A 57,671-nucleotide genomic window follows, 5' to 3' on the forward strand; every position below is an offset into this window, starting at 1 on the left:
AGCTGTAGCCGATTTGAGGGACTGGCCCGGCGAACGGTTCAGTCATCGGTATTTGCTCGATCGGGTCTGGCAGCTAAGGGATTCCGTTCGAGGGTGGGACGCGTTCTATGTAGCGCTAGCGGAATTGCTTGGGGCCACGCTTCTGACGCTTGATGAGCGTCTCGCCCGCGCTCACGGCCCACGGTGCCGGATCGAGGTTGTGGGTGCGTAGTCGTCGAGTCTAGGTCTCCGGTGTGGATTGGACCGTCCGGTAGTGGGTAGTCCTTGTGTACAAGCCCCGCGACAAGCGAAAGGATTGCCATGCCTGCGCGTGATCCCGGACCCAGCGTCAAGGACAAGAAACTCTACGAAGACCTGCGTGACGACGGCGCATCGAAGGAGAAGGCGGCGCGGATCGCCAACGCCGCCGCGAAATCCGGTCGCAGCGCCGTCGGCCGGCGCGGCGGACACTCACCGTCCTACGACGAGTGGACCGTCGATGACCTGCGCAAGCGCGCCCGCGAGCTCGGCGTCGACGGACGGTCCTCGATGAACAAAAGCGAACTGATCGACGCCCTGCGCAAACACTGAGCAGCCCGCGCTGAGCTACGCGGCCTGCGAATACCGCGGCCAGAACTCGTTGAGCCTGCGCTCGATGACCGTGCCGACGGGGAACACCGAGGCGATGCAGATGTTGTCGTCGGCCACGTCGGCGGCCCACTCCGGCGGCCATCCGCCGTCGGTGAGACTTGTGCGCATCGCCAGGATCAGCTCGTCGCGCGTCATCGCCACCTCGACGATCTGCGCGGTCGTCGTTGCACGATGGGATGCCAGACCGGCGAATCCGCGACCGCAGCCGCAGCCGCCGTCGGGATTGCGCCTGTCCCGGTCACACGGGTCCTGCACCCAAACGGGTTCGCCTGGGACGCAATAGTTGTAGTCGTTTCGCCGGTCTCCCTGAGTGAGTGCCGTTGCCACCAGAACCTTCATGTCGGGGCCTCCTATTCGGTTGGTGTAGAGCCTATGACCGGCCACCGACAACTCCGGGCCGTCGCGCAGACGTCCTCAGCCCTACTTGTGCCCCCTGCGCCGAATCCAGCCGCGACTGTGCGATCCGACATCATCGGCAGATAAGGGACTAACTCGTCGGTGAATTGGGTAATCATGGGAAAGCACTGACCCCGAAACGTAAGGACATCGACGACGTGATCCGCCAAATCGCACGCCCCCTGCTCGGCTCGTTTTTCATCTACGCGGGATTCCGCGCGCTGGTGAACCCCACGCCGGTCGCCGACGCCGCCCAGCCGATGCTCGACACCGCCGCCGACTTCGGGGCCACCGGGCAGGTGGACAACCTGACGGTGGCCCGCGCCTACGGCGCCGTGCAACTTGCCGGCGGGCTGCTGCTGGCCGCGGGCAAGGCTCCGCGGATCGCTTCACTGGTGCTGGCCGGCTCGATGGCCCCGGCCACCGTCACCCACGACTTCTGGAACGAGCCCGACGACACCGCCCGCCACGCGAAGGCCACCCAATTCCTCAAGGACGCCTCCCTGATGGGTGGCCTGCTGATCGCCGGATTCGACACCGAAGGCAAGCCCGGCGTGCAGTGGCGGGCCCGACGGCTGGCCAAGAAGGCCTCGGCACGCGCGGCCGCCATCGCCCCCGGTCTGGTCGGTGACCACGACTCCAGTGACTTCGAGGAGTACGTCGACCGCGCCCGGACTGCCGCGGCGCGCCTCGGGGACCGCATCGAGGGCCGCACGTCGGTGGCCGCCGAGCGTCTCGCCGACGTGGTGGACGCTGCCAAGCCCCGCGTCGCTCACGCCGCGGCGGTCGCCTCGGAGCGGGCCACCGACGCGGGAATCGTGATCGGTGAGGCGCTGAGCGAACTGCGCCAGGAGGCCTCGCACCTGCGTGAGGACGCGCGCGGCCGGCTGCGCCGCTAGACGGCCTGTGACATAGCCGCCGCCCGCGGTGACATTCGCCCCTGCTGTCACCCGCCGATCGCGCCTACCCTTGGTAGTCACGATGGTTGTCGCCGGAGCGGATCTGCGCGCGGGGGCCACCCTGCCCGTTGCGCAGGACGGCCTGGCCCGCGTCTGGCCGCGCACCCTGTCCGTCGAGGTGCTCGCGGTGGCACTGGTGCTGGCCGTCGGGTGGCTCGCCGTTGCGGTGCACGGGCCTGAACATCGCGCGCTGCCGACGGCGCTGGCCGCCGCCACCGTCCTGGTCGTCCTCCGCGGCCTGCGGCTGGGCCGCCCGGTGACCACACCGCACGCCGGGCTCGCCGCGCTGGCCTGCCTGGTCGCCGTCTACACCCAGGCCCACGGCCACGCCACCGGCACCTACCTGGCGGTGCTGGTCGCCGCTGCGGTCCTGGTGTGGCCGACCGGCGCGCCCGCCGAGCCGCACCTGCTGCCGGTGATCTGGCCTCTGATCGACCAGACCCGCGGCGACCCGCTGGCACCATTCGCCATGGACCGGCAGAAGCGCTACGTCTTCAGCGCCGACGCCACTGCCGCGGTGGCCTACCGGGTGCGGGCGGGGTTCGCCGTGGTATCCGGAGACCCGGTCGGCGACCGGCGGGCCTATCCCGACGCGATCGACGCCTTTGCCCAACTGTGCCGCGACCGCGGCTGGCGGCCCCTGGTACTGGCCGCCTCACCACGATGCGCTGTGTTGTGGCGACGACGGCAGGTGCGCGGCCGCCCGTGGTGGGTGGTGCCCATCGGCCACGACGCCGTCGTCGAGGTCGCCACCTTCACCCTGCACGGGCGCGGCAAACGCAACCTGCGCCAGGCGGTGCAACGCACCCACAACGCGCGCATGACCACCACCGTGCTGCCCGAAGCCGACATCACCGCGGCCCTACACGACGAACTCCTCGCGGTCGCCCGCGGATCGACGAAATCGATTGACGCCGAGCGTGGTTTCTCGATGATGCTGGACGGCACGCTGACCAGCCGGTATCCGGGCACCTGGTTGATCGTCGCCCGCGACCACACCGGAGGGGTGCAGGGATTCCAGCGCTACGCCACCGCAGGCGCCGGTTCCGAGGTGAGCCTGGATCTGCCCTGGCGGCGTTCCGACGCGCCCAACGGCACCGACGAACGGCTTACGGTCGGCATGATCGACTGGGCGAAGAACCATGGCGGACAGCGTTTGTCGCTGTCCTTCGCGCCGCTCACCGACATCTTCGCCACCGATCCCGACGGCCCCGCACATCGCCTCGCCCGGACGGTCCTGCACGCTGCCGACGGACTGATCAAACTCGAATCGCTGTACCGCTACGTCCGCAAGTACGACGCGCTGGGGCAGAAGCGCTACGTGCTGCTCACGCCCGTCGACCTGCTGCCCGCGCTGGTGGTCCTGCTCACCCTGGAGTTCGGCCCGCACCACAGCCAGCTTCGCCGGCCCCGCACCCGACGGACGACCGGCCGTTGAGCCGTCCCCGGAAACCCTTGTCCGCCTTCATCAGAATCGAACGATCATGGCGCGAACCACCGCCCGACGCGACCACCCGCGACGGCTGTTCCGCGACCGCCGCGAGGCCGGACGCGTGCTGGCCGAACTGCTCTCGGCCTACCGCGGCCGCACCGACGTCATCGTGCTCGGTCTGGCGCGCGGCGGAATCCCGGTTGCCTTCGAAGTCGCGGCCGCACTGCAGGCGCCGCTGGACGCCTACATCGTCCGCAAGCTCGGCGCGCCCGGGCGGGAGGAGTTCGCCGTCGGCGCACTGGCCCGCGGCGGCCGGGTCGTGCTCAACGACGACGTCGTGCGCGGCCTGGGCGTCACCCCGGAACAACTGCGCGAGGTCGCCGCACGCGAAGGCCGGGAACTGGAACGCCGCGAATCCGTCTACCGATCCGGCCGACCACCCCTGCAGGTCGCCGGCAAGGTGGTGATCCTCGTCGACGACGGCCTGGCCACCGGCGCCAGCATGCGCGCCGCCGTCCTGGCGCTGCGCGAAGACGAACCCGCCCAGATCGTCGTCGCCGTGCCCGCCGCACCGGAATCGACCTGCCGCGAATTCGCCGGAATGGTCGACGATCTCGTCTGCGCGTCGATGCCGACCCCGTTCTTCGCCGTCGGCGAATCCTTCTGGGACTTCACCCAGGTCACCGACGACGAGGTGCGCACCCTGCTGGCCACTCCGACCACCGCCGCGGCCGAATCGACACCCGAATCGCCCGCGATGGCGGTCAGCGCGGCCGCGGTCGACGCCCCCGACGGGATACCGCCGGCAGAGGTCCTCGACGCACTGATCGGGGACGCCCGCATCGTGCTGATCGGCGAAAGCTCGCACGGCACCCACGAGTTCTACGCCGCCCGTGCCGAAATCACGAAGTGGCTGATCGAGCACAAGGGATTCACCGCGGTGGCCGCCGAAGCCGACTGGCCCGACGCCTACCGGGTCAACCGCTACGTACGTGGCCAGGGCAACGACGTTTCCGCCGAGGGCGCGCTGTCGGGATTCGAGCGGTTCCCGGGCTGGATGTGGCGCAACGACGTGGTCCGCGACTTCGTCACCTGGCTGCGCGAACACAACGGCCGGGCCACGGAGCATCGCGTCGGGTTCTACGGGCTCGACCTCTACAGCCTGCACCGCTCCATGGACGAGGTGATCACCTACCTCGACGGCGTCGACCCCGCGGCCGCGGCCCGGGCTCGGGCGCGCTACGCCTGCTTCGACCACGCCACCGCCGACGACGGCCAGGCCTACGGCTACGCCGAGGCATTCGGCGCCGGCCCGTCGTGCGAGCGGGAGGCGGTGGCGCAGTTGGTCGAGGTACATCGCGAGGCGATCAGCTATCTGCGCCACGACGGGCTGGTCGCCGAGGACGAACTGTTCTGCGCGCAGCAGAACGCCCAGACCGTGCGCAATGCCGAGGAGTACTACCGCGCCATGTTCAGCGGCCGGGTCACCTCCTGGAACCTGCGCGACCGGCATATGGCCCAGACCCTCGACGCGCTGCTGTCCCACCTCGACCGGCACCGCGGAATCGGTGGCCAACCCGCCCGGATCGTGGTGTGGGCGCACAACTCCCACGTCGGCGACGCCCGGGCGACCGAGGTCGGCGCCGACGGGCAACTGACCCTCGGGCAGCTGGTCCGGCAACGCCACGGCGCGGACAGCCGGTTGATCGGCTTTTCCACCTACCGCGGCACGGTCACCGCCGCCGACGAATGGGGCGGTGTCGCGCACCGCAAAACCGTGCGCCCGGCGCTGCCCGGCAGCATCGAGGAACTGTTCCACGAAACCGGCAAGGAGGCGTTCTTCGTCGCCATGCACGACGGCGGCCCGGCCGCCGAGGCGCTGGAGACCATTCGGCTGGCCCGCGCCATCGGGGTCATCTACCTGCCGGCCACCGAGCGGCAGAGCCACTACTACCACGTGCGGCCCGCCGACCAGTACGACGCGATGATCCACATCGAGCACACCCGGGCCCTGCAGCCGCTGGACCCGACGTCGGTGTGGATCGCCGGGCAGACACCCGAGACCTATCCCAGCGGACTCTAAAGCACGGCAAGGGGTTTCCCGATGACAAACGACATCCTCACCGATGCGCAGATCGACGCGCTGACCGGAGCGCAGCGCCGCGAACTGATCCGGCGTCTGGAACGCCCTGTTGCGCAACTGAAACCGCGCACCTACGTCGAACGGCTGCGCCAGGCGCACCTGGGCCTGATGACCGGCGGTGCGCTGTTCATGATCCCGTGGATCGTCTACCTGGCACTGACCCTGCCGCCGAACTACACCGTGCACGACTGGCCGGTGACCTGGGTGGGCTTCGACATCCTGCTGGTCACCTTCATGGCGGCGACGGCCATCCTGACCTGGCAGCACCGCCAAGTCGTCGTGCTGCCGGCGTTCACCACCGGGATCCTGCTGGTGTGCGACGCCTGGTTCGACGTGACCACCTCCGGTGACGCCGATTTCGCCGTCACCTTGCTGACCGCGTTCCTGGGCTGCCTGCTGGCCGCGATCCTCATCGTCGGGTCGGTGAGCCTGGTGCGCTACACCGCCGCGCGGCTGTGGCTGATCGACCCGGATCAGTCCGTCTGGCGGCTGCCGCTGGAGACGTGACCCGCCGAAACTCGCTGGTGTCTAGTCACAGCTGGCGCAGAACCCTGTCAGCGACAATTCCATTCCGCAACCGCAGAATGTTGCGGTTCGTGTCTTGTCAGATCGACGTTGGGAGGGGGCGCGAATCTTGTTGAGGGGATGAGCGACATACCAAGTTCCAGTGCGAGAACTCGGACCGCGCTCCACTGAGTCGCCGAGCAACCGCACGATCTCATCTTCAGAACGGAATCCGTCGGTGGAGCCGTAGTAGATATACAGGTCGGGGCCGTGTTCGCGTCGCTTGCCCACTACGTATGGCTTTTCGGGACGCTCGACCGCTCGGTATTCGGCGATACCGACTGCCATGGCCATCCGAGCGATGAATTGATGGTTCTCCGCTGGAATCCTCGCTCTCGCCAAGGCGGAGACGAGGGAGTCGTGGAGTGGCGCGGTGGGATTCACGGACTCAGGATATCGACGGGGTCCGACATCGGAGACTGGCTACGCCGCCCACCAGGGAGGAGGGAATGCGATATCTAGGCTCTTTATGCGCCGGTATCCGGCTCACGTCGGAATGCCGGCGGGTTGGCTGCGGAAAATGCCGCGGGCAGCGGCGACCACTCGGTCGTATTGGGTTGGCCATCGCAGATCGACGGCGATCTGCTCGAGCGCTGCGCGATCACGACCGAGCACCTGGTCGACGATCGCCACAGCAGGCACCGAACCGCTCTTATCGCCGTTGCATCTGGTGCAGGACAGAACAAGATTTGCCAAGCCGTCAATTCCCACCAACGACCACGGGAGCACGTGGTCGATCGGGTTGCTGCGCGGAAGTGGGGATTCGCAGTAGAAGCAGTAGGGCCCGTAGATCTCCTTGAACGGTTCGCGCACCGTAGTCAATGCGATACGTTCTCGGCCGAACAGGTGACCCGCAACGTCTGGGATGTCTTGTTCGAGGAAGCTGTTCATCCGGCGGACGTCGTCGACCCACATGATCTCTAGAGCGGGCTTCAGCAGCGCGGCAAGTCGAGCCAACCCCTGTGCGACACCGGGTCTGAGCTCGATTGAGAAGTCGTGATCCCGGAGAACCTTGCGACTGATCTTGGAGTGCAGGAAGGAGTCGTCGTAGAGGAAGGGGTCGCTGGTACTCGAACCGGATAGTCGTTGCAACCGATAGAGAGGTTGCTGTGCCAGGCACATCGTGATGTCCTCAATTGCCTGCCGATAGTCCTCGGGGGCTCGAACCGCGGCGAAGTCGACCGACATGTATGGCTTCCCAACCGACTGCTGAAGACGGTGGACCGCAGCCAATATCCGTGCTGGTTCCGTGGTGGTCTGGCGCAGTTCATGCCCTTCAAACGGGCGGACCTGGCGCCAGTAGACGTCGAGAACTCGGCGGGCTAGATCGGGAATCGGTACGACAAGGGTGCCATCAGGCTCATCCGGAAGGTGTTCGACGCACTGGTCGATCAGGGCCCTCAAGGTCGCCAGCTTGTAGGTCGCTACTCGCCGACCCGCGTCCAGGACGGCCAGAACACGTTGCCCCAGCAGGAGTGGGTCGTCATTGGCCGTGTAGCTCATGGTGCTGCCAATGTAGCGCCCGTGCCGCACAGTTCGGGTGCGCTGGGATCTCAGTGTCCGATGGTGAATGCCTTGGTTGTGGACCTAATCCCGTCAGGACCGGGGCGCGCCCGGGGAGATCTGGCCGGCGCTGCGGTCGACCGGGTAGCGGGTGATGCCGTGATAGCTGCAGCGGCGGCTACCGGGTGTCGGTGCGGCGGTGCAGCCCGGGCTGCGGCAGGTACGCGTCACATAGATCATGGTCGGAACTCCAGGGTCGTGGCCGTCTCACGGAGATCGGGCGCCGATGAAGTTGAATCGGCTGCGCTGCGACGCTGCGGCGGCAGATGCTGAATCAGGTCAGCGGAGCCAGTGTGGCAGCCGACTGTTACCGGCGCATGTCATTTTTGTTGTGTCGGGGCGCTTGCGACAGTGCGTCACAATCACGCCGATTCTGAACGTGGGGTACTGCGGGCGCCGTGGTTACGGTGCGATGTGAATGCTCGACGACGGATGCGCCCTGGAGAGGAACTCAGTGTCGGTTACCGATGAATACCTGGCGAACAACGCCGAATACGCCTCGACCTTCCACGGGCCGCTGCCGTTGCCGCCGAGCCGGCACGTCGCCGTCGTCGCCTGTATGGACGCCCGCCTCAACGTGTACCGGATCCTCGGCCTGGCCGACGGCGAAGCCCACGTCATCCGCAATGCCGGAGGCGTGGTCACCGACGACGAGATCCGGTCCCTGGCCATCAGTCAGAGGCTGCTGGGCACGCGAGAGATCATCCTCATCCACCACACCGACTGCGGGATGCTGACCTTCACCGACGACGAGTTCAAGCGCGCCATCCAGGACGACACCGGAGTCAAGCCGAACTGGGCCGCCGAAGCGTTTCCCGACGTCGAGCAGGACGTGCGCCAGTCGCTGCGCCGCATCGAGGCCAGCCCGTTCGTCACCAAGCACGAGTCGGCCCGCGGCTTCGTCTTCGATGTCGCCACCGGCAGGCTCAACGAGGTGTTTCTCCGTCGAGATTGACGGTAGGGCTGCTGCGCACGGGGTTTCTTCGTCGAGATCGACGGCAGGGCTGTTGCGTGCCGACGGCTCCCGTCGAGATTGACGGCAGGGTTGCTGGCGCTGGAGTTTCCGCGTCGAGATTGACGGTAGGGCTGCTGCGTAGGATCGATTGCCGACGAGATTTACGTGAGGGCTATCTCGCGGCAAGGAAAGCAGCCCACACGTGAGTTTCGGTGAGCTCGTCGCCGTCGTACCTGGACCGAGCGCGGGAGCAACCGAGCACTGGAACACGGATCCGGCCCCAGGACGGCCATTAGAATGCCGTCATGGGGGAGTTGCACCTGCAAAACATCCCGAATGAGGTCGTGCATCGGCTTGAGCGGATAGCGCGTGCCGAGGGCGTGACGGTGGCCGCGATTGCGATCCGTGAGCTCGACGCGGCGAGCCGGAGGGTGGACAACGCCCGGCTGTTGGCCGAGCTGCCGGACCTCGATCTTCCCACGGGTGCCATTGTGGATGCGGTGTGGACCGAGCGCCGATGACCGGACGTATTGACAGCTTGCGTGCTCATCCAGCGCTCGCGCACCGTATGGCCCGACCGTAGGCGGTTCGACTCGCTGCCTATCGCCTAGGTGGTTGACCACCGGATTCGGTGGTCAAGGCGGTTTGTCGGTGGCCGCACGTACCCTGCTCACCGTGGATGGCGAGCAGATTGGCCGGCAGCGGGGAGCGGGTTCGGCCGGAGGGCGGTTCCGCGGTTGCCTGCTGGGCGGGGCGGTGGGGGACGCGCTGGGCGCGCCGGTGGAATTCGACCCGCGCGAACAGATCCTGAGGCGGTTCGGTCCCGACGGGATCACCGGCTACGCGCCCGCCTATGGCGGGATCGGGATGATCACCGACGACACCCAGATGACACTGTTCACCGCCGAAGGGCTACTGCGGTACTGGGTTCGCGGGCGGATGAAAGGGATAGCCACCTATACCGGCGTGACGGCGAACGCGTATCTGCGGTGGCTGCGCACCCAGGGCGGCAGTCCCCGAAACCCCCTCGGAGTCGGCGAGCCGTTCGGCGAGGGGGAGCCGGGCCGGCTGTATCAGGAGCGACGACTGCACAGCAACCGGGCACCGGGCAACACGTGCATGTCGGCGCTGCGCGCCATGCCCGGGCTCGGTGAACCGGCCGACAACGACAGCAAGGGCTGCGGCGGCGTCATGCGTGTTGCGCCGGTCGGGTTGTTCGTCGATCGGATGTCGGACGGAACCTGCGAGCAGGCCTTCCAGATCGCCACCGACCTCGCTGCCCTGACACACGGCCACCCGACCGGATCGCTGTCCGCCGGCGTGCTGGCTGCGTTGGTCTACCAACTGGTCCAGGGTGTTTCGCTAGCCGACGCCCTACCCGAGGCGAAGCGGATCCTGCGCGGGTTCGACGGCCAGGAGGAGACGCTGGGCGCTGTCGAGGCCGCCGAGGCAGCGGTGCACCGCCGGGGAGCGCGTCACGACGCTGTCGCGACGCTGGGGGAGGGCTGGGTGGCCGACGAGGCGCTGGCCATCGGGCTCTACTGCGCGCTGGTGGCCGAATCCTTCACCGACGCCGTGGTGCTCGCGGTCAATCACAGCGGTGACTCCGACTCCACCGGATCGATCGCCGGCAATCTGCTCGGTGCCGCGCTCGGCGAGCGGGCAATCGATGCGCACTGGCTGGAGCCACTGGAACTCCGTGATGTGATCACCGAGATCGCCGACGACCTCTACGCCTACCCGGATTGGCAGATCGACCACACCGACACGCAGAACATCTGGCGGAAGTATCCCGGGTACTGACGGTAGCGGCGGGCGCCTGCGACGCCCGCCGCTACCAGCCACGTGTGGGCCTATTCGGCCGCACCTTCACCGGTCGCGGCCTGCGCCGATGCCTCGTCGGCACCCGAATCCTCGGCCGATTCGGCATCCCCGTCAGACTCCGAGCCCGACTCCGAGTCCGCGGCTTTGTCACCGGAATCCGCATCGGGCAGCTGGGCCACCAGATACTCGGCCAGACCACCGATGGTCGGGTAGTCGAACACCGCGGTGGCGTTGATGGTGAACGCGCCACCGAACTGGCTCTCCAATCGGTTGCGCAGCTCGATCGCCATCAGCGAGTCGGTACCCAGATCCAGGAACCGGCTGCTGGCCGCCGGGGGCTGGGCCAGCCGCAGGAAGTTCTGCACCTCGGCCTGCAGGAACTCGGTCACGAAACCGGCGCGCTGCGCCACCGGGATCTCCTGCAGCTTCTTGAGCAACTCGCTGTCGCCGGTCATCTCCCCGGCCGCCCGCGGCAACACCAGATCCAGAATCGGCGGGCGGGAACTGCCCAGCACCTTGGCCGCCCGCTGCCAGTTGGCCTTGATCACCGCCGCCTCGGCGGTGCCGTTGGCGACCACCTCGGCCATCGCGCTCAACGCCGCCGACGGGTCCAGCGGAATCAGGCCTTGGGCACTGATATTGGCGACCGCGGCATCCGAGGACGCCATGCCGCCGTCGGCCCAGGGACCGAAGTTGATACCGGTGCCCGGCAGGCCCCGGGACCGCCGCTGGGCCACCAGGCCGTCGAGCAGCGCGTTGGCCGTCGCGTAGTTGGACTGGCCGGGCGAACCGAACATGCTCGATACCGACGACGACACGATGAAGAAGTCCAGATCGTCGTCGGCGGTCAACCGGTCCAGATGCATTGCCCCGTACGCCTTGGGCACCAGCGTGGTGTGGAACCGGTCCAGCGTCTGCGAGGACAGCAGCGCGTCGTCGAGGACACCGGCCAGGTGCACCACACCGGCCAGCGGCGGCAACTCCGCCCGGATCCGGTCCAGCAGCGTGGCCACCTGCGCCTCGTCTCCGACATCGGCGGCGAAGACATGGACGCGGCACTTGTGCCGCTCGGTGATCTCGTCGATCAACCGCTGCGCGTCCGCATCCGGGCTGCGCCGGCTGGTCAGCACGATATCGCCGGCGCCGCGCTGCGCCAGGTACGACGCCGTGTGCAGACCGATCGCACCCAGACCACCGGTGATCAGATAGCTGCGATCCGCCCGCGGGGCGAGCGGACTCGGGACCTGCACCACGATCTTGCCGATGTGCCGGGCCTGCTGCATCCGGCGGAACGCCGCCCGCGCCTCGGTGATCGGGTAGATCTCCGCGGGCAGCGGCGTCCACTCGCCGTTGGCCAAGCCGTCGGACACCTCGGTGAGCAGGTCGCGGATCCGGTTGGGCTCGGTGAACATCACCGTGTCCAGGGCGACGATCTCGTAGTCGATGTCCGGACGTGCCTCCGCCATCTGCTCGGCCGACCAGATGTCGCGCTTGGCGATCTCGGCGAACCGGCCGCCCTGGGCGGTGGCCTTCAGCGTCGCCTCGATGAAGCCCTCGTTGGTCAGGCTGTTGAGCACCACGTCGACACCCGCGCCGTCGGTGTCCGCCAGGATCTGATCGGCGAAATCCGTTGTCCGCGAGTCGTAGACGTGCTTAACGCCGAGCTTGCGCAGAGTGGCCCGCTTGAAGGTGCTGGCGGTGGCGAACACCGTGGCGCCCTTGGCCTGCGCCATCTGCACGGCCGCCAGTCCGACGCCGCCGCTGGCCGCGTGGATCAGCACCTTGTCGCCGGGACGCAGTTGCGCCCAGTCGAACGCCAACCGCACCGTCAGCGCCGCGGCCGGGATGGTGGCGGCCTCCACCGCGCTCACCCCGTCCGGGATCGGCGCCAGGAACTGGCCCGGCACGTTGAACCGGCTGGCGAACGCGCCCTGCATGGAGCCGTAAACCCGTTGGCCCACCTCGACTCCGGTGACGCCGTCGCCGATCTGGGTGACGACACCGGCGAAGTCACCGCCGATCGGCCCCGGGTCACCCGGGTACAGGCCCAGGACGTTGAGCACATCGCGGAAGTTCAGGCCCGCGGCCTCCACCCGCACCTGCACGTAACCCGGGTCGGGTGCGGCCACCTCGGTCTCGGTCAGCCGCAGGTTGTCGATCGCGCCGCGCTCGGTGGGCGCCAACACGAAATCACCGGCGCGGGGCACGCTGAGGTGACCGCTGCGTGCCCACGGCAACAGCCGCGACGCCAGCAGCTTGCCCTGTCGCACCGCGATTTCCGGCTCGTTCACCGGAGTCGCCAGCAACCCGGCCAGCGCCGTCACCGCCTCGGGGGACCCGTCGCAGTCGACCAGCTTGGCGCGCAGCGCCGGCTCCTCGTTGATGGTGGTGCGGCCCAGGCCCCACAGCGCGGCCTGCACCGGGTCGACGGGCTCACCGGATTCGCAGGCCACGGCCCGCTCGGTGACGATCCACAACCCGCCGGGCAGCTTCGCCTTACCACCGGACACCGTGTGCACGGCGCTGAGCAGGTTGGCGATCTCGGCGTCCAGGCGGGCCTGCGCCTGCTGCTCGGACTCGTCGGCGGCCGCGGGGGCGGCGTGCCAGACGACCCCGGCGAACGGCACACCGCGCTCGGCCGCCGATACCAGCTGCGCGCCCAGCAGTTCGGTGTCGGCCCCGCGGGGCAACGGAATGCAGCTGGGCACCAACCGCGCCAGCGCCTCGGACCCGGCGATCAGCCAGGTGCCGTCGATCTGCCCGGGCTCCGCCGGCGGCGGGACCTCATGCCAGCCGAGGGTGTAGAGCAGCCGGGTGGCGTCGCCACCGAGGCCGCGCAACAACGCCTCGCGCGGTGCCCTTTTCACCGTGAACTCCCGGATCCCGCCCAGCAGGTTCCCGTCGCGGTCCAGGAAGTCGAGGTCGAAAACCTGCGTTTCGGCGTTGAGTTCGCTGGTGTGCCACTTCGCCCGGCAGTAGAACCGCCGCGGCATCTTCTCCCGCAGGCTCACCTGCCCGTAGCGCAACGGCAGGAACAGATCGTTGACGCCCTGCTCGGCGGCCAGCAGCGCCGGGAATGCCGGGAACGCCACACCGGTGCACAGGTCCATCAGCACCGGGTGCATCGGCTCGGCACCCAGGTTCTCGGCCAGCTCCTCGCCGACGCTGATATCGCCGAGCGCCTCACCCTCGCCCAGCCACAGCGACTTCAGCGAGCCGGACCAGTTCGGGCCCCACATCAGCTCCATGTCCGAGAACGTCTCGAACAGGTCCTGCGGACGCATCCGCTCCATCCGCTCGGAGATCTCCTCCACCGACTCGGGTTCGGTGGCGGGCTCGTCGTCGGCGGGTGCCTCGATCCCGACGACGACGGTGCCGTCGGCGTTCAGCGACCAGTCGGCGTCCTTGTCGCCGAACGGCCGGCTGTGCACCTGGAACCGCCGGCCACCGGCCTCGTCGGACGGGTGCAGCGTCAGCTGTACCTCGCGGGAACTCTTCTCCGGCAGGATGATCGGCTCGTAGAAGAACACCTCGGTGACCCGCGCCGGTGCGCCGACGGCGGCCAGCGCCATGGCGGCGTAGGTCGCGCCGGGCACGACGACGGTGCCGTAGATGACGTGATCGGACAGCCACGGCTGCGACTTGACCGACAGCCTGCTGGTGAACACCGAATCGCCGGACGCGAGATCCTTGGCGTTGCCCAGAATCCCGGACGCCTGGCCCTCGGATCCCATGCTGACCACGCCGGAGGTCCGCGGCCAGAACCGCCGGTGCTGGAACGGGTAGGTGGGCAGCTCGAGTCGCCGGCCCGTGCGGTGGTACACGGCGGCGAAATCGGGCCGGTGACCGCTGACGTACACCCCGGCCAGCGCGTCGGCGATCTGCAGCTGATCCGGCACACCCTTGCGCAGCGAGACGATCGCCCGCGGCGGCGCCAAGTGCTCGGGCCAGACCTGCACCGCCGCGCTGGTCAGCACCGGCTGCGGGCCGATCTCCATCAGCACCGAGCAGTCCAGCGCCGCGGCGGTGCGCACACTTTCGGCGAACTGCACCGGTTGGCGGGAATGCTTGCGCCAGTAGCCCGCATCCAGCGGGGTCTGGCCGGTCAGCACCGCACCGGTGCGGTTGCACACCAGCGGCAGCGTGGGCGCCGCGAACTCCAGCGTGCCCGCGTAGGCCTCGAACTCGTCGAGCACCGGCTCCAGCAGCTCCGAGTGGAATGCGTGGCTGGTGTCCAGCCAGGTGCAGCGCACGGCGTCCTCGGCGAACCGGGCGACCACCTGTTCCAGATCCTCACCCGGACCTGACAGCACCGTGTTCGGCCCGTTGTAGGCGGCGACCGAAACGTGGGGGAAGTCCCCGGCGATCGCCTCGACGTGCGACGGGTCGGTGAACACCGCCACCATCCGGCCGCCTTCGGGCAGGCTGCCGAACAGCCGGCCGCGCTCGGCCATCAACCGCGCCCCGTCCTCCAGGCTGAACACACCGGCCACACAGGCGGCGGCGTACTGGCCGACGCTGTGGCCCAGCACGACGTCGGGCGTGATACCCCAGGACTGCCACAGCCGGGCCAGGCCCATCTCCACGGCGAACAGCGCGGGCTGGGCGAATGAGGTGTGGCGCACCAGATCCGCGATCTCCCGGTCGGTGGAGAACATCACCTCCAGCAGCGGGTGCGGCAGCATCCCGTCGGTGGCCTCCGCGCAGCGACGCACGGTGTCGGCGAAAACCGGTTCGACGTCGAACAATTCACGCCCCATGCCGGGGTACTGGCTACCCTGCCCGGTGAACAACCAGGCGGTGGCCGGGGGATTGATGTGATCACCGCGCAGCACACCGCGACGCTGCCGGTCCTCGGCCAGATCTGCCAGGCCCGCGCGGGCGTCGGCGATCGATTCCACCACGAGCGCGGCCCGGTGCTCGAAGTGCGAGCGGCCGATCCCGGCGTTACGGCACACCTCGGCGAGGTCGGCGTCCGGGTGCTCGGCGAGCCAGGTGCCGTACCGCTGGGCGAGCGCGGCGAGTGCCTCCGGGGTCCGGGCGGACAGCGGCAGTACGTCGACCGGGCGCTGCTGCGGCACTGTGACGGGTTCGTCGGAGGGCTCCTCGGCGACCGCGGGTGCGGGTGCCTCCTCGATGATCACGTGCGCGTTGGTGCCGGTGAACCCGAAGGAGCTGACTCCGGCGCGGCGCGGCCGGTCGGTGTGCTCCCAGGGCATCGCCGTGTCGACGACCTTGACCGGCAGCGAATCCCACGGGATGTGCGGCGACGGGGTGGCGAAGTGCAGGCTGGCGGGCAACTCCGAATGTTGCAGGGACAGCACCACCTTGATCAGGCCGGCGGCGCCCGAGGCCGACTCGGTGTGGCCGATGTTGGTCTTGACCGACCCCATCAGCAGCGGACGGTCGGCGTCGCGGGAGGCGCCGTAGGCCGCGGCGGCCGCCTGCACCTCGATCGGGTCACCGAGCGGGGTGCCGGTGCCGTGCGCCTCCAGGTAGTCGACGTCACCGCCGGACAGTCCGGCGCGCGCCAGGGTCGCGTTGATGAGCCGTTGCTGGGCACCGCCGTTGGGCACGGTCAGGCCGCTGGAGGCTCCGTCCTGGTTCACCGCGGTCGCCGGGATCACCGCCTGCACCCGGTCCCCGTCGCGAATCGCGTCGGAGAGCCGCTTGAGCACCAGGACGCCGCAGCCCTCGCTGCGCACGTACCCGTCGGCGGAGGCGTCGAACGTCTTACACTTCCCGACCGGCGAGAGCATCCGGGCCCGAGACGCGGCGATCACCGTCACCGGGCTCAGCAGGACGTTGACCCCGCCGGCCACCGCCATGTCGCAGTCACCCGAACGCAGCGCCAGGCAGGCCTGGTGCACGGCGACCAGCGACGAACTGCACGCGGTGTCCACGGCGACGGCCGGGCCCTCGAAGCCGAGGGCGAACGCGACGCGGCCGGAGATGGCGTTGAGCGCATTGCCGGTGATGAAGTACGGCTCGATCTTCTCGATGGATTCGGCCGACAGCAGATGCGCGTACTCGTTGGCGGCCACGCCGGTGAAAACACCGGTGCGGCTGCCGCGCAGCGACGCCGGGGAGTATCCGGCCCGTTCCAGGCCCTCCCAGACGGTCTCCAGAATCAGCCGCTGCTGCGGTTCGATCCACACCGCCTCGCGCGGCGAAATGCCGAAGAACTCGGGGTCGAATCCGTCGATGCCGTCCAGGAACCCGCCGAAGCGGGTGTAGGTCTTGCCCGGGGTCTCCGGATCCGGGTCGTAGAACTCATCGATGTCGAAGCGGTCCTCGGGGACCTCGCGGATGGCGTCGACGCCACCGGAGAGCAGTTCCCAGAACGCCTCCGGGTTCGGCGCACCGGGAAACCGGCAGGACAGCCCGACGATCGCGATCGGTTCGTCGGTGCGCGTCGTCACCGCCGCCGCCACCGGGGCCGTCTTCTGATCCGACAGGCCCAGCACCTCGCCGAGCAGATAGTCGGCGGCATCGGAGAGCCGCGGGTGGTCCATCACCAGGGTGACCGGGATCTGGTGGCCGATGCCGGTTTCGATGCGCTGGCGCAGTTCGACGGCCATCAGCGAATCCATGCCCAGGTCGAAGAACCCGGCGTCCTCGCGGATCTCGGCGACGTCCACCCGGGTGATCTCGGCCACCGCGTCGCGCAGGTAGTCGGTGAGCAGGCGCTTGCGCTGCTGGATCGGGGCGGCCTGCAACCGCTCAACGAACGCGGTCTTCCCGGACGCCGTGAGCACCGCGGCGACGCTCGACTGAGCGGGCACCTCGCGCTCCAACTCGGCCAGGAACCCGCGGCGCCCGGCCTGCTCGTAGAGCGGCAGGAACCGGGCCCAGTCGACCTTCGCCAGTACCTGCTGCGCGGCACCGTCGGAGCCCACCACATCGGCCAGGCCGGCCAGCGCGTCGGCCGGGGACAGGGTCCGGATGCCGCGCTGCTCCAGCTTGGCGCGGGCGGCCGGATCGGCCATGCCGGTGGACCACGGGCCGAAGTTCACGCTCGCCCCGGCGATACCGTGTGCCCGCTGGTACCAGACCAGCCCGTCGAGGAAGGCATTGGCCGCGCCGTAGGCGGTCTGGCCGAACCCTCCCCACACTGCGGCAATCGAGGAGATGTTGAGGAAGAACTCCAGGGGTAGATCCGCGGTGGCCTCGGTGAGATTCCAGGCGCCCCAGACCTTCCCGGCGAAGACCTGGCCGAGTTCGACCTGCTGGGATTCGGGGTCGGACTCACTTAGTGCGGTGATGGCGTTCTCACCGGCGGCGTGCACGATCCCGGCCAGCGGCGGCAGTTCGGCAGCGATGGTGGCCAGCAGGTTGGCCGTCTCCCGCGCGTCGGCGACGTTGGCGCTGATGACACGGATGTCGCAGCCGTGCTGCGCGCCGAGCGCTTCGATGCGCGCCCGGGTCTCGTCGGTGGGGGTACGACGGCTGGTGAGCACCAGGTGTTTGGCGCCGTGGGCGGCCAGGTGGCCGGCGATCTCCAGTCCGACGCCACCCAGCCCGCCGGTCACCAGATACGTTGCGTCGTCGCGCAACTGCAGTACCGCGCCGTCGGGGGCGCCGTCACGGCGCACCAGCCGGGGCACCCACGCGGTCTCGCCGCGCAGCGCGAACTGGTCCTCCTTGGCGGCGGATTTGGTCGCGCCGGTGACCTGTTCGACGAAGTTCGACCACTCCTCGGCGCTGCACTCGGCGAGGTCGACCAGCCCACCCCACAGCTGCGGGAGCTCCAGTGCCGCGGCGCGCCCGAAGCCCCACAGGATGCTCTGGTCCGGCGCCACGGTGTCGGTGTCGGTGACGTGCTGCGCCGCGCGGGTGAGAGTCCAGATCTCGGTGCGCAAATCGGCGGCGACCGCGGCCCGCAGCAGCCGCCGGGTTCCGGCCAGCACCTCGTGCTGCATCCGCAGCAGCGACTGCACCGCAGTCTCATCGAATCCGCCGAGCGCCGTGGCGTTCACGATCCGCAGCGCCGGGTCCTCGGCGGCCGCCTCGCTCAGCGTGACGGCGAGTTCGTCGACGTCGGCATCGGAGGCCGGCAGGCCGACGATGCGGTGCCGGTGGCCGGCCGCGTCCAGCGCCGCGATGAGCGGGGAGACGGTGTCCGGGTCGTCGGCGACGATGATCCAGCTCGACGGCTCGGCGGTCCCGCCGGGGCCGGCGGCAACCGTCTCCCAGCGGAACTCGTAGCGGTCGTCGGCGATGGACCGGGTGGTGCGTTCCTGATTGTGTTGCGCGGCAATCCGGTTCAACAGGTCCCGGATCGCCTCATCGTCACCGTCGGTGGTCAGCAGCTTCGCGAGCTCGTCGATCCGGCCGTCCTCGAGCAGGCGGAGGGTCCGGGTGCGGGGTCCGGATGCGCCCTGTTTCGAGGTGGGATGCTGCCAATTGTCGCGGAACCAGTACTGGCGGTGCTCGAACGGGTATCCGGGCAGGTCGAGCTTGCGGGCACCGGGCCGGCGGAACGCGGCGAAGCGCGGGAGATGTCCGGCCACGTACAGGGCGGCGACGGCCTCGGTGATCTGCCGGTCGTCATCGGTATTGCGGCGCAACGACGCAACGGCCTTCGGGGTGGCGACGGAGTCCGGCCACGCCCGCAGCGCGGTGGCGGTGAGCACCGGCTGCGGACCGATCTCCAGCAGCACCTTGCAGTTCAGCTCGGCCAGGGTCTGCACGCACTTGGCGAACTCCACCGGCTGGCGGGCGTGCTTGCGCCAGTAGGCACCGTCGAGCTTGACGGTGCGGCCCAGAGTCGCACCGGTGCGGTTGCACACCAGAATCCGCTGCGGCGCAGCGATATTCACGCGATCCGCGCACGCCTCGAACTCCTCGAGCACCGGATCCAGCAGCGCGGAGTGGAACGCGTGACTGGTATCCAGCCATTCCACCCGGACGCCGTCGGCGGTCAGCGGCGCCACCGCGGACTCCAGCGCGCCCCGCGGGACCGGACAGCACGGTGTTGGCGCCGTTGAAGGCGGCCACGGAAATCTCCGGGAAGGCGTCGGTCAGCGCCTCAACCAGGGCGGCGTCGGCGAACACCGCGACCATCCGGCCGCCTTCGGGCAGGCTGCCGAACAGCCGGCCGCGCTCGGCCATCAGCCGCGCGCCGTCCTCCAGGCTGAACACGCCTGCGACGCAGGCCGCGGCGTACTGGCCCACGCTGTGGCCCAGCAGCACGTCGGGTTCGAAGCCCCAGGACTGCCAGAGTCGGGCCAGGCCCATCTCGACGGCGAACAGCGCCGGCTGCGCGTAGGTCGTCAGGCGCAGTCCCGTATCCGAATCCGGGCTGTCCAGGTCGAACATGACCTCCAGCAACGGTTTTTCCAGCACATCGGCGGTCGCCGCGGCGCACCGGTCCACGGTTTCGGCGAACACCGGCTCGGTGTTGTAGAGCTCGCGGGCCATGCCGGGGTACTGGCTGCCCTGGCCGCTGAACAGCCACGCCGTCTTCGGTGCGTCCTGGGACTGCCCGCGGAACAGGCCCGGGGCGGGCCGGTCGTCGGCGACCGCGCCGAGCAGCTCGAGCGCGGACTGGGCCGAGTTGGCCACCAGAGCGGCCCGGTGCTCCAGATGGGCCCGGCCCGCACCGGCGGTGAAACTCATGTCCGCCAGGGTGGCGTCGGGGTGCGCGGTCCACCAGTCGCGGTATTCACCGGCGATCCGGGCCAGCGCCTCCGGGGTCCGGGCGGACAGCGGCAGCAGGTTGAACTGCTGCTTGTCCGGCGCGGGCGCTTCGGCCTCGGGCTCGGCGGGCACCGGGGCCTCTTCCAGGATGACGTGCGCGTTGGTCCCGGCGAACCCGAACGAACTCACGCCGGCGATGCGCGGGCGGTCGGTGTGCTCCCACGCGGTGGCGTCGGTGACGACCTGCACCGGCAGCCGGTCCCACGGGATGTGCGGCGACGGAGTCTCGAAGTTGAGGTGACGCGGCAGCAGCTCGTGCTCCAGCGACAGGATGACCTTGATGACGCCCGCGATACCCGCGGCGGCCTCCAGGTGCCCGATGTTGGTCTTCGCCGACCCGATCAGCAACGGCCGGTTGGGATCTCGGCCGGGCGCGTAGGCGGCGCCCGCGGCCTGCACCTCGATCGGGTCGCCGAGGGAAGTGCCGGTGCCGTGTGCCTCCAGGTAGTCGACGTCACCGGGCTGCAGACCGGAACGCTTCAGTGCGTCGGCGATAACCCGTTGTTGGGCAACGCCATTGGGGACCGTGAGGCCTCCGGATGCGCCGTCCTGGTTGATGGCGCTGCCGCGGATGACCGCGCGGATCCGGTCGCCGTCGCGGACCGCGTCCTCCAGTCGCTTGATGACGATGACGCCGCAACCCTCGCCGCGGACGTAGCCGTCGGCGGCGGCGTCGAAGGTCTTGCACCGGCCGTCGGGAGCCAGCATGTGCGCGTGCGAGAAGGTGATCATGGTCGCCGAGGTGAGGATGACGTTCGCACCGCCGGCCAGGGCCAGGTCGCATTCACCCAATTGCAGGGCCTGGCAGGCCTGATGGATCGCCACCAGCGACGAGCTGCACGCGGTGTCGACGGCGACCGATGGTCCCTGCAGCCCGAGCCGGTGGCTGATCCGGCCGGCCGCCGCGGCGTTCGACGTGCCGATGGCCATGTAGGCCTCGATCTCCGGGTAGTCGAGTTCGCCGGAGGCCATGCCCAGGTAGTCGTGAGTGGCCAGGCCGACGAATACGCCGGTATTGGATTCGGCCAGATCGGTCGGCGCGATGCCGGCGTGTTCGATCGCGCGCCACGCGGTCTCCAGCAGCAGCCGGTGCTGCGGGTCCAGCATCCGGACCTCGCGGGTCGACATGCCGAAGAACGGCGCGTCGAATCCGGTGACGTCGTCGACGAAGCCCGCGCGACGGGTGACCACCTTGCCGGGTGTTCCCGCATCCGGGTCGAAGAAGTCGTCGGCATTCCAACGGTCTGTAGGAACTTCCGACACCGCGTCGCAACCTTGGCTCAGAACATCCCAAAACCGGTCTGTATCAGGGGCGCCGGGGAAGCGCGCCGCGTATCCGACGACGGCGAATCGTGCTTCCTGGCTGTTGGTAAATTCCGCTGATCCCATATGGTCGTCCTCCTTGATTCGGTTCCCGACCGGAGCTCGGCTTGACGTGGATCACACTCGACCCGTCCGCCGCACGGCGATCACTATTGCACGCGCACCTATGCGGCGGGGGGTGACGCACGTTATGGCCGACTCGACCCGGAGTATGTTAGTGCCCGATACCGAGCCGGGGATTATTTGGAGGTCCAAGCTTTTGCGCATCGGGAAGTTCACCGTGGGTCCACTCGGGGAGTGGGAAGTGGAATCGGGCCGGGTGACTTCGTGGCACCCCACGGCGGCGGCGATGGAATCGGCGGGACGCGCTCCGGTCAGCCCGGTGCCGATCAGCTTTATGCAGGGCCAACACCTGCGCAATTACTGCGACCGGCACGCGGCGGGGCTGAATTTCTCGCGGCAGATCATCGCCAGTTGCGAGGCGCCCGGGCACTGCGACATCGGGGCGATGAACGAGGCCGTGAACGCCTATCTGCGCAGGCACGATACGTTCCGCAGCTGGTTCGAGCACACCGACGACGATCAGTTCGTTCGGCACTCGCTGGTCGATCCGGAGGAGATCGAGTTCGAGCCCGTCGACCACGGCGAACTGAGCGTCGAGCAGATCCGGGCGCACGTCACCGACATCCCGACGCCGCTGGAGTGGGGCTGTTTCACGTTCGGGATCATCCAAAGCGAGGATCACTTCACGTTTTTCGCCGCGATGGACCACGTGCACGGCGATGCGACGCTGATCGGCACCACGATGATGGAAGCCAACGGCATGTACGCGGCGCTCAACGACGGCGGTGAGGCGCTGGTCCTTCCGGACGCCGGCAGCTTCGACGACTTCTGTGTCCGGGAAAGCGAATACGCCGCGGAGCTGACCCTGGACTCGCCGGGCGTGCGCGCCTGGATCGAATTCGCGGAGGACAATCACAACGGATTCCCAGAATTTCCACTGCCTTTGGGTGATCCGGAGACCTCGACGCGCAGCGACATGAGCTCGCTGGTGCTGATGGACGCGCCGCAGACACAGCGATTCGACGACGCCTGCCAGGACGCCGGCACCCGGTTCGTCGGCGGACTGTTCGCCTGTCAGGGGTTGGTCGAACACGAGTTCACCGGCGCCCTGACGTACTACGGTCTCACCCCGCGGGATTCCCGCACCGTGGACGACAATTTCATGACGCAGGGCTGGTTTACCGGCCTGATCCCGATCACCGTCCCGATCGCGGCGACCAGCTTCACCGAGGCCGCCGGGGCGGCCCAGGCCGCGTTCGACTCGGGGCTGAACATGTCCCGGGTACCGTACTACCGGGTGCTGGAACTGGCGCCATGGTTGAAGTGGCCGCGGCCGAATTTCCCGGTGACGAACTTCCTGCACGGCGGCGCGGCGCCGCTGAACGCGATCCTCGCAGCGGCCGATCTGGGACTGGCCAACAACATCGGCATCTACCCGGATGGGCGCTTCTCCTACCAGCTGACCATCTACATCTTCCGATACGCTGAGGGTACGGTCATGGCGATCATGCATCCCGACAACCCGATTGCCCGCAAGTCGGCGAACCGGTACATGGAGGCGATGCGGTCGGTGACCTCGCGGGTTGCCGACACCGGACACTGGGGGCGGGTCGCATAGAGGAGGGATTTTCGATGCGCACGCCTAGCGCACCGTGTTTCTCGGTGCCGGGAGCCATATGCGGCGGCTAGCTGACTTCGTGGTTCGTTGGCCGTGGGCCGTCATCGCGATCTGGATCGCCCTGGCTGCGGCGTTGCCGTTGACCGTCCCGTCGTTGGGCGAGATGGCCCAGAAGCATCCGTTGGCGATCCTGCCGGCCGACGCGCCGTCGAGCGTCGCCGCGCAGAAGATGACCGACGCGTTCCACGAATCGACCAACGACAACCTGATGGTCGTCGTGCTGATCAACGAGCAGGGCCTGCAACGCTCCGACGAGGCGACGTACAAGAAGCTCGTCGACGCGCTGCACGACGACATGCGCGACGTCGTGATGGTCCAGGACTTCCTCACCACCCGCGAATTGCGGACTTTTCTGACCAGTGAGGACAACAAGGCCTGGGTCGTTCCTGTGGGTATGGCCGGCGAGCTGGGAACGCCGGGCGCCTTCGACGCCTTCAACCGGGTCTCCGAGATCGTCAACCGCGCCGTCGCGGGCACCTCGATGGAGGTGCACATCACCGGCCCCGCGGCCACCGTCGCCGACCTCACCGTCGCCGGTGACCGCGACCGGATGCCGATCGAGCTGGCGATCGGCATCCTGGTGCTGGCCGTGCTGCTGCTGGTGTACCGCAACGTCGTGACGATGATGCTGCCACTGGTGACGATCGGGGCGTCGCTGGTGATCGCGCAGGCGCTGGTGTCCGGGTTCTCCGAACTGACCGGCGCGGGCGTGTCGAACCAGTCCATCGTCTTCCTCAGCGCGATCATGGCGGGCGCCGGGACCGACTACGCGGTCTTCCTGATCAGCCGCTACCACGACTACATACGGGCCGGTGATGACTCCGACCGTGCCGTCCGTCTGGCGATGACGTCGATCGGGAAGGTGATCACCGCGTCGGCGGCCACCGTCGGCGTAACGTTCCTGCTGCTGAACTTCGCCCAGATGGGTGTGTTCCGGACCGTCGGCATGTCCGCGGCGATCGGCATCGCCGTCGCCTACCTGGCCGGGCTGACCCTGCTGCCGGCGATCCTCACGCTGGCCGGGCCCCGCGGCTGGGTACAGCCCCGCCGCGAGCTGACCGCCCGCTTCTGGCGGCGCTCGGGCATCCGGATCGTGCGACGGCCGGTCCACTACCTGGTGGCCAGCCTGCTGATCCTCGCCATCCTGGGCGGCAGCGCGCTGTTTTCCCACTACAACTACGACGACCGGAAATCGGTGTCGCCGTCGGCGTCCAGTTCGATCGGCTACGCCGCGCTGGAACGCCACTTCCCGATCGGCCAGTCCATCCCCGAGTTCATCCTCATCCAGTCGCCGAACGACCTGCGCACCCCGCGTGCGCTGGCGGACCTGGAGCAGATGGCCTCGCGTGTCGCCCAGCTGCCCGACATCGCCCGGATCAGCGGCATCACTCGGCCGCTCGGCGAGGTGCCCCCGGAGTTCCGGGCCACCTTCCAGGCCGGGATCGTCGGCACCCGGCTGGCCGACGGGTCCAGCCAGATCAACCAGCGCACCGGCGACCTGAACCGGCTGAAAAACGGGGCGAACACACTGGCGGCGAACCTCGCCGACGTGCGCAAACAGATCAACAAGGTGGCACCGGGCCTGCAGAACCTGGTCGACGAGCTCACCAACATCCGGGCCCAGTACGGCGGGGACCAGCTGGTGCGCGACGTGGAGGCCGCCGCCGAACTGGTCGACGGCCTCAACGCGCTGGGCCGGTCCATGGGGCTCAACGTCTTCGCCGTGAAGAACGTGTTCGGCTGGGTCGGCCCGGTGCTGGCCGCCCTGCAGAACAACCCGGTGTGTGACGCCAACCCGTCGTGCGCGGCGACCCGCGGCCAGTTCGAGCAGATCCTCGACCAGCGCAACGCCGGCAGCGTCGACCAGATCAACAACGCCGCCCACCAGCTGCAGGGACTGGGGGACAAGCAGACCCTCGGCGCGACGGTGACCAAACTCAACGCCGCGATGGCGACGGTCGCCAACGCGGTCAACAGCCTCGGGCTCAACCGGCCCGGCGGCGCGAAGGGCAGCCTGACCCAGCTCAACCAGAACGCCAACAAGCTGGCCGAGGGCAGCCAGCAGGTGGCCGGCGGCGTGGACCAGGTGGTGACGCAGATCAAGGTGATCGCCGCGGGCCTGGACGAGGCGTCGGCGTTTCTGCTGACCATGAAGAAGGACGCGTCCGACCCGTCGCAGGCGGGCTTCAACATCCCCGAACAGGTGCTGGGCCTGCCGGAATTCGAGAAGGCCGCCAAGGCGTTCATCTCCCCGGACGGCCACTCGGTGCGCTACCTGGTGCAGACCAAGCTCAACCCGTTCAGCTCCGAGGCGATGAACCAGGTCAACCAGATCAGCGACATCGCCCGCGGCGCGCAGCCCAACACCGCGCTGGCCGATGCCACCATCTCGATGGGCGGCTACCCCGCCGCGCTGCGCGACACCCGCGACTACTACCAGCAGGACATCCGGTACATCATCATCGCGACGCTGATCGTCGTCATGCTGATCCTGATGGTGCTGCTGCGCGCGATCGTCGCACCGCTGTACCTCGTCGCGTCCGTCGTGGTGTCGTATTTCGCCGCCATCGGGATCGGGGTCTGCGTCTTCCAGTTCCTGCTCGGTCAGGAGCTGCACTGGAGCGTGCCGCCGCTGGCGTTCGTGGTGCTGATCGCCGTCGGCGCGGACTACAACATGCTGATGATCTCGCGGATGCGCGACGAGTCCGCGCACAGCGTCCGCTACGGCGTCATCCGGATGCTGGGTTCGACGGGCGGGGTGATCACCGCCGCGGGCCTGATCTTCGCGGCATCGATGGCCGGTCTGCTGTTCTCCAGCATCGGCATCGTGGTCCAGGGCGGCTTCGTGATCGGCGTGGGAATCCTGCTGGACACGTTCATCGTCCGTACCATTACCGTGCCGGCGATCGCCGCGCTGCTCGGCCAGGCGAACTGGTGGCCGTCGCGGCGGCGCACCGCGCGATCGGCGCCGGAGAGCCCGCCGGAACCGTCGCCACCAGCCGAAACCGAAGCGGTAGCGGGTTAGCGTCGATGGTGGATATGTGTGAAACTGGGCTCTGGCCACTCGTGGAGCCCAGTCCTTCGGCGGGGACGAGAACGGTCGACCGGACGGGAGTACGGATGAAGAAGCTCCTCGCAGGACTTGCGGTGTTTCTGACGGCGAGTGGATCCGGGTGCTTCGGGACCGCGCTGGCCGACGACGGCCCGCTGCCCGCACCCCCGCCGCCGTCACCCGCGGACACCGGCACGGCCTACGCCCTCGGCGGCGCGCACGTGCTCGCCATTCCCTACGACGAATACATCCGCCGGACCGGTGCGGACTGGTTCCCGGGCATGAAGCGGGAGAAGGTCGACTACCCGGCGGGCCAGGTGCAGGGCCACGTCCTGGAACGCGTGCTGCCCGGCATCGGGGCGCTCGGCGAGGAGATCTATCCCGGGATCGGACTGGACGGTCCCAGCATCGGCGAGTCGGTCGACGTCGGCGAGGAGAACCTGCTTAACGCCATCCGCACCGGCGGCCCCGGCCGGGCGATGGGCCTGTCCGAGGGCGCCCTGGTGGTCAACGCGGTGAAGGCCCGGCTGGCCAACGACCCGAGCGCCCCGCCGCCGGACCAGCTGAAGTTCGCGACCTTCGGCGACCCGATCGCCAAGCACGCCTTCGGTGAGAGTTTCCTGACCCAGATGTTCGCCGTCGGCGACGTGGTGCCCGCGATGGACTACCGCATCCCGGCGCCGGTGGAAAGCCAGTACGACACCGACCAGTTCGTGTCCGCCTACGACAGCATCGCCGATTTCCCGGACCGGCCGGACAACCTGTTCGCCCTGGCCAACTCGATCGCCGGGCTGGCCAGCGGCCACACCGCGGTGGCGTTCACCAACCCGAGCATGGTGCCGCCGCAGAACATCCGCACCACGTACAACTCCCGCGGCGCGCGGACCACCACGTATCTGATTCCCGAGCAGCACCTTCCGCTGGTGTTGCCGTTCAAGTACCTGGGCTACGACGACAACACGCTCAACCGGCTCGATGCGATCCTGCAGCCGCGGGTGGACGCCGGGTATTCGCGCAATGACGATCCGGCGACCGCCCCGATCCAGGTGGACCCGGTGCACGGCTTCGACCCGCTGGAGATCACCGCACCGGCCAACGAGGCGACGTTCGGCGGCGGTGCCGACCCGATGTCGGAGCTGGTCAACGCGGCGCTGACGGCCGTCGGCGGCAAACCCACCGCCGGAAAACACTGACAACGACACGACGACGGCGACCGAAGCCGGATTCGACCTCGACGACCCAGACGGACTTGATGTGAGCCATTCGCCCCAATCGACGATCCTCTCGATGTTGCACGGCCGCGCCGGCATGCGTCCCGACGAGGTGGGATTCACCTTCACCGACTACACCGCCGACCCGGCGGGCGCCGTCGAGCGGGTCACCTGGTCGCAGCTGTACCGGCGGACGCTGAACGCGGCGGCCGAGTTGCGACTGCACGCCTCGGTCGGCGACCGCGCGGTGATCCTGGCCCCGCAGGGCATGGAGTACATCACGGCGTTCCTCGGCTGCATGCAGGCCGGGGTGATCGCGGTTCCGCTGCCGCTGCCGCACCGCGGTTCCGGCGACGACCGGGTGAGCGCGGTCGTCGACGACACCGCGCCCTCGATCGTGCTCACCACCTCGGCGGTGACCGCCGACGTCGCCGAGTATCTCGACCGCGCGCGCCTGGGCGCCGCTCCGAAGATCCTCGACGTCGACGCGATGGATCTCGACGGCCCGGCCGACGAGGGCGCGGACTCGGCGTCGGGGTATCCCGCCACGGCGTACCTGCAGTACAGCTCGGGTTCGACGCGGCGACCGACCGGTGTGATGGTCTCGCACCGCAACCTGAAGTCGAACTTCGAGCAGTTGATGCGCGGCTACTTCGCCGAATCGCAGATCAACACCAACGGCATGACGATCGTGTCCTGGCTGCCGTTCTACCACGATATGGGTCTGGTCCTCGGGGTCTGCGCACCCATCCTGGGTGGTTTCCCGGCGGCGCTGACCAGCCCGGTCGCGTTCCTGGAGAAGCCGTCCCGCTGGATGCAGGCGCTGGCCGACAACGCCCGGCCGTTCTCCGCGGCGCCGAACTTCGCCTTCGAACTGGCCGCGCGCAAGACTCGCGACGCGGATCTGGCCGGGCGGGATCTCGGCGGGGTGCTCGGCATCATCAACGGCGCCGAACGGGTCGACCCGGCAACACTGGAACGATTCGCGGACCGGTTCTCGCACTTCAACTTTCGCGACAGCATGCTGCGCCCGTCGTACGGGCTGGCGGAGGCGACGGTGTTCGTGGCCGCCGGTACCTGGAAGGAATCCGAGCCCGCTGTGCGGTTCGACGCCGACGAGTTGGCGGCCGGTCGGGTGCGGCGTGCGACGAAAGGCGGCACGGCGCTGGTGCGCTACCAGCTGCCCAAGTCGCCGGTGGTGCGCATCGTCGACGCCGACACCTGCCGGGAAAGCGCGGCGGATGTGGTCGGTGAGATCTGGGTGCACGGCGACAACGTCGCGGCCGGCTACTGGGGGCTGCCGCCGGAATCCCAACAGTGCTTCGGCGCAACACTTCTCGAACCGTCGACCGGCACCCCGGACGGGCCGTGGCTGCGCACCGGGGACCTGGGCTTCGTGTTCGGCGGCGAGCTGTTCATCGTCGGCCGGGTCAAGGACCTGCTGATCATCCGCGGACGCAACCACTACCCGGAGGACATCGAGGCGACCGTCCAGGAGATCAGCGGCGGGCGCGTCGCGGCGATCTCGGTGTCGGAGAACAGCACCGAGAACCTGGTCACCGTGATCGAGGTCAAGGAGCGCGGCGACTCGGCTGAGGCCGTTGCCCAGGGGCTGCACGACCTCAAGAACGACATCATCGCCGCGATCACCAAGGTGCACGGAGTCAGCGCGGGCGATCTCGTTCTGGTGGCACCGGGCTCGATACCGACCACCACCAGCGGCAAGATTCGCCGCGCCGCGTGCGCCGAGCTGTACCGGGACAACCTGCTGGCCCGGTTGGGGTAGCTCTCTACAAGCCGGCGAGGCCGACGGTGAGCAGCCCGCAACCGACCACGGTGAACAGGATCGTGACGGCCCGACGGCCCTGCGAGCGGATCCGATCCTGCATCACCGCGAGGGTTTTCCGGGTTCGGTCCGGGGCCACCAGGTAGGCCAGCAGCGGGAGCTCCACCAGCCCGAACGCCACCACGCTGAACACCAGCAGGGCGCCGATCTGCCGCTGCGGCGTGCCACCGTTGGCGGCGATCAGCGCGAGCACGCCGAGGTAGTCGACCGACGGCAGCGCGATGCCCAGCCCGGCGGCGCCCGCGGTCCACAGCGAGCGTCCGTCGAGCAGCTGTCGTCCGCGCCGGGTGATTGGCTCCAGCCAGCCCGGTGGCCCGTCCTCGGCGTTGCCCAGCAGCCCGGTGGCCAGCGCCGCGGCGTTGAGTAGCAGCAGCACTCCGACGACGATCTGCACCCTCGGCAGGGTGAAATGCGCCGAGGACGCCGCCGGGCGCAGGATGAACAGCACGACGGTGCCCACGGCGATGCTCATCAGGAACCCGCCGGCCAGGAAGGCGAGCAGCTGCAGCAGGGGACGCGGCCGATTCAGCATCAGGATCGTCATGCCGATCCGGAACGGCTCCAGGCTCACGGCGACCGCCATGGTGAGCAGGGTGAACCACATGAGGGCTACTTCGCCTCTCGCGGCACGCGCACCATGACCAGCATGGCCACCAGCCCGACCGCGAGCACCAGGCACAGCCCGGCCAGCCCGGCGCGTTCGGCGTGGAACAGGTCGACGAAGGTGAAGAACATCCACGGCGCGAGGAACGACGCGGCGCGCCCTGTCGTCGTATAGAGGCCGAAAGCGACGCCCTCTTTCCCCTCCGCGGACATCCGCAGCATCAACGCCCGCGCCGACGCCAGCGTCGGCCCGATGAACAGGCACAGCAGCAGTCCGCAGATCCAGAACGCCCGCGGGCCGGAGGAGGCCAGCAGGACGGCGCCGACGACGATCATCGCCGACAGCGCGCCGGTGATGACGCGCTTGGAGCCGAGCCTGTCGTCGAGCACCCCACCGCCGATGGCACCGAGGGCCGCGACGGTGCTCGCGCACACGCCGAACACCAGCACGTCTGCCTGGGTCAGCCCGTAGACGCCCACGCCGAGCACGGCGCCGAAGGTGAACACGCCGGTCAGTCCGTCCCGGAAGATGGCGCTGGCCAAAAGGTAGTAGACGACGTTGTGGTCGCGTTGCCATTCCGACCGGATCTCGCGCCACAGGTTGCGGTAGGCACCGATCACCCCGAAGCTCGGCTCGGCGGCGGTGGCCGTCGGTGCGCGCAGGGTGAGCAGCAGTGGCAGCGCGAACACGGCGAACCACGCGGCGACCAGCAGCATCGAGGCGCGCACGTTGTCGCCGTCGGCGATCGGGAGGCCGAGCAGCCCGCGGTTGTCTCCGTCGCCGCCGATGAACCCGACGTACACGAGCAGCAGCAGCAGCACGCTGCCCAGGAACCCCGCTCCCGAGCCGAGCCCGGAGATGCGCCCGGAGGTCTTGGCGGTCGACAGCTGCCCGAGCATGGCGTTGTACGGCACTGTCGCGAGATCGCTGCAGGCCGCCGTGCACGCGAGCAGCGCCAGGCCCACCACGAAGAAGCGGTAGTCGGCCTGGATGAGGCTCATCGACGCGGTCATCGCGACGACCGCCGCGGTGAGCACCGCCAGCACCGTGCGGCGCCGGCTCGGCGCGTTCACCCAGACGCCGGTCGCCGGGGCCAGCAATGCCACCCCCAGTCCGGCGATCGTCAGCGCCCGGCCCAGCCAGCTGGCGGGCGGGCCGCCGCCGGGCAGGCCCGCGCCGACCTGCTCGGTGAGGTAGACGGAGAAGACGAAGGTGATGACGAGGGCGTTGAGCCCGGTCGCCCCGAAATCCCACAGCACCCAGGACGCCACCGCCGACCGCCGGACCTTGCCGGGCCGCCGCTGCTCCGGGGGCGGCTGGGCCGCCGGGGTGTCCGCGGCGCCGCTGCTCATCGCTGTCCTTGTGTTGTCACCGGGCAATACCCTATGCGGCGCGGCGGTGATCTTGCTGGACGGTCCCGGTGTGCGTCGGACTGTCCGGCTGAGGGGCCGGAGGCGGCGGGTGGCCCATACGAGGGCCGGCGAACGCGAGGCCCGGGAAACACCACCCCGGGAACCGCGGAAAGACAGCGGGGAGACCTATGCTGCGGTGATGGCCGAACAGGTATTGCGCGATCGGGTAATCACGCCCGAAGTCCCCGGGGAGGAACGCGCGCACGGACGCTCCCTGCGCAAAGAGGCCCCGCGCAGCGGGTTGGGCCAGCTGGTGATCTCGCCGCGCAGCGCGGTGGAGATCCTCGTCGAGCAGAACCGGACGCGGGTTGCGTCGTTGGTGCCGCTGCGATTCGCCCGGATGCTCACCGATCCCTTCTCCTTCTATCGCGGATCGGCGGCGGTGATGGCCGCGGACCTGGCCGCGGGCCCGTCCAGCGGAATCCCGGTGTATTCGTGCGGCGACGCGCACCTGTCGAACTTCGGCATTTATGCCGCGCCCGATCGGGCATTGATCTTCGACCTCAACGACTTCGACGAGACCGCGATGGCGCCGGCGGAATGGGATCTCAAGCGGCTGGTGACCAGCGGGATCGTCGGAGGAAGGCATGCCGGCTACTCGGAGAAGGTGATCCGCAAGCAGGTGGCCGAGGTGTTGGCGTCCTACCGTCGCGGACTGCAGGACGTGCTGGACATGGGAATCCTGGACCGCTACTACCTGCGGTTCGAACCCGAACGCTACAACGCGCGCGCCGGTGGAGCGCTGGCGGAGGTCATCGCGCGTACCACCCGGCAAGCCCGTAAACGGACCTCCAAGCGGGTATTCGGCCGCATCATGGAGGAGCGGCCCGACGGTTCGCTGCGGCTGCGGGAGAACCCGCCGGTGCTTCGGCATCTCAAGGTCGCGGTGGAGGACCGGATACTCGCCACATTCCGTGAGTATCTGACCACCGTGCCGCCCGACGTCGCACTGGTGCTGTCGCACTTCAAGGTCACCGACATCGCCCAGCGGGTGGTGGGGGTGGGCAGCGTCGGCACCCGTTGCTATCTCGTCATCATGACCGGACCCTGCGGAACGCCGTTGGTCATGCAGGTCAAGGAGGCGGGCCAGTCGGTTCTGGAGAGCTACGGCGCTGTGCCGCAATCAGACTGGATGCACCGGGGGATCAGCGAACGGGGCGAGGGGGCCCGGGTGGTCGCCGGGCAGCAGGTCCTGCAGGCAAGCTCGGACGTGTTCCTGGGCGCCCTGCGCTGGGACGGCCGCGACTACTACGTGCGCCAGTTCCACGACATGAAGGGCAGCGTCGACACCGAGATCATGTCGCAGCGCGAATTCGGTCGATACGTCAGCGCCTGCGCACTGGTGCTGGCGCGGGCCCACGCGCAGAGCCGCAACGCCACGGTGTGGGCGGGCTACATCGGCAAGGGCGGCGCGTTCGACGAGGCCATCACCCAGTGGTCATTTGCCTACGCGGACAAAGCCTTCGGTGACTACCAGCAGCTGGTGGCGGCAGCCGCCGCGGGCGAGATCGAGGTGGCGGACGACCCGCTGCGGTGATGTCCGCGCGCCCCTGGGTTCGCGGACACCACCGCAACGGGCCGGGTGTGAGCGGTCGCGAGGCCGCTGTCGTTACCCGGTGAACTTGCCGCTGCGGATCCGGTCTGCCTCCATCAGCGCGAGCTCCTGCGCCGCCGGGACGACGATGTCGGGGTCGGGCACGAAGTCCACGTCCTCGCCGCGGTTGCCGTAGGGCACCGCGTTCAGGATGACGCGCATCGCGTTGAGCCGGGCCTGGTGCTTGTCCTCGGACCGGACGATGGTCCACGGCGCATCGCTGGTGCTGGTGCGGCGCAGCATGTGGTACTTCGCCTCGGTGAAGTCGTCCCAGTGCTCCTGGGCCTGCACGTCGATCTCGCTGAGCTTCCATTGGCGCAGCGGATCGTCGCGACGGCGCTCGAACCGGCGGGCCTGCTCCTCCTTGGTGACGCTGAAGTACAGCTTCACCAGGATGGTGCCCTGGCGGACCAGGTCCTTCTCGAAGCCGACGACGCCCTTGAGGAAGTTGCGGTGCTCCTCTTCGGTGCAGAAGCCGAACACCGGCTCGACCATGGCGCGGTTGTACCAGGAGCGGTCGAACAGGACCATCTCGCCGCCGGTGGGGAACTGGGCGACATAGCGCTGGAAGTACCACTGGCTGCGCTGCTCCTCGGTGGGCTTGCCGAGTGCGACGACGCGGTAGTGCTTCTCGTTCATGTAGCGGGTGACGCGCCGGATGGTGCCGCCCTTACCTGCAGCGTCGCGGCCCTCGAACAGCACGATCATCCGGCGGTTTTCGTCCTCCAGGTAGCGCTGGAGCTTGAGCAGCTCCACCTGGTAGGGCTTGAGCTCTCGTTCTTCGCGGACACGACGTGGGACGGCCATGGGCATCATTGTGGCGGAGAGCACAGCCGGGTGTACAGCCGGGGTCGGTGCCGAAATTGCGCGGGATCGGTGCCGAATTTCCTTGGTTGATCTGCGCTACAGGCTGAACAGTTGATTCTGCCGGGGGACCGTTCCCGGCCAGCCGAATTCGCGACCGAGTCGGGACCGCAGGGTTTCGGCGGCCTGGGGTTCGCCGTGCACGACGAACACCTGCCGGGGTGCGGTGGTGAAGCCCGACGCCCACCGGATGAGCTCGTCGGCGTCGGCGTGCGCGGACAGCATCCGCAGGTTGGCGATCTGCGCCCGGATCGGGACCCACTCGCCGAACATCTTGACCTCTCGGGCGCCGTCGGCGATGGAGCGGCCGCGCGTGCCGGGGGACTGGTAGCCGGTGAGCATGATGGTGTTGCGGGGATCCGGGGCGAAGGCGCGCAGGTGGTGCAGCACCCGGCCGCCGGTGGCCATCCCGCTGGCCGACAGGATGATCTTGGGATTCCGGTCGGCCGAAATCTGTTTGGATTCCTCGACATCGCGGGTATAGGTGGCCAGCGAGCACATGCCCTCGTAGACGTCCGGGGACAGCCGGTGGTCGCGCTGGTGGGTGCGCAGCAGGTCGCTGGCGTTGATCGCCATCGGACTGTCCAGATAGATCGGGACGTCGGCCAGCCGCCCGGCGCAGTAGAGCTGCCACAGGTGATATAGCAGTGCCTGGGCCCGGCCGACCGCGAACGCGGGCACCACGATGGTGCCGCCGCGGGCGACGGTCTCGTCGATCACCCCGGCGAGGGTTTCCAGCACGTCGGTGTGCTCGTGCAGCCGGTCGCCGTAGGTCGACTCCATGACGAGGTAGTCGGCGGCGGGCACCGGCTCGGGGTCGAACATCAGCGGGTCGTTGTAGCGGCCGAGGTCGCCGGTGAACACGATGCGCCGGCCCGCCCAGGCCAGGTCGACGGTGGCGGCGCCGAGGATGTGGCCGGCTCTGCGGAACGTCACGGTCGGGCCGCCGTCGGGCAGAGTGAACTCGGTGCTGAACGGCCGGGTGGTGAACAGCTTCAGAGTCCGTTCGGCGTCCTCGCCGGTGTAGAGCGGTTGGGCGGGGGCGTGCTTGGTGACGTGATGACGATTGCGGAAGTCCGCCTCGCGTTCCTGCAGGTAGGCACTGTCGCGCAGGATGATCTCGGCCACCGCGGCCGTCGCCTCCGTCGACACGATGGGGCCGCGGAACCCGTCGCGCACCAGGCGGGGCAAATAGCCGGTGTGATCCAGGTGGGCGTGGGTGATGACCACGGCGTCGATACTCGCGGCCTCCACCGGGAGCCGTCGCCAGTTCAGTTCCCGCAGGTTCTTCAGCCCCTGGAACAGCCCGCAGTCCACCAGGATCCGCTTGCCGCCGGACTCCAGCAGGTGCTTGGACCCGGTGACGGTGGACGCCGCGCCCAGGCAGCTGAGGGTGAGGCCGGGGTGCTCGTCGCTGGGGGTCATGGGTGCCAGTGTGGCAGAGGCGCCGGGGGATCGGATGGCCGCCGTGCCGTCGTCGCCGAGCGTCAGGTCACCGGCCCTCAGGTGGTCAGCTTCTCCTGCATCCCGGGCGCCAGCACATCGGCGATCGAGGCCCACGGCACTGTGACGGGGAAGTAGTCGCCGAACACGTGCGCGACCGAGAGGTAGACGACCAGGCCGTCGGCGCCGGGCAGCCAGTTCGCCAGCTGATCGGCGACCGGTTTCGGAGCGTCCTGATTTTCCAGCCGGGGGTCTTTGGCCATCGCGGTCTTGATCCCGTCGACCAGCTTGGTCATCCCGGCCTCCGGGTCGGTGAACAGGTCGCTCAGCATGATCGGCGCGGCGGTGTGCGCGTCGATCACGACCGTCGAGACCGTGTTAAACGGGTGCGCCGACCGCTCGACGAAGATGTTCATGATGAGCACGCCGGCCACCGATCCGGGGCCGACGTGGGTGACCGCGCTCTTGTGGTCGTCGACGAGCGCTCCGGGTGCGACGGTGGTCGAACGGCTCTCGTCGGGCTCGAGGTAGTCGTCGAGAGCGGTGCGCATCGAGGAGTTGAACTTCTCGCGCACCGCGGTGTCGCCGCCACGCACCTGCGGGAGATCGACCTGGTAGGTGATGTTGTCCTTGGTGCCGCCGACCGGTTCGAGATAGCCGGTGAAGGGCTCTGCTGCGGTGCTGTTCGCTGCCGAGCTTGCGGATGCCGCGCCCGTGGTGGAGGACGCCGACGGTTCCGATCCGCCGGAATGACAGCCGGCGCCCGCACCGACCAACGCGACGGCAACCGCTGCCGTCCCCAACCCGCGCAGAATCTGAGTCATGCGTTGACGGTAACGCTGTGCGGGTGGATGCGCGGGGAAAATTGGTGGTCGAAAGGGCGTCGGGCCGGCGGTAGCGTCGGCTGGATGGCGATGTCGAATGGCGTGAAGATACTGGCCGGCGCGGTTGTCGTCGTCTTTGCCTTCGTCGGGGTTCTGGCCATTCCGGTCCACCAGCGCTGCGGTGGCGCCGGTCGGGTTTGCGCAACGGCGCCCGACTATCAGGGATTCATCCATTACGACTACGAGGTGCAGCCGGTGTTGACCGTGCTCGTCGATCAGTTCACCGGTCACAAGCCGCTGGTGTACAGCAGTGGGGTGGAATTGGTGCCGGTCAATGGATGACGGTGTGTCGGGGGCGTGCGGGGCGGGGGACAGGTGGTGCCGGGATGGGTGGTGCCGGGATGGATGTTGCGGACGAATGATGGGGGACAGGTGTTGCGTGGACGGGTGATTACGGCGACGACAGCCGTGCTGGCGCTGGTGTCGGCGGCGCTGCCGTTGCTGATCTGGGTGGATTTGCGCGACATCGGGATCCCGATGGCGTGGGACGGCCTGTGGGGTTACCACGGAGTCGCCGCCGAGCACTACGGCCCGTTGCTCGGCGGCGGACGGCCGTTGGGCTGGGTGATCTTGACCGCTTCGGTGACTGCGGCTGTTTCGCTTGGGATTTCGTTGTTCAACGGGTGGTGGCTGCGGATTGTCGCCGTCGTGGCGGCAGCCGTTGCCGCGGTGACCGCAGTGCTCTGTCTGGCGGACCCCGGGTTGCTGTTGGGTGATTTCACGGAGCAGCTAGGCGTTGAGCCGGCTTCGGAGCGGGTGCTGACCAACACCACCGCGCTGGTCGCGCAGACCGTCGCCGCGTCGGTCGTCCTGGTCGGCGCGGTGGTCAGTTCGGTGCTGGGCACCAGGGGGCCGACAGCGGGGATCCGCGAGGAATAGCAGGCAGCGCGGGGCCGCAATGTAAAGCGTTGAGCCACAATGAATCGCCTCCGTGGAGGCTAAGCCCGCGCTACGTCATCGCCAGGCTCGACCGTCCCGCATCGGGGTGGATGATCGGAGCCGTTGCACTATTCACCCCGATACGCGCACCGTGTGCGCCGGTCGGGGAAGTTCGGGTGGTCGTGATGACTGCTGCGGTTTGCGAGGTGACGGGTTCTGCCGTTGGTCTCGATGTGTTTCTGGATGAGTTCGACGGGTTTGTCGATCGGCTCATCGATCAGCTTGCCCCGGTGCGGGTTTCGGTGCCGGCCGGGGCTGCGGGTTCGGTCGGGCTCGCGCCGACGGTCTGTATCCCGGTCCCAGCGGCGACGGCCGCCGGTGCCGACATCGACCGCGACGCCACCGAGAGCCACCACGGCGGCGGCCGCACGCTATTTCATCTGTTGGATGCCCCTGCGGGTGTGGTTGATGAGCCGCGGCTGCTGGCGGTGCTGAAAACCGGTGTGGCGGCGGTGAATCTGTTGCACCACCTACTCGCCACCGCGACCGTAGCGGCCGAACGCGCCGGAATCCCGACGCGGCGGCATCTGCGTTGCGGGGCCGATCTGCTCACCGGGCTCGGGATGGCCCCGGCGGCGGCCTACCGGCTAGCCCGCGTCGGCCGCGCCGCCCCCGAACTGCCCGCCCTGACCCGAGCCGCGCGGGTCGGTGGGGTGGGGGTGGAGTTCGCCGACGCGGTCGGCAAAGGCCTGTCCCACATCCGCAGCCGCATCGAACTGACCGACGCCGACGCGGCCGAGGTCATCAGGAAATTGATGGTGCAGTCCACCCCGGCCGAGGTCAACCGTAGAGCCCGCGGCATCGCGATCGCCCGGGTCCGGGCACAGCAAGCGGCCGGTGCCACCGGCACCGACCCTGATGCCGACGCTGGGGTGCCGGTAGCCGAGAACGCCGACCTCAACACCATGACGCTGACCCACAACGACGAAGGCCGGGTGAGCGCCACGCTGGACCTGGACGTGGTGACCGGCGAGGAACTACTCGCCGCCCTGGACCCGCTGTGCCGCCCCGTCGCAGAACCCGACGGCTCCCGCGATGCCCGCCCACCGAGTCGGCGCCGCGCCGACGGGTTCGGCCAACTGCTGCGCGACTACCTCTCCGGATCCACCCGACCGCTCTCCGGCGGAGTGCTCCCCCACGTCTCGCTGATCCGGCCGATGCCCGCCGTGACACCGGTTGCCGCCGGTGACGGCGGGCAATTGTGTGGCCACCGTCCCGCCGACCCGTATGTGGGCCCCGATCCCAGCGTCGGATGGTCCGACGAGTTCGTCGACATGCTCGGGTACACCGGGCCGATCAGCGCGGCCACCGCGGACCTGATCACCTGCGACTGCACCCTGGATGTGATTCATGTCGACGGCAACGGCGCCCCACTGGATGTGGGGCGCAGCCAGCGGTTGTTCCCGCCGCACATCCGCCGCGCCCTGATCGCCCGAGACCGCGGCTGCGCATTCCCCGGCTGCGGACGCCACCCCTCCTGGTGCGATGGCCACCATATCCGCCCGTGGGACCCCGACGGGGTGACCAGCCTGGATAACGGCGTGCTGCTGTGCCGGCGTCACCACACGATGATTCACCACTACGGCTGGCAGGTCTACCTCGGCACCGACCGGCACCCCTGGTTCATCCCACCCCCGGATCCGGCCCACCCCAACCGCCCGCGGGAGCACCTGCGCTCCCACACCCGACGCACCCTCACGGCACTCCCCACCGCGGCGTAACCGTCCCCGGGCAGTGATACCAGCAACCGCGAGACCGCACCCCCCGACAGCGCCCCGCCGGGAAACCGATCCAACACAACTGAACATGCTCACCCTCAACCGAAGATGCTCTCCCACAACCGAATACGAATAACCGCTAAACCTTGACAACTCCACAGAGAAAACGCCACAGGCGGGAGCCGGGCCGGAAAACACCAGACACCGAGCCGGCACCCGCCACCCCGCAACCCGCGGCCCGCGGGGAAAGGTTGGCCCGCTGGAGCACGGACGAATTCCAGATGTGCCACCTCAGCCGATTTCTCCGCGCCGACGCGCCAGGTCTGCTTGGCTTGTCTGGCGGGTGCGCCAGTCACCTGGGAGGAGAGGACCCGGTGAGAAACTCCGGTGCGGTTTGGGTGACCTGCGTCGTGGTCGCGCTGTCCGTGACTCCGGGGCTGGCCGCTGCTGCACCATCGGATTCGGAATCCGACGGCCGAGGAATCAGCGATCTCATCGCTGGGCCTGCGACCACGTTGACGCTTGAGGGCGGGCTGGTCGGAATGCAGTCGCTACTGCATTTCACCCCGCTGCAATTGTGGGGCGCACTGTGCAGGGAAGAGAAATCCTGTACTCCCGTCGACTATTTCGCTCTTCCTGTCGGATGGGAGACCGAGAAGGGGGCGCAGAGCGTGGCCGCGGCTGTTTCGGCTCGGCTCGCTCAGGATCCCGATGCAAAGGTCATCCTGTCCGGGCACAGTCAAGGAGGCCAGGTCATCTACGCCGCTCTGCGTGACTGGTCCGCCCATCCGGCCGATGCTCCGTCGAGGGACTCTGTCGTGTGGGTGTCGTTCGGCAATCCGGAAAACCCATACGGTCGCCAAGCGGGCGGCATCGGCTACGACAACGGTCAGGGCCTGCCCGTAGGTGGAACCGCCTACGACGGAATCGAAGTCATCCGTCAGTACGACGGCTGGGCGGACTATCCGCAGGACACCACGAATCTGGTCGCGGTCGCAAACGCGATGATGGGCATGATGACCATCCACAACAACTACTGGGACGTGGATATCACCGACCCGAACAACGCCGCCTACACCACCACGACGTCCGCGGGCGGCACCATCACCTATGTCTGGTCCCCGACGAAGACTCTGCCCTTGGTCGCCTGGGCCGGACCGCTGGCACCAGCGCTGGACAAGATGTTGCGGCCGACGGTCGAGGCGGGCTATCAGCGCCCGGGCGACGTCAACCAGAAGCTCGCCGAGGCCAACGCGAACGGGATCGGGCTCTCGGGTTCTGACGACGGGCTGCTGCGGCACATTGCGGATGCGGTCAACAGCGCGTCGGGCGGCTCTTCGGTTAGCACGCAGGCCAGCCGGACGTCCATTCCGGCTGCCATCCCGAAGCGCGGCGGTGCGGTGCGCACCGCGCTCGCCGGCCTCCTCAACCGTCGATCGACGGGCATGGTCGGCGGGTCGAGTCCGTCCGGTACGGCAAAGAGTGTGCAGAACGACACCTCCGTCACACCCGGGTCCGCCGTCACAGAACCAGGCTCGGCGGGGGACGGGCGGCAGGTCCCTGAGCAGCGACGCACGCTCGCACCGGCCGGCGCGAACCTGTCCACCGCACAGCGGCGGGAGGCGCGGAAAACAGCGTCAACGGTTGCTGACGGACCGCGGCCAAGGGGTCATCAGCAGCGGCGAACCGGCTCCGACACCGCCGATGGGCGGTAGCTGGGCGGATATGCGTGACTGCCGGTATCGGCATTGGATACCCTGCACGGATGGCACCGCACCTGTTGCTTCCGCCCAGCCGCGATATCGACGTCCGGGCCGGTGACGGCACCTACCTGCACACCAGGGTGTTCGGGCCCGAGGACGGCTATCCAGTGGTGCTCAGCCACGGGTTCGTCTGCGCCATGGGCATCTGGCGTGAGCAGATCATCGACCTGTCTCGCGACCACAAGGTGATCGCTTTCGACCACCGCGGGCACGGAGCCAGCGGAGTTCCCGGCCGCGGTCAGTACAGCCTCAACCACCTGGCCGCCGACCTGGACACCGTGCTCGACGCCACGCTGGCGCCCGGCGAACGCGCCGTCATCGCGGGGCATTCCATGGGCGGGATGGCAATCGGCGCCTGGTCGGAGCGCTATCCGCACAAGGTGACCGATCGCGCCGGCGGCGTCGCGCTGATCAACAGCTCAACCGGCGACGTCCTGCGTCAGATTCAGCTGCTCAGTACGCCCGAGCGGCTGGCCGGGGGGCGCGCTGCGATCGGCCGGCGCATCGTCCGCCACCTGGGATCGGTGCCGGCGGTTCGCGTTGCCCATCGACCGACGAACAAGCTGGTGTCCCGACTGGCCGTAGGCGACGACGCCCATCCCGACGTGCATGCCACGATGCACGAGCTGGCCACATCGACGTCGCGACGTGGCCGTCACGAGTACGGCCGGATGCTCATCGAGGGGCTGGATCGCCGGCACATCAAGCTCGACAGCCTGACGGTGCCCACGCTGGTCATCGGCGGTCAGGCGGACCGGCTGCTGCCGATCGCGGCCACCCACCGCATCGCCCAGTCGGCGCCCAACGTCGTCGATCTTGTCGAACTGCCCGGCGGGCACTCCACGATCCTGGAGCACCCCGAGGCGGTCAACCAGCATTTGCGCCGACTGATCGAGGTTGCCCGCCGCCAGGATGGCCGGGTCGACTGACCGAGCCGGCAAGTCGGCCGACAGCAGCTCGCCGCCGCCCTCCAGGGTCCGCGAGGTAGTCAACCTGCGAATTACCGCGATTCGCAGGCGATTCCGTCGCCGTCCCTATCCAGGTGCGGACCGTACTTGTCGCTGGTGCTCGGAATGTTGACGTCCCCGGCCTTGCGCGCCTCGGTGCAGTTCTTGTACGGAGCTGCAACGGCGGCCGGAGCCAATCCCGTCCCGGCTATAGCGATTGCAGCGGCGCACAGCAGCACTCGGATCACGACGATTCCCCCTCAGATCAATGGTCGATCTGGGGCATCCTAAGCAACGTTATTCAGCTTTTTCCAAGGAATCGACTTCGGGATTCCCTCGGTATATGCGTGGCTGCGGGCATGCGGACGGCTGCGGGCTGGAAGAATCTCCGACCATGGGCCTGCTGCCGAAACCACGTGTCACGCTCACCGACGCGGAGGTCGCCGACGTGCTCAACAGCGCCGTCGCCGTCATCGACCCGCTACTGGACCTGCTGGCCGAGTCGGACCTGACCGGGCTGCGCAAGCGGACGTTCCGCCTGTTGAGCCCGCCGCGCCGGTTGCGGGACCGGATCCGACGGTTCCGGTTGCGGCGACGCCGCAAGGACGCCGGCCGCGCGCCGGGTACTGCGGATCGGGCCCGCAACGCCGGTGCGCGTCTGCTCAACGCGGCCGACATGCCCGGCACCGCGGCCTGGGAGCGGATGGATCGCGACGAGCGTGCCCGGTGGTGGGTGAACCGGGTCGGGGCGCTGGACAACCTGCTGGTGGCCTCGCCCGGGGCGTTCGGCTTCCTGGCCCGGTTTGTGCCGGTCGGCGAGCTGGCCGGGTTCGTGAACCAGGCCATTATCTTGTGCGCGGTCGCTCGTGAATACGGCGTCACCGACCGGCCCACCCAGGTGCGACTGCTGGCTCAGGTGCTCTGTGGCCGGATGCTGCCCGCCGACTTCGACCTCGACGCCGAACCGGAACCCGAGCCCCCGCCGGAGACCCCACCGACCGGGTGGAAGCCGCTGGCGGCGATCACCTCGTCGACGCCGGTAGTGATCACCCGGACGGTGTGGCAGCTCGTCGGGATCCTGCGGGCGATCTTCGATGAGGTGTCCAAGCGGCCGCAGCCCGGCAAGGGCGCCCGACGGCTGGCCGCACTGCCCGGGCTCGGCTGGCTGGCCACCTACTTCGGTGAGCGAGGTGCGTTGCTGCGGGCCGCGCGGGCCGGGGAAGCCTGGCTGCAGAACCACGTCGACGGGCCGACGGCCACGGACAGCCAGTAGCCGCGGGCGCCGGAGTACACCTAGCACGTCCACTTTTCTGTGATCTGCACCACACAAAAGTATGACCTCATCGTTATCTTAAACAGCTTCTTAAGATTCTTAATTTCGGTGTAGTGTGGGGAGGCATACCGACGGAAGGGTGCCACGATGTCCTCACAGGAACTGCCGCAGATTGCCCTGGTGACCGGTGGGTCGTACGGCCTTGGCGCGGAGGTCTCCCGCCTCCTCGGCCGCTCCGGAGCGCACGTCGTCGTCAACCACCGGCAGCGTGGCGAGCGGGCGGCATCGGTGGTGGCCGAGATCGAGAGGTCCGGGGGCCGGGCGTCGGCGATGACCGCCGACCTCGCCGACGCGGCAGCCGTGACGGCCATGATCGAGGACATCAAGCGGCGGTTCGGCCGGCTGGACATCCTGGTCCTCAACGCCAGTGTGGTCATCGACGGAGGGGCCGGGCACACCGGCGCCGCGGCGGGTCGGCACCTGGTCGAATCGGCGCTGCCGCTGATGCCCGCCGGTTCCCGGATCGTCTTCGTCACCAGCAACCAGGCGCACTTCTACCCGGCCAAGGGCGTGCTGAAGGGGTACCAGCCCGTCGCCGAGAGCAAGCGCGCCGAGGAAACCACGCTGTATGCCATGCGCGCGGCGTTCAATCGGCGCGGCGTGCACTGCACGGTGGTCTCCGGCGACTTCGTCGACCAGATCGACGGCGCGATCAACATCGTCAGCCTCTTCCCCGAGCACGACCCGGCGATCCCGCAGTTCGCCGCGGCCGTCGCGAAGGCCGCGGTGTCCCCGGTCCCGTCGTCGATCGTCTACGTCGGACGCACCTCGGCCGTCGAGCGGCCGGCGGTGCTGCCCGAGATCGAGGACGACTTCGACGGCTGGCTCGCCGATCGGATCCGTCCGACCCGCGCCTACGCAAACGTCGGCTGACGCCGACGCGCGGGCCGTCGCCCGATCAGCTGCGGAAGATCGCGGTCTGATTGGCCGCCCGGTATCCCGAGCGCACCGCGCCGTCGAGGAAACCGGTCCACTTGTCGGCGGTTTCGGTGCCGGCCCAGAAGATCGGCCCGACGGGCTTGTGCAGCCACGGGCCCAGCGTGGACCAGGACCCCGGCCCGACGGCGGCCGTCGGACCGCCGGGGGCGAATTCCTCCGCCGACCAACGGTGATCGAGATAGTCGCGCGGTGACAGCGCCTGCTCGCCGAACAGCCGGGCGAAACCCTGCAGGGCGCTGGCGCGCCGGGCGTCGGCGTCCAGGGCGTCGAACTCGCGCGGGTCGATGAAACCGAGCAGCACCCCGGGGCCGTCCGGGCTGGGGCTGACGTCGAAGGTGATGAACACCGGCGGGGTGTCCGACAGCGCCTCGCCCGAACACCCGTCGGCGCGCCAGAACGGCCGGTCGTAGACCGCATACGCCTTCGACAGCCGGCCCTGCGGCCACTCGGTGGTCAGCCGCGGGTACGGATCGGGCAGGGCGGGGGAGAAGTCGATGGCGCCGCGGTGCTGCGGCGGGATCGCCACGATCACCGCGTCGGCCTGTACGGCAAAACCGTTGCCGCTCACCGTGACCCCGGCGTCGGAGTGCTCGATCCGGTGCACCACCGCGCCGAGACGCACCCGGTCGCCGAGTTCGTCGGCCATCTTGACCGCGATCTGCTGGGTGCCGGCCAGGAACCGGTCCTGCTGCGCGCCGCCGGTGACGTCGAGCATGGTGTCCAGCCCGCCCGCCGCCTTGACGTAGCGCAGGGCGTGCAGCGCCGACACGGCATCAGGCTCGGCGCCCCAGGTCACCCGCGACGCGATACCCAGCAGCGCCAGGGTCGACGCCGACGCCCCGGCCGAGCGCAGCCAGTCCTGCAGCGACATCGCATCGAGTTCACCGGCGTGGGCGGCGGTCCAGGGGGCCTCGACCTCGATGTCGGCGCTCGCGCGGGCGAGCTTGCGGCGGACTCGGGCCAGGTTGAACAGTTCGCGCAGCGACAGCCGGGGGATGGTGCCCGAGTACGACCGCAGCCGCCCGCCCCAGTAGATGACGTTGCGGCCCGCGCAGAACGTCGGCTCGGTGACACAGCCGAGTTCCTCGGCCAGCGCCATCACCGCGTCCTGGGTCGGCCCGACGAACGTCGCGCCCAGATCCAGCGGGATGCCGGCCACCTCGGTGGTCCACGAGCGGCCGCCGACCCGGTCGCGGCCCTCCAACACGATCGTCTCGTGCCCGGCGGAGCGGAGGCGACGGGCCGCGGCCAGGCCCGCGAAACCCGCGCCGACAACGGCAACGTCGGTGTGTTCGGTCATCGATGGGACCACGAAGTCGGGATACAGGCGGTGGCGCGCATTACCGCACCCTACGACTACGGCGCGACGGTCAGCCAGTCGGCAAAGCCCGACGGGTCGTGACGGCCCAGCGCGCCGTGCTCGAACAGGCCCCAGCCCTCATGGGTGCCGTCGGCGTCGGTGCACACCGCCCGCCCGACGTGGTCGATCACCCCGAACCCGGAACGCCCGATGATCGCCGGATCGGTCATGTCGTAGGTCAGCCGCTCGGTGAACTTCTCGCCCTTCCACATCCCGTGGATCCAGTCGGAGTCACCGCCGTAGCCGCCGCCGACGTGAATCGGGCACGGCAGTTTGGATTCGACGTCGAAGCGCACCGGCCGTCCCTGGGCGTCGGCGGCCTCGATGGTCGCCCCGGTCGGGATGCGGGTGCCGGGGGTGTAGTGGATCTTGACCCGCGGCCAGCCCAGCTGCTCGACGCGCCCGTCGGGGTAGATGCGGGTGCAGTCGTTGAGCGACCGGAACCCGTTGGGCTCCTCCTGGATGATCAGCACGATGGAGAACTGCTCGAAGGCGATCGGCACGTAGAGCCACCACATGCCCTCGAACGGCGGGTCGGCGGGGCGGCCGGCGGGCTCGGCCTCGCCGATCGGGCGGATGCCCCAGGAGCGGTCGCGGCTGCCGATCCAGGTTTCCGGATCGACGGTGATCATTTCGCCGTCGACCTCCAGATGACCGCTCCAGGAACCCAACTGGGCGAAGCGCTGGGCGTCGAGGGTGATCCGGGTTCCGGTGCGCAGGATGTGGCGCTGCTCCTGGACGACGGGAAACAGCCCGTTCCAGGTGAGATCGGCGGCGATGCCGTCGGTCTTGTCGAGGTGGATGCGCAGCCGCTGCAGCGGTTCGCTGACCTCGATGTGGTAGTTGCCGACGCGCTGGTTGAGCCGGTTCTGGTCGATGGCGTCGGACAGGTGCACCGCGGTCTGGGTGTGTCCGGTCGAGCCGAACCGGCCGTCACGGCGGGCGACGAGCAGGAAGGCGTCCTTCACCCCGAGATTGGGGTAGTAGCCCAGCCCCGAGATGACGAAGATGTCGCCGCTGCGGTCGTGCGCGTTGAAGTAGGAGCGGTCGTAGAAGTTGCGGTCGCTGGAGCCCGGCCAGGCGATCGGCTGGGGCAGCTGGTGTACCGGGAATTCGTCCATCGGTCCGAGCATCGGTTCGGCCTCCTAGTTCTCGTCGAGCAGTCGTTGCAGCAAGGGCTTGTGGTAGAAGAGCGTTTCGATGTCCTCGGGCCGCTCCATCTCGCCGAAATGCACCCGCCGGGCGCCGGTGCGCATGAACACGCAGCACCACACCACCCCGCAGTAGATGTAGAACCAGGTCAGGTCCGCCAACTCGACACCGGTCAGGCGCTCGTAGGTCGTGCGGACATCCTCCTCGCGCAACACATCCGGCATACCCTCCATGCCCGCCATCGCGCACAGTTCCTGGAACACCGAGTGCGCGAAGATGATCCACGACACGTCGAACTCCCGGGGGCCGACGGTGGCCATCTCCCAGTCCAGCACGGCGACCGGGCGGAAGTCCTGGTACAGCACGTTGCCGATCCGCGAATCACCCCACACCAGAACGGATTCGCCGGCGGCGATGTCGTCGGGGAAGTTCGCCTCCAGCCAGTCCAGGGCGCGGTCGACCAGCGGCGAGCGGCCCAGGTCCTCGGCGGCGAATTCGTACCAGTCCTTGAGCCAGCCGAAATGCCGGCGCAGCGAGGTGTCGCCGGGCGGGTCGGCCTGGGCCAGGAAGTCGAAGGTGGCCGCCGCATCGGGGATGGTGTGCAGCTTGGCGATCACCTCGACCGAGCTGTCCTGCAACAGCCTCTGCTGCTCTGTGGTGGCGTCGGCGAACCAGTTGTTGCCGAAGGTGTAGGGCATGACGTCGGGGGGCACCTGGCCGTCGACGTGGTCCATCAGGAAGAACGGCGCGCCGAGCACCTCGCCGGTGTCCTCCAGCCAGCGCACCCGGGGGACCGGGACGTCGGTGAGCTCGCCGGCCAGTCGCATCACCTCGAATTGGTGGTCCATCCGGTACGACGAGAACACCGGCACGTCGGCGCCGGTGGGGGCGACCCGGGCCACCCACTTCTCCTCGACCGGCCGGCCGTCGTTGGTCCAGCGTCCGGTGAGGATCAGGGTTTCCGAGCTCATGCCGTTGGAGTCGATGCCGCTTTCCACGGTGACCTCGGGGCGCACGCCGTCCATCCGGGTGGCCAGCCACTGCGACAGGATGGCGGGTACCGTACTGACATCGCGACTGGAGCGCTGCAACCGGTCGATGTTCTCGACGCTGCGGGTTTCGCCGGACGGTTCGGCATCTGTGGCCACAACTGGTCCCTTCGCGCAGAATTACGATACTGTAGGTAGCGTTATGAAAGCAGAAGCGGAGACGGTTGACAAGGGTGCCGGGCGACCGCGCGACCGGCGCATCGACGCCGCCATTCTGGCTGCCACCGCCGAACTCCTGGTGGAGGTCGGCTACGGCGCGCTGACCATGGCGGCGATCGCAGAGCGGGCCGGCACCACCAAGACCGCGCTGTACCGGCGCTGGCCGGGCAAGGCCGAACTCGTGCACGAGGCGGCCTTCCCTGCCGCGCCCGCCGGGCTGGCCGGACCGTCGGGCGATATCGCCGGCGACATCGCCGCGATGCTGGCCCACTCGCGCGACATGTTCAGCTCCCCGGTGGTGCGCGCGGCACTGCCCGGGCTGATTGCCGACATGGCTGGCGACCCGGAGCTCAACGACCGGGTGATGACCCGCTTCGGCGAGGCGTTCGCCGCCGTGCGCCAGCGCATCGTGGACGCCGTGGCGCTGGGCCAGGTGCACGACGACGTCGACCCCGATCGGCTGGTGGAGCTGGTCGGCGGCGGCACGATGATGCGGCTGCTGCTGATCCCGCAGGTCCCGCTGGACGACGAGTGGGTCGCCCAGACGGCGGCGATCCTCACCCACGGGGTGAAGACGGCCCCGGACCCGAGCTAGACCCGAACTCAGCCCGGTGCGGCGATGCCGTTGAAGTTCGGGTTGGCGGCCGAGGTGGTCAGGCCGGTGCCGATCGGCCCGCGGGCGTCGAACAGCGTGGCCGAACCCACCGCGATGCCCTCGGCGCTGTAGTGGGTGAGGGCGGCCAGCCCGATGTAGGGCCCCTCGGGCAGCCGGCACAGCGCCAGCGTGTAGTCGGCGTTGATGAAGCCCAGCCCGGACGGGGTGAAGTTGGTCATCGACGCCGTCACGTCGACGGCCAGCGCCGCGCGGACGAACGGCGACATCTCCTCGCCGGCGACCAGCGGCCGGATCTCCCGCAGCCAGGCGTACCGGGGCCCGTCGTACTGCCAGGGGAACCCGCCGCCGGCCGGTTCCTTGCCGTAGGCGGTGATGAACATCGGCACCGCCGGGTTGAACCGCTCGGGTTCGGCGGGCATCGGCGGCATGGACAGCGGGGTGGTCCACGCGTCGTCGGACGGTTGGGCCGACGGGCGCAGGTGCAGCGTGGAGGCGCGGGCGACCACCTCCCCGTGCTGGGTCATGGTCGCCGACAGCGCCCGCATGCGCTTGCCCACGCGCACCACCTCGGCGCTGACCTGCACGGGTTCGGTAGCCACCCGGCGCAGGATGTCGACGGTGAGGCGCACGGGGATGAGTTCGGGATCGTCGATGCGGGCCTCGACGGCGCGGGCCAGCAGCCCGCCGACCACCTGGCCGCCGAGGGTGGGACCCCAGCCGCCCTGCGCGATCTCGCCGGGCACCAGGGCGTCCCCGACCCGGGTGAAGAACGGGGCGTGCTCCGCGTCGGCCGGCGCGTCGGGGGTATCCGCTTGAGCTTCCATACTGAAATACTTACCGTAACGAACTCCCCGCCGCCCGGCGGCCCCCGCGGTCCGGGTTCGGCACCGCGCAGCCCTATATTGACAAGTAGTTGATAAAACCCGGAGAGGTGGCAGCCATGGCCGAGGACGGCACCGAGACGATCACCGTCATCTCGCCGCACACCGAGGAGCCGATCGCCACCGTCACCGCGCCCGGCCCGGCCGACGTGGACACCGCCGTCGTCACCGCCCGCGCCGCCTTCGACCACGGCCCGTGGCCGCGGCTGGACGCGGGCGAGCGCATCGCCGTGGTCCGGCGGCTGGCCGAGATCTACGCCGCCCGCGGCGGTGAGATGGCCGAACTGATCAGCCGCGAGATCGGCGCGCCGATCAGCTTCGCCCGCCGCGTCCAGGTCGGTATGCCCAACGCCCTGATGGGGGCGTTCGCCACCCTGGCCGAGGGTTACGTCTGGGAGGAGGATCGCGCGGGCTTCTTCGGGGCGCCGGTGCGGGTGCGACGGGAACCCGTCGGGGTGGTGGCGGCCATCACGCCGTGGAACGTGCCGCAGCTGCTCATCGTCGCCAAACTCATCCCCGCGCTGCTGACCGGCTGCACGATCATCGTCAAACCCGCGCCCGAATCCCCGCTGGACGCACTGCTGCTGGCCGAGATGCTCGCCCAGGTCGACCTGCCGCCCGGGGTGGTGCAGGTGCTGCCGGGCCGAACTGAGGTCGGCGCACGTCTGGTGTCGCACCCCGGCATCGACAAGGTGTCTTTCACCGGGTCGACGGCGGCCGGGCGCGCCGTGGCCGCGGCGGCGGCCGAGAACCTCACCCGGGTCAGCCTGGAACTCGGCGGCAAGTCGGCGGCCGTCGTGCTGGACGACGCCGACCCGCAGGCGGTGGCCACCGGGGTGCGCCTGGCCAGCCTGGCCAACAGCGGGCAGGTCTGTAATGCGTTGAGCCGCATCCTGGTTCCGGCCGCGCGCGCCGGCGAGTACGTCGACGCGCTGGCCGCCGAACTGGCCGGCCTGCGGGTGGGTGATCCCGCGGACCCCGACACCGTGATCGGTCCGCTGATCAGTTCCCGCCAGCAGGAGCGGGTACGCGACTACATCCGTTCCGGTCAGGCCGACGGCGCGCGGCTGGTGCTCGGCGGCACCGAGCTGCCCGACGGGCTGGACTCCGGTTGGTACGTGCGGCCCACGCTGTTCGCCGACGCCGACAACTCGATGACCATCGCCCGCGAGGAGATCTTCGGACCGGTACTGACCGTCATCGGCTACCGCGACGAGGAGGAGGCGATCGAGATCGCCAACGATTCCGACTACGGACTGGCCGGATCGGTGTTCACCGCCGACACCGACCGCGGGCTGGCGGTGGCCGCGGCCGTGCGCACCGGCACGTTCGGCGTCAACGCGGGCTACCCGATGGATCCCGTCGCCCCGTTCGGCGGCGTGAAGTGCAGCGGATACGGTCGGGAACTGGGCACCGAGGGACTCGACGGCTACGTCGAGACGAAATCCATTGCGCTGCCGCGGCAGCGCTGAACCGCATAACCGCTGCAGTGCCGAATCGCGTTGCCGCGCAGAGTAGATCACCGGGAGGACATGTGAGTTTGAACTTCGAGGGACGCGTCGCCGTCGTCACCGGCGCCGGCGGCGGACTGGGCCGCTGCCACGCCCTGGACCTGGCGCGCCGGGGTGCGCACGTCGTCGTCAACGACCTGGGCGCCGCGGTCGACGGCACCGGCGGATCTTCGGCCGCTGCGGCCGTCGTCGATGAGATCACCGCGGCCGGCGGCTCGGCGGTGGCCAACACCGACTCGGTCGCCACCCCCGAGGGCGGCAAGGCGATCATCGATGCGGCCGTGGACAACTTCGGCCGCATCGACATCCTGGTCAACAACGCCGGCATCCTGCGCGACGCGGCGTTCAAGAACATGACAGCGGACAAGGTCGACCCGGTCATCGACGTGCACCTGCGCGGCGCGTTCCACACCTGCATGGCCGCCTGGCCGCACATGCGGGAACAGAACTACGGCCGGATCATCATGACCACGTCTGGATCCGGCCTGTTCGGCACCTTCGGCCAGTCCAACTACGGGGCGGCCAAGACCGGGCTGATCGGTCTGATGAACGTGCTGGCCATCGAGGGGAAGCGCAACAACATCCTGGTCAACGCCCTCTCTCCGATCGCCAAGACCCGGATGACCGAGAACACCATGGCCGAACTGGTGAAAGAGGCCGCGCCCGAACAGGTCACGCCGGTGGTCGTCTACCTGGCCCACGAGGACTGCGACCGCACCGCGCACATCTACCGGGTCGGCGGCACCAAGGTGTCCCGGGTGTTCCTCGGGGTCACCCCGGGCATCGACATCCCGGGTCTGACCGCCGAGGACCTGGCCGCCAACATCGACACCGTCGACGACCCGACCGGCTACATCATCCGCGGCGGCCCGGGAAGCTGACTACCGGATGGGTTCGTCGCCGAGCACGGTGGTACGCAGCATCTCCCGCGGCGAGTCCGGCTCGTAGGGCGCGGCGCGGTGCAGCACCCCCTGGTTGTCCCAGATGACCGTGTCGCCGACGGCCCAGCGGTGGCTGTACACCTTTTCCCGTGTGGTGGCGTGCGCGAGCAGCTCGTCGAGCAGCGCGCGGCCCTCGTCGAGATCCATCCCGACGATGTAGTCCGCCGACGCGCCCAGCACCAGCGACTTGCGGCCGCTGCGATGGGTCCACACCAGCGGGTGCTCGTGGGTGGGGCGAGAGCGCCAGCGCGCCAACATCTCCGCGGGCGGGTCCGGCCACACCCGGCGCTGGGAGGCCTCCAGTGAGTGCACCACCCGCAGCGAGCAGTAGCGCTCCTTCTCCGCATCGGTCAGATCCTCATACGCGGCATAGGAATTGGCGAACTCGGTTTCGCCGCCGCGGGAGGCCACCTGGATCGCCGAGAGCACCGTCGCCTTCTGCGGGCACTCGTCGTGCAGCGGCGTGCAGCCGTCGATGTGCCAGTCGAAGGTGGCCTTGAGATAGTCCGCCGAGGCGTTCTTGGACTTGTCCAGGGTGATCGGGTAGATCCCGGATACCGGGTGATGGCCGTCGGAGGACCGGTCCACCTCGCCGAGCCGGCTGCAGAAAGCCACCTGCGCCTCGGGCTCCAGGCGCAGGCCGTGAAACACCAGCACCCCATTGTCTTCCAGGGCGCCGGTGATGGCGGCGGCCAGCGTGTCGTCGCCGGCCAGCCGGTCGGAGTCGACGCCCTCGACGGAGGCGCCCACCGATTCGGTCAGCTTGTTGATGGTCAGCACGGTCATGGGATTACCTTCCGGTACAAGGGATCAGGGCCGGGGTTCGCCGGTGCGGATCATCACCGCGTCGGCGGCGTCGACCGGCGCCGGCTGGTGCATGACCTCCACCGCCATCGCCACCATGATCAGCGAATAGATCAGGTGCAGCAGGTTCAGCGCATCGTCGGGCAGGTCGTCGAGCGGGTACTTGTCGCAGTACTCGATGGCCTCCTCCACCCGCGGGAAGAACACGTCGTAGAACTCATGCAGCTCGGGCATGGTCGAGGCCAGCCGCTGATTCCACCGCTCGGTTTCGGTCTCCAGGCACCAGGTTTCGGCGAACGGTTCCAGTTCGGCGAACCCCGGGGGCAGGCGGTCGCCCATCACGCCACCCCGGCCGTTCGCTGCTCGTCGGAGTAGGCGCGCACCCAGTCGCCGGTCGCCTTGTGCAGGTGGCGGACCAGGATCTCCTGGTCATTGAGCGGGAACTCGTCGATGATGTCGAACTCCAGGGCGGCCTGGGTGCCGCCGAGCATCCCGGCGTCCTGCAGAGCGAACTCCTTGAGGACGACGGCGGCCACCTCGTGCTCGATGCGCTCCCGAACGGTTCGGGCGGGACAGAAGTAGGTGTAGGCCTCATACCGATGGGTGTTGTGCGACGTCGGCCAGTACCGGTACAGCAGATACCAGCCGCCGTAGAACAGGATCTCGATGTTCGGGAAGATCTGGAAGTTGCTGATACCCCAGGGTTCGATGCCACCGGGATTGAGCCCGGCCATCGGCAGCTCCCCGAGATCGGGGGTGTGCCACGGGCCGACCAGCCCGCTTCGGGTGGCCCGCTCGATCGGGTACATGTACTCCTTGGGCAGCAGCCAGCGCCGGGTGCCGGCGGTCGACACCAGCCGGTGCGGCCCGTCGATCTGGAAATGCCCGCAGGTGAATCCGGCGTTGGGTACCCGGACCTCGGGTGGCACCTGCTGGGAGTGCAGCGCCGGCACATGGTAGTACTCCTGGAACGCGTCGGCGAAGATCTTCCAGTTGCTGTTGTTGTGTGCGATCCAGTCGTAGCGCTCGGTGAGCTTGTGGAACGGGTAGTCGTCCAGGGCGGTGACCATCGGCCCGAGGAACTCCCGCAGGCTCTGGCGCGGCTGCGAGTCGAAGTTGACGAACACGAAGCCCGCCCACACGTCGCAGTGCACCGGCAGCAGGTCGTAGCCGTCGCCGGGGGGATTGCCGCCGGGAGCATCGTGCAGGGTGCCGTCCAGGGCGTAGCTCCAGCCGCACCGGCGGCAGGTGAGTTGGGGTGTGTTGCCGGATATTTCGCCGCTGGGCCCGGGGGCGTTGTCGGAGTGGGCCAGCGGGTTTCCGTGGTGGCGGCAGACGTTGTGGAAGGCGCGGATCACGCCGTCGTCGCCGCGGACCAGCAGCACCGAGGCGTCGGCCGCCTCGACGGGTTTGGTCAGGAAGTCACCGGTGTTCGGGATCTCCTCGACCCGGCACAGATTCAGCCATGCCCGCTTGAAGACGGCCTCGCGCTCCAGCGCGTAGAACTCCGGGGAGATGGAGTCGCGGAACGAGATTGGGCCGGTGCCCAGCTCGGGGTAGTGCTCGGTCCAGGAGCCTTCGGCCGGCTTGGGCCAGTTCGTCGCCATACCAATCTCCTCGTCAGCGATACCGGTTCGCGCGCATCACATCACCGATCCGCCGTTGACGCCCAGGATCTGCCCGGTGATGAAACCGGCCTGATCCGAACACAGGAACCCGACCGCGGCAGCGATGTCCTCGGGTGTGCCCAGGTGCCCCACCGGGATGTGGGCGGCGATCTGCTCGTTGGACGGCAGGTACCCGGCGGCCTGGGAGGCGTGCTGCATCGGCGTCTCGATACCCGACGGCGGAATGTTGTTCACCGTGATGCCGTTCGCCGCGTACTCGCGGGCCAGCGACTTCGTCAGGGTGAGCAGTGCGCCCTTGGAGGCGGCGTAGTGCGCGGCGAACGGGGTGCCGCGCTGCGCGCTCGACGACGAGATCATCACGATCCGGCCCCAGCCCGCCTCGACCATGTCGGGCAACCCGACCTGGCAGCAGTGGAAGGTGCCGGTGAGGTTCACCTCGACGATCCGCTGCCAGTCCGCCACGGTGATGTCGGCGAACGGCGCGTAGCCGAACAGTCCGGCGCTGGTGACGAGAATGCCGACGGGGCCGAGCTTTTCGCGGACGGTGGCGAAGGCGGCTTCCACCTGGGGGCGCTCGGCCACGTCGACGGTCACGGCGATCGCCTCGACGCCCTCGTCGCGCAGCTCGCCGGCCACCCGGGCGGCGGCGTCGGCGTTGAGGTCGAGGACGGCGACGCGGTGCCCGCGCCGGCCCAATTCGTGGCAGATGGCCTCACCCATGCCGGAGGCGCCGCCGGTGACGACGGCGACCCGGCCCGACCGGCTAGGCATAGTTCACCGTGACCGCGTCTCCGGTGGGGATGGCCTGGCAGGTGACCACCCAGCCCTCGGCCACCTCGTCGTCGTCGAGGGCTTCGTTGTTGAGCATCCGGGCGCTGCCGCAGGTGACCTGGGCGATGCAGGTGCCGCAGTTGCCGACCTCGCACGACGACGGGGCCTGTAGGCCGGCCAGCCGGGCGGTCTGCAGCAGGGTGTTGCCGTCACGGTGGGTGACGGTGACGGTCTGCCGGTCGAGGTGGATGGTCACCGTGGTGGCGGTGCCGGTCTCGGCGGCGGGCGCGGGGGCGGCGGGATTCATCCCCCTCAGAGTATCAAGTACTTGTTATTAGATTCAAGGGTCGGCCGAAAAGGGGGACCGATCACGGTCAGACGAACCAGAGCGCTTCCATCGCCACCATCATCGGAATCCGTAGCCATTTACGCTGCAGTGCGCGACGGACCCACGGCCGCGGCGACCGCTGCGCGATCGTCTCCCACTCGTCCCACTGCACCCGGGCCCACGCCACACCGAGCCACACCGCCAGCAGTACTACGACGACGCCGCACACCACCCAGCCCATGGGACCCCCCTCAGACGTGGTCGGATTGCAGGGTGTGGCCGGTGCCCTGTTCGACGACCCGGGTCAGCAGCGCGCGCAGCTGCTCCTGCTCGTCGGGCGACAGCACGCCGAACACCCGGTCGTGGGCGGCGACGGCGTCGGTGAACACCGCCGCGGCCACCTCGCGGCCGGAATCGGTCAGGTACGCGTGCAGGATCCGGCCGTGCGCGGGATCCTGGCGGCGTTCCACCAGGCCGCGTTTCTCCAGCGCGGTCAGTGCCAGCTGGACGCCCTGCGGGGTGATCAGCAGCCGCCGAGCCAGCTCCGCGCCGGACAGGCCGGGTTCCAGCGCCAGTTGACGCAGCACGCCCAGGTGCGCGGTGGACACGCCGTGCGGTTTGACGGCCTCGTTGACGGTGGTGAGCGAGAAGTAGAAGGCCTGCTTGAGCAGCCACAGCAGGTTGTCGGTGAGCTCCACCGGCTGCCCCCTCCCGTGTTCGCGCGGCGATCCGATCCCGAGGCTAGTGCATCCCCGGGCTAGCTCTGCTTGTAGACCTGCCCGTCCTTCATCACGAACCGGACGTCGAGGGTGCGACCGATGTCGACCGACGGGTCCCCAGGCACCGCGATGATGTCCGCGAGGTACCCGGTGGCCAGCTGCCCGAGTTCGTCGGCGGCGTCGACGAGTTCGGCGGCGGTGACGGTGGCCGCGCGGATGGCCTGCATCGGGGTCATGCCGCGCTCGACGAGTGCGCACAGCTCCTTGGCGTTCTGCCCGTGCGGGATGGCCGGGGCGTCGGTGCCGCAGGCGATCCGCACTCCCATGTCGATCGCCTTGGGCAGCATGGTCTTTGCCCGCGGGAACACTTCCAGTGCCTTCTTGCGCAGCTCGGGGGCGATCCGGTCGATGGCCATGGCGTCGGTGAGATAGGTCGTCGACACCAGGAAGGTGTCGTGCTCGACCATCATCGCCAGGGTGTCCTCGGTGGCCAAGAACCCGTGCTCGATGCAGTCGATGCCGGCGCGGATGCAGGCCCGTACGGCGGCATCGCCGACGGCGTGGGCGGCCACCTTCACCCCGGCGCGGTGCGCCTCGTCGGCGATGGCGGCCAGCTCGGCGTCGGAGAACTGCTGCGCGCCCGGCGCGGTGCTGTGCGACATCACCCCGCCCGAGGCCGACACCTTGATCAGCTTGGCGCCGTGGCGGATCTGGTAGCGCACCGCGGCGATGACGTCGGGCACGCCGTTGGCGATGCCCTCGGCCACCGACAGCGGCATGATGCCGGGGGCCAGGCGCTGGAAGACCGTCGGGTCCAGGTGCCCGCCGTACGGGGTGATGGCGTGCCCGGCCGGATAGATCCGCGGCCCGACGTGCCAGCCCGCATCGATGGCGCGCTGCAGCGCGACGTCGAGCAGGTAGCCGCCGGTCTTGACCATCAGACCGAGATTGCGGACGGTGGTGAATCCGGCCTCCAGGGTGGTGCGAGCGTTGACCGCGCCGCGCAGCGTGCGGTACGCGGGATCGTCCTGCACGCCGTGCATGGGCGTCGGCAGGCCGTCGGGGTTGCCCGGCCCGCCGATCAGCAGGTTGAGCTCCATGTCCATCAGCCCGGGCAGCAGCGTGACGTCGCCCAGGTCGATGACGGTGGCCTCGGCCGGTGGCTGCGCGGGGTTGACGGCGGTGATGACGTTGCCCGTCACGACGACGACGGCGGGGGCGTGGATCTCGCCGGTGACCACGTCGGCCCAGCGCGCCGCCTTCAGGACGGTGACCGGCTCGGTCACGGGGCCGGCTCGTAGACGCAGTCCAGGCTGGTGGCACCGGAATCGGGCACCCGTGGCTGCTTCCAGCACTCCACCGGGAACGACACCGTGATCATCGAGTACAGCAGGTGCATCAGGTTGACGACGTCGGCGGGCATGTCGTCGAGCGGGAATTTGTCGCAGTAGGACAGGGCCTCCTCGGCCCGCGGGGTGATGGCGTCGTAGAACGCCTGCATCTGGGTCATGGTGGATCCCAGCCGCTTGGCGTAGCGGGCCGCCTCGTCGGGCAGCGCCCAGTCGGCGAAGGGTTCCAGGTCGGCGAATTCCGGTGGCAGCAGGGTCATCGCGTCACACTCCCGCGGTCTTGGTCTGGTAGTCGGCGATCCAGTTGGCGGTCTCGGTGTGCAGATGGCGCAGCAGGATCTCCTGATCGCAGTACAGGAATTCGCCCACCACCCGGGTCTCCAGGCTGGACTGGGTGGCCTCCAGGGTATTGGCGTCCTGCAGGCCGTACTCCTTGAACGACTGGGCGGCCAGCTCCTGGGCGACCCGTTCGCGGGCGGTGCGCGGCGCCGGGAAGTACAGGGTGCATTCGAAGATGTGACTGCGGTACGACGTGGGCCAGTAGTGGTAGGTCAGATACCAGCCCTGGCCCCAGAACAGGATGACGAAGTTGGGGAACAGCTGGAACGAATCCAGGCCCCAC

48 protein-coding genes and 2 pseudogenes (2 of these 50 running past the window's edge) are annotated in these 57,671 nt (G+C 68.9%); 24 read left to right on the plus strand and 26 right to left on the minus strand.

Going from position 1 to position 57,671, the window contains the following annotated elements:
- Positions 1 to 211, plus strand: partial view of a type II toxin-antitoxin system VapC family toxin gene (locus G6N16_RS08735; protein WP_083032945.1) — the 3' portion only. 185 nt of this gene lie to the left of the window's left edge; 211 of the gene's 396 nt are visible here — the last part of the coding sequence; the start codon falls outside the window, past its left edge; the stop codon is at positions 209 to 211.
- 89 nt (positions 212 to 300) lie between these two features.
- A complete protein-coding gene (locus G6N16_RS08740; protein WP_083032947.1) occupies positions 301 to 570 on the plus strand; it encodes a Rho termination factor N-terminal domain-containing protein in 270 nt (89 codons plus the stop codon).
- 15 nt (positions 571 to 585) lie between these two features.
- On the opposite strand, the gene G6N16_RS08745 is transcribed toward G6N16_RS08740, so the two are convergent.
- Positions 586 to 969 carry a DUF7715 family protein gene (locus tag G6N16_RS08745; RefSeq protein ID WP_083032949.1) on the minus strand — a complete coding sequence of 128 codons (384 nt, stop codon included), beginning with the start codon at positions 967 to 969 and terminating at the stop codon, positions 586 to 588.
- A 215-nt stretch (positions 970 to 1,184) separates the two neighbouring features.
- Here G6N16_RS08745 and G6N16_RS08750 point away from each other — a divergent pair, with 215 nt between their 5' ends.
- The 4 genes from G6N16_RS08750 (at position 1,185) to G6N16_RS08765 (ending at position 6,067) form a co-directional block, all read left to right on the plus strand.
- On the plus strand, positions 1,185 to 1,925 hold the full coding sequence (locus tag G6N16_RS08750; protein WP_163787832.1) for a DoxX family membrane protein: 741 nt from the start codon (positions 1,185 to 1,187) through the stop codon (positions 1,923 to 1,925).
- An 82-nt stretch (positions 1,926 to 2,007) separates the two neighbouring features.
- Positions 2,008 to 3,423, plus strand: coding sequence for an MprF family protein (locus tag G6N16_RS08755; RefSeq protein WP_083032952.1), 1,416 nt, complete (start codon positions 2,008 to 2,010; stop codon positions 3,421 to 3,423).
- 46 nt (positions 3,424 to 3,469) lie between these two features.
- Positions 3,470 to 5,500 carry an erythromycin esterase family protein gene (locus tag G6N16_RS08760; RefSeq protein WP_083032954.1) on the plus strand — a complete coding sequence of 677 codons (2,031 nt, stop codon included), beginning with the start codon at positions 3,470 to 3,472 and terminating at the stop codon, positions 5,498 to 5,500.
- Between the two features lie 21 nt (positions 5,501 to 5,521).
- A complete protein-coding gene (locus G6N16_RS08765) occupies positions 5,522 to 6,067 on the plus strand; it encodes a hypothetical protein (protein ID WP_083032955.1) in 546 nt (181 codons plus the stop codon).
- A 21-nt stretch (positions 6,068 to 6,088) separates the two neighbouring features.
- On the opposite strand, the gene G6N16_RS08770 is transcribed toward G6N16_RS08765, so the two are convergent.
- From G6N16_RS08770 to G6N16_RS08780, 3 genes are all read right to left on the minus strand, one after another.
- Positions 6,089 to 6,508: a hypothetical protein gene (locus tag G6N16_RS08770; protein WP_083032957.1), complete on the minus strand. Its 420-nt coding sequence runs from the start codon at positions 6,506 to 6,508 to the stop codon at positions 6,089 to 6,091.
- Positions 6,509 to 6,610: 102 nt separating this feature from the next.
- Positions 6,611 to 7,627 carry an HNH endonuclease gene (locus tag G6N16_RS08775; RefSeq protein WP_083032968.1) on the minus strand — a complete coding sequence of 339 codons (1,017 nt, stop codon included), beginning with the start codon at positions 7,625 to 7,627 and terminating at the stop codon, positions 6,611 to 6,613.
- Between the two features lie 93 nt (positions 7,628 to 7,720).
- A complete protein-coding gene (locus G6N16_RS08780) occupies positions 7,721 to 7,867 on the minus strand; it encodes a hypothetical protein (RefSeq protein WP_163787833.1) in 147 nt (48 codons plus the stop codon).
- A gap of 274 nt (positions 7,868 to 8,141) precedes the next feature.
- On the opposite strand from G6N16_RS08780, the gene G6N16_RS08785 reads away from it, so the two are divergent.
- The 3 genes from G6N16_RS08785 to G6N16_RS08795 all read left to right on the plus strand — a co-directional run bounded on the left by G6N16_RS08785 (position 8,142) and on the right by G6N16_RS08795 (position 10,445).
- The gene (locus tag G6N16_RS08785; protein ID WP_083032958.1) at positions 8,142 to 8,642 is read left to right on the plus strand and encodes a beta-class carbonic anhydrase; all 501 of its coding nucleotides are present in this window, start codon (positions 8,142 to 8,144) and stop codon (positions 8,640 to 8,642) included.
- 305 nt (positions 8,643 to 8,947) lie between these two features.
- Positions 8,948 to 9,163 carry a hypothetical protein gene (locus G6N16_RS08790; RefSeq protein ID WP_083032960.1) on the plus strand — a complete coding sequence of 72 codons (216 nt, stop codon included), beginning with the start codon at positions 8,948 to 8,950 and terminating at the stop codon, positions 9,161 to 9,163.
- A gap of 169 nt (positions 9,164 to 9,332) precedes the next feature.
- Entirely contained in the window at positions 9,333 to 10,445 is a 1,113-nt protein-coding gene (locus tag G6N16_RS08795) for an ADP-ribosylglycohydrolase family protein (protein WP_197913117.1), read from the plus strand.
- A 50-nt stretch (positions 10,446 to 10,495) separates the two neighbouring features.
- Here the strand turns inward: G6N16_RS08795 and G6N16_RS08800 are convergent, their stop codons facing one another.
- Positions 10,496 to 19,402, minus strand: a complete 8,907-nt coding sequence (locus tag G6N16_RS08800) for an SDR family NAD(P)-dependent oxidoreductase (protein WP_407663627.1) — start codon at positions 19,400 to 19,402, stop codon at positions 10,496 to 10,498.
- Between the two features lie 85 nt (positions 19,403 to 19,487).
- Positions 19,488 to 21,557: pseudogene (locus G6N16_RS22110) on the minus strand (type I polyketide synthase); the annotation flags it as partial.
- 193 nt (positions 21,558 to 21,750) lie between these two features.
- On the opposite strand from G6N16_RS22110, the gene G6N16_RS08805 reads away from it, so the two are divergent.
- From G6N16_RS08805 to G6N16_RS08820, 4 genes are all read left to right on the plus strand, one after another.
- Positions 21,751 to 23,172: a condensation domain-containing protein gene (locus tag G6N16_RS08805; protein WP_083033070.1), complete on the plus strand. Its 1,422-nt coding sequence runs from the start codon at positions 21,751 to 21,753 to the stop codon at positions 23,170 to 23,172.
- 58 nt (positions 23,173 to 23,230) lie between these two features.
- Positions 23,231 to 26,257, plus strand: coding sequence for an MMPL/RND family transporter (locus G6N16_RS08810; RefSeq protein ID WP_083033072.1), 3,027 nt, complete (start codon positions 23,231 to 23,233; stop codon positions 26,255 to 26,257).
- Positions 26,258 to 26,352: 95 nt separating this feature from the next.
- Entirely contained in the window at positions 26,353 to 27,477 is a 1,125-nt protein-coding gene (gene pe / locus G6N16_RS08815) for an acyltransferase PE (protein WP_083033073.1), read from the plus strand.
- A gap of 61 nt (positions 27,478 to 27,538) precedes the next feature.
- A complete protein-coding gene (locus G6N16_RS08820; protein WP_083033075.1) occupies positions 27,539 to 29,281 on the plus strand; it encodes an AMP-binding protein in 1,743 nt (580 codons plus the stop codon).
- A 4-nt stretch (positions 29,282 to 29,285) separates the two neighbouring features.
- Here the strand turns inward: G6N16_RS08820 and G6N16_RS08825 are convergent, their stop codons facing one another.
- The gene (locus G6N16_RS08825; RefSeq protein WP_083033076.1) at positions 29,286 to 29,945 is read right to left on the minus strand and encodes a GAP family protein; all 660 of its coding nucleotides are present in this window, start codon (positions 29,943 to 29,945) and stop codon (positions 29,286 to 29,288) included.
- A gap of 5 nt (positions 29,946 to 29,950) precedes the next feature.
- A complete protein-coding gene (locus G6N16_RS08830) occupies positions 29,951 to 31,297 on the minus strand; it encodes an MFS transporter (RefSeq protein ID WP_083033078.1) in 1,347 nt (448 codons plus the stop codon).
- Positions 31,298 to 31,496: 199 nt separating this feature from the next.
- On the opposite strand from G6N16_RS08830, the gene G6N16_RS08835 reads away from it, so the two are divergent.
- On the plus strand, positions 31,497 to 32,894 hold the full coding sequence (locus G6N16_RS08835) for a DUF2252 domain-containing protein (RefSeq protein WP_083033079.1): 1,398 nt from the start codon (positions 31,497 to 31,499) through the stop codon (positions 32,892 to 32,894).
- A 72-nt stretch (positions 32,895 to 32,966) separates the two neighbouring features.
- Here the strand turns inward: G6N16_RS08835 and ppk2 are convergent, their stop codons facing one another.
- The 3 genes from ppk2 to G6N16_RS08850 all read right to left on the minus strand — a co-directional run bounded on the left by ppk2 (position 32,967) and on the right by G6N16_RS08850 (position 36,082).
- Complete coding sequence (ppk2, locus tag G6N16_RS08840) at positions 32,967 to 33,758, minus strand: polyphosphate kinase 2 (RefSeq protein WP_197913098.1); 792 nt, start codon at positions 33,756 to 33,758, stop codon at positions 32,967 to 32,969.
- Positions 33,759 to 33,854: 96 nt separating this feature from the next.
- Entirely contained in the window at positions 33,855 to 35,240 is a 1,386-nt protein-coding gene (locus G6N16_RS08845) for an MBL fold metallo-hydrolase RNA specificity domain-containing protein (RefSeq protein WP_083033082.1), read from the minus strand.
- 77 nt (positions 35,241 to 35,317) lie between these two features.
- Positions 35,318 to 36,082 (minus strand): RsiV family protein, encoded by a 765-nt coding sequence (locus tag G6N16_RS08850; RefSeq protein WP_083033084.1) that lies wholly within the window; start codon positions 36,080 to 36,082, stop codon positions 35,318 to 35,320.
- A gap of 84 nt (positions 36,083 to 36,166) precedes the next feature.
- Between G6N16_RS08850 and G6N16_RS08855 the strand changes: the two genes are divergently transcribed.
- The 5 genes from G6N16_RS08855 to G6N16_RS08875 all read left to right on the plus strand — a co-directional run bounded on the left by G6N16_RS08855 (position 36,167) and on the right by G6N16_RS08875 (position 41,491).
- The gene (locus tag G6N16_RS08855; RefSeq protein WP_110810944.1) at positions 36,167 to 36,424 is read left to right on the plus strand and encodes a hypothetical protein; all 258 of its coding nucleotides are present in this window, start codon (positions 36,167 to 36,169) and stop codon (positions 36,422 to 36,424) included.
- A gap of 105 nt (positions 36,425 to 36,529) precedes the next feature.
- Positions 36,530 to 37,021 carry a hypothetical protein gene (locus G6N16_RS08860; protein WP_133053051.1) on the plus strand — a complete coding sequence of 164 codons (492 nt, stop codon included), beginning with the start codon at positions 36,530 to 36,532 and terminating at the stop codon, positions 37,019 to 37,021.
- A gap of 185 nt (positions 37,022 to 37,206) precedes the next feature.
- Positions 37,207 to 38,802, plus strand: coding sequence for an HNH endonuclease signature motif containing protein (locus G6N16_RS08865; protein ID WP_163787834.1), 1,596 nt, complete (start codon positions 37,207 to 37,209; stop codon positions 38,800 to 38,802).
- Positions 38,803 to 39,197: 395 nt separating this feature from the next.
- Positions 39,198 to 40,514: a PE-PPE domain-containing protein gene (locus tag G6N16_RS08870; RefSeq protein WP_163787835.1), complete on the plus strand. Its 1,317-nt coding sequence runs from the start codon at positions 39,198 to 39,200 to the stop codon at positions 40,512 to 40,514.
- Between the two features lie 50 nt (positions 40,515 to 40,564).
- The gene (locus G6N16_RS08875; RefSeq protein ID WP_083032612.1) at positions 40,565 to 41,491 is read left to right on the plus strand and encodes an alpha/beta fold hydrolase; all 927 of its coding nucleotides are present in this window, start codon (positions 40,565 to 40,567) and stop codon (positions 41,489 to 41,491) included.
- A 71-nt stretch (positions 41,492 to 41,562) separates the two neighbouring features.
- On the opposite strand, the gene G6N16_RS08880 is transcribed toward G6N16_RS08875, so the two are convergent.
- Positions 41,563 to 41,757 (minus strand): excalibur calcium-binding domain-containing protein, encoded by a 195-nt coding sequence (locus tag G6N16_RS08880; RefSeq protein WP_083032614.1) that lies wholly within the window; start codon positions 41,755 to 41,757, stop codon positions 41,563 to 41,565.
- A gap of 146 nt (positions 41,758 to 41,903) precedes the next feature.
- Between G6N16_RS08880 and G6N16_RS08885 the strand changes: the two genes are divergently transcribed.
- Positions 41,904 to 42,782, plus strand: a complete 879-nt coding sequence (locus G6N16_RS08885) for a hypothetical protein (RefSeq protein ID WP_083032616.1) — start codon at positions 41,904 to 41,906, stop codon at positions 42,780 to 42,782.
- A 147-nt stretch (positions 42,783 to 42,929) separates the two neighbouring features.
- Complete coding sequence (locus G6N16_RS08890) at positions 42,930 to 43,715, plus strand: SDR family oxidoreductase (protein WP_083032618.1); 786 nt, start codon at positions 42,930 to 42,932, stop codon at positions 43,713 to 43,715.
- Between the two features lie 25 nt (positions 43,716 to 43,740).
- Here the strand turns inward: G6N16_RS08890 and G6N16_RS08895 are convergent, their stop codons facing one another.
- The 3 genes from G6N16_RS08895 to G6N16_RS08905 are packed head-to-tail and all read right to left on the minus strand — an operon-like array spanning position 43,741 to position 47,441.
- Entirely contained in the window at positions 43,741 to 45,081 is a 1,341-nt protein-coding gene (locus G6N16_RS08895) for a flavin monoamine oxidase family protein (protein WP_083032619.1), read from the minus strand.
- 56 nt (positions 45,082 to 45,137) lie between these two features.
- Positions 45,138 to 46,274: an Rv3169 family protein gene (locus G6N16_RS08900; RefSeq protein ID WP_083032621.1), complete on the minus strand. Its 1,137-nt coding sequence runs from the start codon at positions 46,272 to 46,274 to the stop codon at positions 45,138 to 45,140.
- A 12-nt stretch (positions 46,275 to 46,286) separates the two neighbouring features.
- Entirely contained in the window at positions 46,287 to 47,441 is a 1,155-nt protein-coding gene (locus G6N16_RS08905; RefSeq protein WP_234805965.1) for a phosphotransferase family protein, read from the minus strand.
- A gap of 43 nt (positions 47,442 to 47,484) precedes the next feature.
- Between G6N16_RS08905 and G6N16_RS08910 the strand changes: the two genes are divergently transcribed.
- Positions 47,485 to 48,096 (plus strand): TetR/AcrR family transcriptional regulator, encoded by a 612-nt coding sequence (locus tag G6N16_RS08910; protein WP_083032623.1) that lies wholly within the window; start codon positions 47,485 to 47,487, stop codon positions 48,094 to 48,096.
- A gap of 8 nt (positions 48,097 to 48,104) precedes the next feature.
- On the opposite strand, the gene G6N16_RS08915 is transcribed toward G6N16_RS08910, so the two are convergent.
- Complete coding sequence (locus G6N16_RS08915; protein WP_083032625.1) at positions 48,105 to 48,941, minus strand: thioesterase family protein; 837 nt, start codon at positions 48,939 to 48,941, stop codon at positions 48,105 to 48,107.
- Positions 48,942 to 49,057: 116 nt separating this feature from the next.
- Between G6N16_RS08915 and G6N16_RS08920 the strand changes: the two genes are divergently transcribed.
- Both G6N16_RS08920 and G6N16_RS08925 read left to right on the plus strand, forming a co-directional pair.
- Positions 49,058 to 50,470: an aldehyde dehydrogenase gene (locus G6N16_RS08920; RefSeq protein ID WP_083032626.1), complete on the plus strand. Its 1,413-nt coding sequence runs from the start codon at positions 49,058 to 49,060 to the stop codon at positions 50,468 to 50,470.
- A 68-nt stretch (positions 50,471 to 50,538) separates the two neighbouring features.
- The gene (locus G6N16_RS08925; RefSeq protein WP_083032657.1) at positions 50,539 to 51,390 is read left to right on the plus strand and encodes an SDR family oxidoreductase; all 852 of its coding nucleotides are present in this window, start codon (positions 50,539 to 50,541) and stop codon (positions 51,388 to 51,390) included.
- Here G6N16_RS08925 and G6N16_RS08930 read toward each other — a convergent pair whose 3' ends face one another.
- The 10 genes and pseudogenes from G6N16_RS08930 to G6N16_RS08975 form a co-directional block, all read right to left on the minus strand.
- On the minus strand, positions 51,391 to 52,236 hold the full coding sequence (locus G6N16_RS08930) for a TauD/TfdA dioxygenase family protein (protein WP_083032628.1): 846 nt from the start codon (positions 52,234 to 52,236) through the stop codon (positions 51,391 to 51,393). It abuts the gene before it with no gap.
- Positions 52,237 to 52,260: 24 nt separating this feature from the next.
- Positions 52,261 to 52,593, minus strand: coding sequence for a hypothetical protein (locus tag G6N16_RS08935; protein WP_083032629.1), 333 nt, complete (start codon positions 52,591 to 52,593; stop codon positions 52,261 to 52,263).
- Entirely contained in the window at positions 52,593 to 53,861 is a 1,269-nt protein-coding gene (locus G6N16_RS08940) for an aromatic ring-hydroxylating oxygenase subunit alpha (protein ID WP_083032631.1), read from the minus strand. The genes G6N16_RS08935 and G6N16_RS08940 overlap by 1 nt, the downstream gene beginning before the upstream one ends.
- Positions 53,862 to 53,897: 36 nt before the next feature.
- Positions 53,898 to 54,653: an SDR family NAD(P)-dependent oxidoreductase gene (locus G6N16_RS08945; protein ID WP_083032632.1), complete on the minus strand. Its 756-nt coding sequence runs from the start codon at positions 54,651 to 54,653 to the stop codon at positions 53,898 to 53,900.
- Positions 54,646 to 54,948 (minus strand): annotated as a pseudogene (locus G6N16_RS08950) (2Fe-2S iron-sulfur cluster-binding protein); the annotation flags it as partial. The pseudogene G6N16_RS08950 and the gene G6N16_RS08945, both read right to left, overlap by 8 nt.
- A gap of 79 nt (positions 54,949 to 55,027) precedes the next feature.
- Complete coding sequence (locus G6N16_RS08955) at positions 55,028 to 55,222, minus strand: hypothetical protein (protein ID WP_083032636.1); 195 nt, start codon at positions 55,220 to 55,222, stop codon at positions 55,028 to 55,030.
- A 10-nt stretch (positions 55,223 to 55,232) separates the two neighbouring features.
- Positions 55,233 to 55,679 carry a MarR family winged helix-turn-helix transcriptional regulator gene (locus G6N16_RS08960; protein ID WP_083032638.1) on the minus strand — a complete coding sequence of 149 codons (447 nt, stop codon included), beginning with the start codon at positions 55,677 to 55,679 and terminating at the stop codon, positions 55,233 to 55,235.
- A 59-nt stretch (positions 55,680 to 55,738) separates the two neighbouring features.
- Positions 55,739 to 56,986 (minus strand): metal-dependent hydrolase family protein, encoded by a 1,248-nt coding sequence (locus tag G6N16_RS08965; RefSeq protein WP_163787836.1) that lies wholly within the window; start codon positions 56,984 to 56,986, stop codon positions 55,739 to 55,741.
- The gene (locus tag G6N16_RS08970) at positions 56,983 to 57,309 is read right to left on the minus strand and encodes a hypothetical protein (protein ID WP_083032641.1); all 327 of its coding nucleotides are present in this window, start codon (positions 57,307 to 57,309) and stop codon (positions 56,983 to 56,985) included. Before G6N16_RS08970 ends, G6N16_RS08965 begins: the two co-directional genes overlap by 4 nt.
- 4 nt (positions 57,310 to 57,313) lie before the next feature.
- On the minus strand, positions 57,314 to 57,671 hold the 3' portion of the coding sequence (locus tag G6N16_RS08975; RefSeq protein ID WP_083032642.1) for an aromatic ring-hydroxylating oxygenase subunit alpha. It continues 908 nt past the right edge of the window; only the last 358 of its 1,266 coding nucleotides appear in the window; its start codon lies off the right edge, out of view; the stop codon is at positions 57,314 to 57,316.

The sequence above is a fragment of the Mycolicibacterium insubricum genome, assembly GCF_010731615.1.
Classification (GTDB): domain Bacteria; phylum Actinomycetota; class Actinomycetes; order Mycobacteriales; family Mycobacteriaceae; genus Mycobacterium; species Mycobacterium insubricum.

Coding starts and splice junctions, on each gene's coding strand:
- G6N16_RS08900 (WP_083032621.1), bottom strand. CDS start 46,274: ATGCTCGGACCGATGGACGAATTCCCGGTACACCAGCTGCCCCAGCCG.
- G6N16_RS08970 (WP_083032641.1), bottom strand. CDS start 57,309: ATGACCCTGCTGCCACCGGAATTCGCCGACCTGGAACCCTTCGCCGAC.
- G6N16_RS08755 (WP_083032952.1), top strand. CDS start 2,008: ATGGTTGTCGCCGGAGCGGATCTGCGCGCGGGGGCCACCCTGCCCGTT.
- G6N16_RS08835 (WP_083033079.1), top strand. CDS start 31,497: ATGGCCGAACAGGTATTGCGCGATCGGGTAATCACGCCCGAAGTCCCC.
- G6N16_RS08760 (WP_083032954.1), top strand. CDS start 3,470: ATGGCGCGAACCACCGCCCGACGCGACCACCCGCGACGGCTGTTCCGC.
- G6N16_RS08890 (WP_083032618.1), top strand. CDS start 42,930: ATGTCCTCACAGGAACTGCCGCAGATTGCCCTGGTGACCGGTGGGTCG.
- G6N16_RS08910 (WP_083032623.1), top strand. CDS start 47,485: ATGAAAGCAGAAGCGGAGACGGTTGACAAGGGTGCCGGGCGACCGCGC.
- G6N16_RS08765 (WP_083032955.1), top strand. CDS start 5,522: ATGACAAACGACATCCTCACCGATGCGCAGATCGACGCGCTGACCGGA.
- G6N16_RS08825 (WP_083033076.1), bottom strand. CDS start 29,945: ATGTGGTTCACCCTGCTCACCATGGCGGTCGCCGTGAGCCTGGAGCCG.
- G6N16_RS08955 (WP_083032636.1), bottom strand. CDS start 55,222: ATGGGCTGGGTGGTGTGCGGCGTCGTCGTAGTACTGCTGGCGGTGTGG.
- pe (WP_083033073.1), top strand. CDS start 26,353: ATGAAGAAGCTCCTCGCAGGACTTGCGGTGTTTCTGACGGCGAGTGGA.
- G6N16_RS08865 (WP_163787834.1), top strand. CDS start 37,207: ATGACTGCTGCGGTTTGCGAGGTGACGGGTTCTGCCGTTGGTCTCGAT.
- G6N16_RS08830 (WP_083033078.1), bottom strand. CDS start 31,297: ATGAGCAGCGGCGCCGCGGACACCCCGGCGGCCCAGCCGCCCCCGGAG.
- G6N16_RS08930 (WP_083032628.1), bottom strand. CDS start 52,236: ATGACCGTGCTGACCATCAACAAGCTGACCGAATCGGTGGGCGCCTCC.
- G6N16_RS08740 (WP_083032947.1), top strand. CDS start 301: ATGCCTGCGCGTGATCCCGGACCCAGCGTCAAGGACAAGAAACTCTAC.
- G6N16_RS08780 (WP_163787833.1), bottom strand. CDS start 7,867: ATGATCTATGTGACGCGTACCTGCCGCAGCCCGGGCTGCACCGCCGCA.
- G6N16_RS08935 (WP_083032629.1), bottom strand. CDS start 52,593: ATGGGCGACCGCCTGCCCCCGGGGTTCGCCGAACTGGAACCGTTCGCC.
- G6N16_RS08810 (WP_083033072.1), top strand. CDS start 23,231: ATGCGGCGGCTAGCTGACTTCGTGGTTCGTTGGCCGTGGGCCGTCATC.
- G6N16_RS08845 (WP_083033082.1), bottom strand. CDS start 35,240: ATGACCCCCAGCGACGAGCACCCCGGCCTCACCCTCAGCTGCCTGGGC.
- G6N16_RS08885 (WP_083032616.1), top strand. CDS start 41,904: ATGGGCCTGCTGCCGAAACCACGTGTCACGCTCACCGACGCGGAGGTC.
- G6N16_RS08895 (WP_083032619.1), bottom strand. CDS start 45,081: ATGACCGAACACACCGACGTTGCCGTTGTCGGCGCGGGTTTCGCGGGC.
- G6N16_RS08790 (WP_083032960.1), top strand. CDS start 8,948: ATGGGGGAGTTGCACCTGCAAAACATCCCGAATGAGGTCGTGCATCGG.
- G6N16_RS08920 (WP_083032626.1), top strand. CDS start 49,058: ATGGCCGAGGACGGCACCGAGACGATCACCGTCATCTCGCCGCACACC.
- G6N16_RS08915 (WP_083032625.1), bottom strand. CDS start 48,941: ATGGAAGCTCAAGCGGATACCCCCGACGCGCCGGCCGACGCGGAGCAC.
- G6N16_RS08850 (WP_083033084.1), bottom strand. CDS start 36,082: ATGACTCAGATTCTGCGCGGGTTGGGGACGGCAGCGGTTGCCGTCGCG.
- G6N16_RS08940 (WP_083032631.1), bottom strand. CDS start 53,861: ATGGCGACGAACTGGCCCAAGCCGGCCGAAGGCTCCTGGACCGAGCAC.
- G6N16_RS08775 (WP_083032968.1), bottom strand. CDS start 7,627: ATGAGCTACACGGCCAATGACGACCCACTCCTGCTGGGGCAACGTGTT.
- G6N16_RS08875 (WP_083032612.1), top strand. CDS start 40,565: ATGGCACCGCACCTGTTGCTTCCGCCCAGCCGCGATATCGACGTCCGG.
- ppk2 (WP_197913098.1), bottom strand. CDS start 33,758: ATGGCCGTCCCACGTCGTGTCCGCGAAGAACGAGAGCTCAAGCCCTAC.
- G6N16_RS08745 (WP_083032949.1), bottom strand. CDS start 969: ATGAAGGTTCTGGTGGCAACGGCACTCACTCAGGGAGACCGGCGAAAC.
- G6N16_RS08855 (WP_110810944.1), top strand. CDS start 36,167: ATGGCGATGTCGAATGGCGTGAAGATACTGGCCGGCGCGGTTGTCGTC.
- G6N16_RS08945 (WP_083032632.1), bottom strand. CDS start 54,653: ATGCCTAGCCGGTCGGGCCGGGTCGCCGTCGTCACCGGCGGCGCCTCC.